At 47.6% G+C, this 57,671-nt stretch carries 55 protein-coding genes and 1 pseudogene (1 of these 56 running past the window's edge); 30 read left to right on the plus strand and 26 right to left on the minus strand.

Translation table 11 applies throughout. The annotated features are described in order from the left end of the window. The 4 genes and pseudogenes from AC8GE9_RS10640 to AC8GE9_RS10655 all read left to right on the plus strand — a co-directional run. A pseudogene (locus AC8GE9_RS10640) lies at nt 1-253 on the plus strand (IS4 family transposase); the annotation flags it as partial. Nucleotides 254-277: 24 nt separating this feature from the next. Next, nucleotides 278-1,345, plus strand: a complete 1,068-nt coding sequence (locus AC8GE9_RS10645; protein WP_506677150.1) for an Ldh family oxidoreductase — start codon at nt 278-280, stop codon at nt 1,343-1,345. A gap of 28 nt (nt 1,346-1,373) precedes the next feature. After that, nucleotides 1,374-2,354: a Bug family tripartite tricarboxylate transporter substrate binding protein gene (locus AC8GE9_RS10650; RefSeq protein ID WP_506677151.1), complete on the plus strand. Its 981-nt coding sequence runs from the start codon at nt 1,374-1,376 to the stop codon at nt 2,352-2,354. A 16-nt stretch (nt 2,355-2,370) separates the two neighbouring features. Further along, nucleotides 2,371-2,781, plus strand: coding sequence for a cupin domain-containing protein (locus AC8GE9_RS10655; RefSeq protein WP_506677152.1), 411 nt, complete (start codon nt 2,371-2,373; stop codon nt 2,779-2,781). On the opposite strand, the gene AC8GE9_RS10660 is transcribed toward AC8GE9_RS10655, so the two are convergent. Next, entirely contained in the window at nt 2,754-3,758 is a 1,005-nt protein-coding gene (locus AC8GE9_RS10660; protein ID WP_506677153.1) for an ATP-grasp domain-containing protein, read from the minus strand. The genes AC8GE9_RS10655 and AC8GE9_RS10660 overlap by 28 nt on opposite strands. 231 nt (nt 3,759-3,989) lie before the next feature. Between AC8GE9_RS10660 and AC8GE9_RS10665 the strand changes: the two genes are divergently transcribed. Next, nucleotides 3,990-5,288, plus strand: coding sequence for a lipase family protein (locus tag AC8GE9_RS10665; RefSeq protein ID WP_506677154.1), 1,299 nt, complete (start codon nt 3,990-3,992; stop codon nt 5,286-5,288). A gap of 109 nt (nt 5,289-5,397) precedes the next feature. On the opposite strand, the gene AC8GE9_RS10670 is transcribed toward AC8GE9_RS10665, so the two are convergent. Beyond that, entirely contained in the window at nt 5,398-6,405 is a 1,008-nt protein-coding gene (locus AC8GE9_RS10670) for a catalase family peroxidase (RefSeq protein WP_506677155.1), read from the minus strand. A 190-nt stretch (nt 6,406-6,595) separates the two neighbouring features. Here AC8GE9_RS10670 and AC8GE9_RS10675 point away from each other — a divergent pair, with 190 nt between their 5' ends. Continuing rightward, entirely contained in the window at nt 6,596-7,807 is a 1,212-nt protein-coding gene (locus AC8GE9_RS10675; protein WP_506677156.1) for a cytochrome P450, read from the plus strand. Between the two features lie 91 nt (nt 7,808-7,898). On the opposite strand, the gene AC8GE9_RS10680 is transcribed toward AC8GE9_RS10675, so the two are convergent. Both AC8GE9_RS10680 and AC8GE9_RS10685 read right to left on the minus strand, forming a co-directional pair. After that, nucleotides 7,899-8,918, minus strand: a complete 1,020-nt coding sequence (locus tag AC8GE9_RS10680) for a calcium:cation antiporter (protein WP_506677157.1) — start codon at nt 8,916-8,918, stop codon at nt 7,899-7,901. Between the two features lie 56 nt (nt 8,919-8,974). Further along, nucleotides 8,975-10,216, minus strand: a complete 1,242-nt coding sequence (locus AC8GE9_RS10685; protein WP_506677158.1) for a hypothetical protein — start codon at nt 10,214-10,216, stop codon at nt 8,975-8,977. A gap of 363 nt (nt 10,217-10,579) precedes the next feature. Between AC8GE9_RS10685 and AC8GE9_RS10690 the strand changes: the two genes are divergently transcribed. The 8 genes from AC8GE9_RS10690 (at nt 10,580) to AC8GE9_RS10725 (ending at nt 19,751) form a co-directional block, all read left to right on the plus strand. After that, complete coding sequence (locus tag AC8GE9_RS10690) at nt 10,580-11,530, plus strand: TRAP transporter substrate-binding protein (protein WP_506677791.1); 951 nt, start codon at nt 10,580-10,582, stop codon at nt 11,528-11,530. 62 nt (nt 11,531-11,592) lie between these two features. Next, nucleotides 11,593-12,087: a TRAP transporter small permease gene (locus tag AC8GE9_RS10695; RefSeq protein WP_506677159.1), complete on the plus strand. Its 495-nt coding sequence runs from the start codon at nt 11,593-11,595 to the stop codon at nt 12,085-12,087. Then, nucleotides 12,084-13,358, plus strand: coding sequence for a TRAP transporter large permease (locus tag AC8GE9_RS10700; RefSeq protein WP_506677160.1), 1,275 nt, complete (start codon nt 12,084-12,086; stop codon nt 13,356-13,358). The genes AC8GE9_RS10695 and AC8GE9_RS10700 overlap by 4 nt, the downstream gene beginning before the upstream one ends. 314 nt (nt 13,359-13,672) lie before the next feature. Then, on the plus strand, nt 13,673-15,367 hold the full coding sequence (locus AC8GE9_RS10705) for an amidohydrolase (RefSeq protein WP_506677161.1): 1,695 nt from the start codon (nt 13,673-13,675) through the stop codon (nt 15,365-15,367). Nucleotides 15,368-15,465: 98 nt separating this feature from the next. Then, nucleotides 15,466-16,524 (plus strand): linear amide C-N hydrolase, encoded by a 1,059-nt coding sequence (locus AC8GE9_RS10710; protein ID WP_506677162.1) that lies wholly within the window; start codon nt 15,466-15,468, stop codon nt 16,522-16,524. Between the two features lie 75 nt (nt 16,525-16,599). Next, entirely contained in the window at nt 16,600-18,798 is a 2,199-nt protein-coding gene (locus AC8GE9_RS10715; protein WP_506677163.1) for an OsmC domain/YcaO domain-containing protein, read from the plus strand. 91 nt (nt 18,799-18,889) lie between these two features. Next, nucleotides 18,890-19,471: a UbiX family flavin prenyltransferase gene (locus AC8GE9_RS10720; protein WP_506677164.1), complete on the plus strand. Its 582-nt coding sequence runs from the start codon at nt 18,890-18,892 to the stop codon at nt 19,469-19,471. Between the two features lies 1 nt (nt 19,472). Next, the gene (locus AC8GE9_RS10725) at nt 19,473-19,751 is read left to right on the plus strand and encodes a DUF4936 family protein (RefSeq protein WP_506677165.1); all 279 of its coding nucleotides are present in this window, start codon (nt 19,473-19,475) and stop codon (nt 19,749-19,751) included. Nucleotides 19,752-19,783: 32 nt separating this feature from the next. On the opposite strand, the gene AC8GE9_RS10730 is transcribed toward AC8GE9_RS10725, so the two are convergent. After that, on the minus strand, nt 19,784-20,275 hold the full coding sequence (locus tag AC8GE9_RS10730; protein WP_506677166.1) for a cupin domain-containing protein: 492 nt from the start codon (nt 20,273-20,275) through the stop codon (nt 19,784-19,786). 56 nt (nt 20,276-20,331) lie between these two features. Between AC8GE9_RS10730 and pap the strand changes: the two genes are divergently transcribed. Further along, complete coding sequence (pap, locus tag AC8GE9_RS10735) at nt 20,332-21,822, plus strand: polyphosphate:AMP phosphotransferase (protein WP_506677167.1); 1,491 nt, start codon at nt 20,332-20,334, stop codon at nt 21,820-21,822. On the opposite strand, the gene AC8GE9_RS10740 is transcribed toward pap, so the two are convergent. Beyond that, the gene (locus tag AC8GE9_RS10740) at nt 21,812-22,594 is read right to left on the minus strand and encodes a hypothetical protein (RefSeq protein ID WP_506677168.1); all 783 of its coding nucleotides are present in this window, start codon (nt 22,592-22,594) and stop codon (nt 21,812-21,814) included. The two genes, pap and AC8GE9_RS10740, sit on opposite strands and share 11 nt — an antisense overlap. Nucleotides 22,595-22,756: 162 nt before the next feature. Here AC8GE9_RS10740 and AC8GE9_RS10745 point away from each other — a divergent pair, with 162 nt between their 5' ends. The 4 genes from AC8GE9_RS10745 to AC8GE9_RS10760 are packed head-to-tail and all read left to right on the plus strand — an operon-like array spanning nt 22,757 to nt 25,906. Continuing rightward, complete coding sequence (locus AC8GE9_RS10745) at nt 22,757-23,725, plus strand: Bug family tripartite tricarboxylate transporter substrate binding protein (RefSeq protein ID WP_506677169.1); 969 nt, start codon at nt 22,757-22,759, stop codon at nt 23,723-23,725. Between the two features lie 8 nt (nt 23,726-23,733). Continuing rightward, complete coding sequence (locus tag AC8GE9_RS10750) at nt 23,734-24,603, plus strand: pirin family protein (protein ID WP_506677170.1); 870 nt, start codon at nt 23,734-23,736, stop codon at nt 24,601-24,603. After that, a complete protein-coding gene (locus tag AC8GE9_RS10755; protein WP_506677171.1) occupies nt 24,600-24,971 on the plus strand; it encodes a hypothetical protein in 372 nt (123 codons plus the stop codon). Before AC8GE9_RS10750 ends, AC8GE9_RS10755 begins: the two co-directional genes overlap by 4 nt. A 56-nt stretch (nt 24,972-25,027) precedes the next feature. After that, nucleotides 25,028-25,906, plus strand: a complete 879-nt coding sequence (locus AC8GE9_RS10760; protein WP_506677172.1) for a CapA family protein — start codon at nt 25,028-25,030, stop codon at nt 25,904-25,906. Here AC8GE9_RS10760 and AC8GE9_RS10765 read toward each other — a convergent pair. The 15 genes from AC8GE9_RS10765 to AC8GE9_RS10835 form a co-directional block, all read right to left on the minus strand. Further along, nucleotides 25,893-27,989 (minus strand): acetate--CoA ligase family protein, encoded by a 2,097-nt coding sequence (locus tag AC8GE9_RS10765; RefSeq protein ID WP_506677173.1) that lies wholly within the window; start codon nt 27,987-27,989, stop codon nt 25,893-25,895. The two genes, AC8GE9_RS10760 and AC8GE9_RS10765, sit on opposite strands and share 14 nt — an antisense overlap. An 8-nt stretch (nt 27,990-27,997) precedes the next feature. Next, nucleotides 27,998-28,792 carry an enoyl-CoA hydratase/isomerase family protein gene (locus AC8GE9_RS10770; protein ID WP_506677174.1) on the minus strand — a complete coding sequence of 265 codons (795 nt, stop codon included), beginning with the start codon at nt 28,790-28,792 and terminating at the stop codon, nt 27,998-28,000. 17 nt (nt 28,793-28,809) lie between these two features. After that, nucleotides 28,810-29,799, minus strand: a complete 990-nt coding sequence (locus tag AC8GE9_RS10775) for a tripartite tricarboxylate transporter substrate binding protein (protein WP_506677175.1) — start codon at nt 29,797-29,799, stop codon at nt 28,810-28,812. Nucleotides 29,800-29,855: 56 nt separating this feature from the next. Beyond that, entirely contained in the window at nt 29,856-31,244 is a 1,389-nt protein-coding gene (locus tag AC8GE9_RS10780; RefSeq protein ID WP_506677176.1) for a 3-oxoacid CoA-transferase, read from the minus strand. A gap of 47 nt (nt 31,245-31,291) precedes the next feature. Beyond that, on the minus strand, nt 31,292-32,374 hold the full coding sequence (locus tag AC8GE9_RS10785) for a Bug family tripartite tricarboxylate transporter substrate binding protein (RefSeq protein ID WP_506677177.1): 1,083 nt from the start codon (nt 32,372-32,374) through the stop codon (nt 31,292-31,294). After that, on the minus strand, nt 32,286-33,185 hold the full coding sequence (locus AC8GE9_RS10790; RefSeq protein WP_506677178.1) for an MBL fold metallo-hydrolase: 900 nt from the start codon (nt 33,183-33,185) through the stop codon (nt 32,286-32,288). The genes AC8GE9_RS10785 and AC8GE9_RS10790 overlap by 89 nt, the downstream gene beginning before the upstream one ends. 24 nt (nt 33,186-33,209) lie before the next feature. Next, entirely contained in the window at nt 33,210-33,935 is a 726-nt protein-coding gene (locus AC8GE9_RS10795; protein WP_506677179.1) for a hypothetical protein, read from the minus strand. A gap of 16 nt (nt 33,936-33,951) precedes the next feature. Further along, on the minus strand, nt 33,952-34,353 hold the full coding sequence (locus AC8GE9_RS10800) for a Zn-ribbon domain-containing OB-fold protein (RefSeq protein WP_506677180.1): 402 nt from the start codon (nt 34,351-34,353) through the stop codon (nt 33,952-33,954). 4 nt (nt 34,354-34,357) lie between these two features. Continuing rightward, on the minus strand, nt 34,358-35,515 hold the full coding sequence (locus AC8GE9_RS10805; RefSeq protein ID WP_506677181.1) for a thiolase family protein: 1,158 nt from the start codon (nt 35,513-35,515) through the stop codon (nt 34,358-34,360). A gap of 228 nt (nt 35,516-35,743) precedes the next feature. Next, nucleotides 35,744-36,118 carry a RidA family protein gene (locus AC8GE9_RS10810; protein ID WP_506677182.1) on the minus strand — a complete coding sequence of 125 codons (375 nt, stop codon included), beginning with the start codon at nt 36,116-36,118 and terminating at the stop codon, nt 35,744-35,746. A 37-nt stretch (nt 36,119-36,155) separates the two neighbouring features. Continuing rightward, nucleotides 36,156-36,722, minus strand: a complete 567-nt coding sequence (locus tag AC8GE9_RS10815) for an SRPBCC family protein (protein ID WP_506677183.1) — start codon at nt 36,720-36,722, stop codon at nt 36,156-36,158. Between the two features lie 3 nt (nt 36,723-36,725). Next, the gene (locus AC8GE9_RS10820) at nt 36,726-37,223 is read right to left on the minus strand and encodes a (2Fe-2S)-binding protein (RefSeq protein ID WP_506677184.1); all 498 of its coding nucleotides are present in this window, start codon (nt 37,221-37,223) and stop codon (nt 36,726-36,728) included. Nucleotides 37,224-37,228: 5 nt separating this feature from the next. Next, nucleotides 37,229-39,538: a xanthine dehydrogenase family protein molybdopterin-binding subunit gene (locus AC8GE9_RS10825; RefSeq protein ID WP_506677185.1), complete on the minus strand. Its 2,310-nt coding sequence runs from the start codon at nt 39,536-39,538 to the stop codon at nt 37,229-37,231. Beyond that, on the minus strand, nt 39,525-40,412 hold the full coding sequence (locus tag AC8GE9_RS10830; protein WP_506677186.1) for an FAD binding domain-containing protein: 888 nt from the start codon (nt 40,410-40,412) through the stop codon (nt 39,525-39,527). Before AC8GE9_RS10830 ends, AC8GE9_RS10825 begins: the two co-directional genes overlap by 14 nt. Before the next feature lie 13 nt (nt 40,413-40,425). Then, entirely contained in the window at nt 40,426-41,244 is an 819-nt protein-coding gene (locus tag AC8GE9_RS10835) for an alpha/beta fold hydrolase (protein ID WP_506677187.1), read from the minus strand. Between the two features lie 160 nt (nt 41,245-41,404). On the opposite strand from AC8GE9_RS10835, the gene gcvA reads away from it, so the two are divergent. After that, entirely contained in the window at nt 41,405-42,298 is an 894-nt protein-coding gene (gene gcvA / locus AC8GE9_RS10840; protein WP_506677188.1) for a transcriptional regulator GcvA, read from the plus strand. 32 nt (nt 42,299-42,330) lie between these two features. Here the strand turns inward: gcvA and AC8GE9_RS10845 are convergent, their stop codons facing one another. Together AC8GE9_RS10845 and AC8GE9_RS10850 are read right to left on the minus strand one after the other, a co-directional pair. Beyond that, nucleotides 42,331-43,350 carry a Bug family tripartite tricarboxylate transporter substrate binding protein gene (locus AC8GE9_RS10845; RefSeq protein ID WP_506677189.1) on the minus strand — a complete coding sequence of 340 codons (1,020 nt, stop codon included), beginning with the start codon at nt 43,348-43,350 and terminating at the stop codon, nt 42,331-42,333. 152 nt (nt 43,351-43,502) lie between these two features. Next, on the minus strand, nt 43,503-44,474 hold the full coding sequence (locus tag AC8GE9_RS10850) for a tripartite tricarboxylate transporter substrate binding protein (RefSeq protein ID WP_506677190.1): 972 nt from the start codon (nt 44,472-44,474) through the stop codon (nt 43,503-43,505). Between the two features lie 165 nt (nt 44,475-44,639). On the opposite strand from AC8GE9_RS10850, the gene AC8GE9_RS10855 reads away from it, so the two are divergent. After that, nucleotides 44,640-45,485 carry a PhzF family phenazine biosynthesis protein gene (locus AC8GE9_RS10855; protein WP_506677191.1) on the plus strand — a complete coding sequence of 282 codons (846 nt, stop codon included), beginning with the start codon at nt 44,640-44,642 and terminating at the stop codon, nt 45,483-45,485. A 15-nt stretch (nt 45,486-45,500) separates the two neighbouring features. Here the strand turns inward: AC8GE9_RS10855 and AC8GE9_RS10860 are convergent, their stop codons facing one another. Further along, nucleotides 45,501-46,763, minus strand: a complete 1,263-nt coding sequence (locus AC8GE9_RS10860) for an aspartate carbamoyltransferase (protein ID WP_506677192.1) — start codon at nt 46,761-46,763, stop codon at nt 45,501-45,503. An 82-nt stretch (nt 46,764-46,845) separates the two neighbouring features. Continuing rightward, nucleotides 46,846-47,130, minus strand: coding sequence for a GNAT family N-acetyltransferase (locus AC8GE9_RS10865; RefSeq protein ID WP_506677193.1), 285 nt, complete (start codon nt 47,128-47,130; stop codon nt 46,846-46,848). A 136-nt stretch (nt 47,131-47,266) separates the two neighbouring features. Between AC8GE9_RS10865 and AC8GE9_RS10870 the strand changes: the two genes are divergently transcribed. The 8 genes from AC8GE9_RS10870 (at nt 47,267) to leuD (ending at nt 55,540) form a co-directional block, all read left to right on the plus strand. After that, nucleotides 47,267-48,022 carry an alpha/beta fold hydrolase gene (locus AC8GE9_RS10870; RefSeq protein ID WP_506677194.1) on the plus strand — a complete coding sequence of 252 codons (756 nt, stop codon included), beginning with the start codon at nt 47,267-47,269 and terminating at the stop codon, nt 48,020-48,022. 2 nt (nt 48,023-48,024) lie between these two features. Beyond that, nucleotides 48,025-49,407, plus strand: a complete 1,383-nt coding sequence (locus AC8GE9_RS10875; RefSeq protein WP_506677195.1) for a sensor histidine kinase — start codon at nt 48,025-48,027, stop codon at nt 49,405-49,407. Nucleotides 49,408-49,644: 237 nt separating this feature from the next. Then, nucleotides 49,645-50,613, plus strand: a complete 969-nt coding sequence (locus tag AC8GE9_RS10880; protein ID WP_506677196.1) for a Bug family tripartite tricarboxylate transporter substrate binding protein — start codon at nt 49,645-49,647, stop codon at nt 50,611-50,613. A gap of 82 nt (nt 50,614-50,695) precedes the next feature. Beyond that, the gene (locus AC8GE9_RS10885; RefSeq protein ID WP_506677197.1) at nt 50,696-51,586 is read left to right on the plus strand and encodes a transporter; all 891 of its coding nucleotides are present in this window, start codon (nt 50,696-50,698) and stop codon (nt 51,584-51,586) included. 81 nt (nt 51,587-51,667) lie between these two features. Further along, nucleotides 51,668-52,639: a Bug family tripartite tricarboxylate transporter substrate binding protein gene (locus AC8GE9_RS10890; RefSeq protein ID WP_506677198.1), complete on the plus strand. Its 972-nt coding sequence runs from the start codon at nt 51,668-51,670 to the stop codon at nt 52,637-52,639. Then, nucleotides 52,639-53,508 (plus strand): isocitrate lyase/PEP mutase family protein, encoded by an 870-nt coding sequence (locus AC8GE9_RS10895; protein ID WP_506677199.1) that lies wholly within the window; start codon nt 52,639-52,641, stop codon nt 53,506-53,508. The genes AC8GE9_RS10890 and AC8GE9_RS10895 overlap by 1 nt, the downstream gene beginning before the upstream one ends. After that, nucleotides 53,505-54,920, plus strand: coding sequence for a 3-isopropylmalate dehydratase large subunit (locus tag AC8GE9_RS10900; RefSeq protein WP_506677200.1), 1,416 nt, complete (start codon nt 53,505-53,507; stop codon nt 54,918-54,920). The genes AC8GE9_RS10895 and AC8GE9_RS10900 overlap by 4 nt, the downstream gene beginning before the upstream one ends. Then, nucleotides 54,920-55,540, plus strand: coding sequence for a 3-isopropylmalate dehydratase small subunit (gene leuD / locus AC8GE9_RS10905; RefSeq protein ID WP_506677201.1), 621 nt, complete (start codon nt 54,920-54,922; stop codon nt 55,538-55,540). The genes AC8GE9_RS10900 and leuD overlap by 1 nt, the downstream gene beginning before the upstream one ends. On the opposite strand, the gene AC8GE9_RS10910 is transcribed toward leuD, so the two are convergent. Further along, complete coding sequence (locus AC8GE9_RS10910; protein WP_506677202.1) at nt 55,530-56,477, minus strand: LysR family transcriptional regulator; 948 nt, start codon at nt 56,475-56,477, stop codon at nt 55,530-55,532. The two genes, leuD and AC8GE9_RS10910, sit on opposite strands and share 11 nt — an antisense overlap. Before the next feature lie 215 nt (nt 56,478-56,692). Here AC8GE9_RS10910 and AC8GE9_RS10915 point away from each other — a divergent pair, with 215 nt between their 5' ends. Further along, nucleotides 56,693-57,671: the 5' portion of an MATE family efflux transporter gene (locus AC8GE9_RS10915; protein WP_506677203.1), read on the plus strand. The gene runs 398 nt beyond the window's last position; only the first 979 of its 1,377 coding nucleotides appear in the window; it begins with the start codon at nt 56,693-56,695; its stop codon lies off the right edge, out of view.

The raw sequence follows: 57,671 nt of genomic DNA on the forward strand, positions 1-57,671 counted from the left end.
CCTGAGAATCAAGAAGTTCCTGGGCAACAGCGAGAATGCCGTCAAGACGCAAATTTGGTGCGCCGTGTCGACTTACGTGCTGATTGCCATCGTCAAGAAGGAACTTCAAATTAATGCCTCGTTATACACATTGCTACAGATATTATCGGTGTCGGTATTTGAGAAAACTGAGCTTTCAAGCGCCTTTCAGGGCGATGCACTCACATCTGATTTACTCGACTCCGCTAACCAATTGAATTTATTCGGAAATTAACCGGACACTACTGATTTTGGATATATGACAATACATAACAATTCAGTATCAGTTCGTTTTGACGTACTGTGTGACTTTATCTCGCGTGCTTTTGTCTCAGTGGGCTTACCTGAGCAAGATTCCAAAAAAATCGCGCGTTTAATGGCAAGCGCCGATCTGCAGGGATCTGATGGTCACGGCGTGATTCGTTTGCCGCAGTACGTCAAGCGGATATTGGCAGGTGGCATTAATAAGCATCCTAAGATTGAAGCCCATTCCATGGCGCCGGCTGTTGCGGTGGTCGACGGAGACAATGGCATGGGGCACTTAGTTGTCTCGTATGCCGTTGAGTTGGCGATTGAAAAAGCACGTACCCAGGGCGTTGCTTGGGTTGGCACACGGCGCAGTAATCATGCGGGTCCAGCGTCTCTCTATGCCACCATGCCAGTTAAACACGACATGATTGGCCTGTATTTTGCGGTAGGCAATGCAAACCACCTACCCCCATGGGGTGGTATGGATATGCTGTTGTCAACGAATCCCATTTCAGCTGGCATCCCTGCTGGCAAAGAAAACCCCATTGTGCTGGATATGGCTACGACAGTGGCCGCCTATGGCAAAGTCAAAGCAAAAGCCAAAGCCGGACAAATGATGCCGGAGGGCTGGATGATAGACCGGCAAGGCAAGCCTTTGCTCGATCCAGCCCGCTCTGAAGAAGGTTTTTTATTACCAATTGGTGGTTACAAGGGCTACGGATTGGCCTTGATAGTCGGTATTCTGGCGGGCACCTTGCAAGGTGCCGCAATGGGTAAGGACGTAATTGACTTCAACAAAGACCATGTCACGCCAACGAATACCGGTCAGAGTATTTTGGTGTTGAATCTTGCCGCCTTTGGCGGTGTAGACCTATTTAAAGGGGCGATCGATACCCTGATTCGTGACATCAAGGGCTCACAGAGACTGCCAGATGTTGATCGAATCTGGTTGCCTGGTGAACAGAGCCACGCTCGACGGATGGATTACGCAGAGCATGGCATTCCGATTGCAGCTGGTGTGGTAAAGGAACTTGGCTTGCTATCGCGCGACCTGGGAATACCTGGTTTGATTGATTAATTGATTTCAACGTTATCTGGAGAAGGCAATGAGGGTATTAAAAAAGATTGCATTGTTTGCACAAGCCGCTTTGTTAACAGTGGCTTCCTGGGGCGTGATGGCGCAAGCAAATTATCCTGATAAGCCTATCCGCATGATTATCCCGTTGGCGACGGGCAGTGCCGTGGATAACGCTTTGCGTTTGGTTGCGCAAAATATGGCAACTAGCATGGGGCAGCCGATTGTGATTGAAAACGTTACGGGTTCCTCGGGTTTGATCGGTGCAGATCGCATGCTAAAAATGCCCGCTGACGGCTATACGATTGGCGGAGTCAATGACAGCGTACTGACTATGGTTCCTCATATCAATCCCAACACGACCTTCAACACATTAAAGGATTTTGCCCCGATTTCTTTGATCGGGACGATCGAATGGGGCGTGGTTGTTAAGGCGGACTCGCAATTCAAAACCCTTGAAGACTTAGTCAAGTTTGCTAAAGAAAATCCCGAGAAGTTAACGTTTGGGTCGGGCGGAGTCGGGAGTCCCCAGCACCTCGCAATGGCCCTGTTGATGCAGCGCGCGGGCGTCAAGCTTGTTCACATTCCCTATAAGGGTGCGACCCAGGCTGCAGTCGGCGCCGCAGCCGGAGAGGTCGATGTATCCTTTCAGGGTTTGGGTACAGTTGCCGCGTTGATTAATGGCGGCAAGTTACGGCTGTTAGCGTTATCGACCCCTAAGCCTCTGACTCAGTTTGCGGGTGTTCCAACAATGGATCAGTCAGCATTTCCAGGATTTTTCTTTAACTCTTGGGCTGCCATGGTCGCTCCCGCAAAAACGCCTAAGGCAATCATTGAAAAGCTCTCCGCCGAAGCCCGCAAGGCGATGGATAATGCCGACACGCGAGATCGTTTTGCGAAGCTCGGCATCACCATTCGTGGCACAACGCCAGCAGAGTTTGAAGAAGCTTTAAAGAAGCAGTATGAGCTATACGGTAAAGTCATTAAAGACAACAACATCAAAGCTGAGTAAATAAGGGTGTAAAGAAATGGCCGAAACTTTAAAACACGCAGTGCTTCGCCCCGATCAAATCAAAAGTCATGATCGGGGTGGTGGCGCCAAGACTATTCCTTTGGTGACCGCAGCTACCGGCGCAAAAGCTTTTATAAATGGAATTACAGAGTTCGGACCGGGTGCTGAAATTCCATTTCACAGCCATAACTGTGAAGAGAGTGTCATTTTGCTTGAAGGTGAGGCCTTTCTGGATATCGCGGGCGAGGTCCATGAGGTCAAAGCCCATGACACCACATGGATACCCCCGAATGTCTCTCACAGGTTTCGCAATAAGTCGACCACCCTGGGTATGAAAATACTCTGGACCTACGCTTCACCGATGGCAACGCGGACATTGACAGAAAGTGGCGAGACCCGCTATATCGCAGCTGAACACAATAAGTGAGTGACAACGTCAGGGCATCCGCCCTTGACCGTTCGGGCACTCAAATCAAGCAACTGCTGCCCAAGATATCGGGCAATCGCACGCATACCGTACAACCCAGCTGCAGCTTCAGCGTCGCTGTTGTAGTTGGTATTAGTATTGACATCGTAGGTGTAGACCTCACCTGCCTCATCAACAATAAACTCAATGCCGGCGATCCCTATCCCGTTTTCGGAGATGAAACGCTGATAACGCTGGATGATGGGGTGGTCAAAACCCTCGATGATCTGAAAGCGCGGTGCAGGCGCTTCGGGAGCTGTTTCGCCCACCGGACAAAAAGCATCACCGATCTGGCAGACATCCGCTGGACAGAGTTCAAACCCTAGCGAGGTATCTACTCTCACGGCATAAAGGAACTTGCCGCCTACGAACTCGACGCGCGTAATGAAAGGCTGCGGTGCGCGAATGTATTGCTGGATCAACGTGATGCCGTCGACGGAGGGCTCGAACTGCACGCTGTTTACATACTCTTGGAGGGCATCGATATGATGGAAAAGTTTTACGCCCAGCCCTTTGCCTGCGCGATTATGTTTGGTGATGAATGAGCCTGTCATCTGGCGGGCGGCTTCGATGATGTGCTGCTTGCCGACGGCAGCGATAGTGCGAGGGGTCTTGACCCCGTCATTCTGCAAAGCAACATACTGTGCGACCTTGCTAATTTCAAGCTGCAGGGCGCGACTGTTGTTCACAACGCGCCGACCGTGTGCCTCAAGCCAGGAGAGCACTGCTGCCGTGTATTCGGGCGCGAAGCGGTGATCGCGCGTGTGCGATGAAGCACTCATCCGGTTGTAGAAAACGCCCTCAGGTGGAGGCACAGACAAATCTAGTTTGCCTTCGTCCAGAAACCACTCCTCGAAAGGTAACTCCAGCTCCCGAAAAGCTGCTTGCAAAGGCTCCACCCAAGCGGAGTTCTCATGAATGACATAAATTTTCGACATATCTCATCTTTACGATGCCGGCTATACAAATGCTGTCCGGAACGGCATATCCGGACAATTCAACAGCTTAATAAAAACGCATTAAAACCAAAACTATATTTTTACAATTTCTTTATAACCAATCAGTCTAACAATGCACATACGACCGTTATCAATGCATACCGAGCACATTGTTTACATGCCAACAAAATTAGGTATAGTTAATGTTCCTATTTTCTTTTTGACTTATATATGAATAAGCTATTTAGATCTTTTTTATTGGGGACCCTCACTGCCTTATATTTTGGGGCTTCTTATGCAGAGCCTTCTATGCAGCCATTCTATGAGGCGGTTGGAAAAATCATTCCTAATGGCAAGCTAGGGCAAGTCATCAAGCAAGAAAAGATCAGCACACCAATTAAAGGTGCGCAAGCATGGCGTATTGCCTATATTTCGTCCGATATTGCAGAGCGCCCAACGATTTCAACAGGTTTGCTTGTAGCGCCGGTGGGTCCAGCCCCCATAGAGGGACGTCCTGTACTAGCATGGGCGCATGGCACAACAGGCACAGCGCAAAATTGTGGACCGTCCCAAGTGACCAATCCTGCTGTTCCATTGAATCAGTACTTCTTAGTAGGGGGTAATTCGTGGACGGATTATGGCATTCCAAACTTAGAGGAGTTTATTAAAGAGGGCTATGTTGTTGTAGCAACTGACTACCAAGGGTTGGGCGGCGGCGGTAAGCATCAATATGCAGTAGCTGGAACCAACGGTCGCGATTTAATTAACTCAGCGCGTGCGGCAATTTCCATAAAAGATACTGGGGCCAGTAAGCGCACTATTTTCTATGGTTGGTCGCAAGGTGGCGGAGCAACAATTGCCGCTGCCAGCTCAGGGGACTACTTAAATAAGAAGGGTACTGTGACCGATGATTTACAGGTGCTAGGATTTGTTGCCATGGCCCCTGAAGATGCCGCGGTGATGATCCAGAATGGCACCAAGGATCAGGCGTCTGCCGATAAAGCCATTAATGGACTTATTCAGTTATTTTCCGACAATGTATTTAATTTCTCCCATTTTGCAATGACTATGTGGGGGACTCAAGCGGCCTATCCCAATCTGAAGCTCAGTGATCTATTCACAGATCAAGGTTCCAATGTTATTGATCAAGTGTTCTCGAACAAATGTATGCATGTGGTTTCAGATACCCTCAATTACACCTACGGCAATCAGTTCAAAACACTTATAAGTGATAAGCCAACCAATACGATGGCTTGGGTAAAAGCCCTCATTGATGGCAGCGTCTTACCCGTTAAGCCGGTTGCGCCGGTAGTGATCTATTGGGGCACGAAAGATACCGCGGTGCCTCCAATCATGCACGAACTTTATCAAAAACAAATGTGTGGCATGGGTGGCAATATCGAGCGCATTCAATTGCCTGGGGAGCAAACGCATTTCTCAACTCCTGGGGTTTCTGCTCCGATGTACCTTAAATGGGTAAAGGATCGTATTGCTGGCAAGCCCGTACTAAACGGTTGCCCTAAAGGCTAGAAATAGAGTCAGACATCCTAGGCCCTGGACGTTTCCGCCTCGGGCCACCACTGAATATAAGCTTTTTAAAACCTCCTGCTGGAAAATTATATCTACGCATACTTCTAATCTACTGCTTTGAACCCTCAGTAAGTCGACGTCCTAGTGAAACAGCATAGGGGGCTGTTCTAGCAGGCAACATCGGGTCAGCCGCTCCCTCAATCCCTGGGGGCATTCTGTTTGGATCGAAGGTAACATTTAAACAGGGGCCACCAGCGTCGGCTGAAACCGAAACAATTTTAAGGACGCCTAATGTCAGTTTTTTGCGTCCCTCAGGAAGAGGGATGGTCGCGTTAGTGAGGATATCGCCAGGTTCAGCTAGCTCAAGATTGAAATTAAAAGCCGCATTACCACTCAGGACACGCTGACGTAAATCATCAAACAGAAAATTAGGGCCTTTTGTTTTTGCTTCTTCTTCGGTCAAAGTTCGTACTCCACCGACAGGCTCGAAAATCCATTTACCCCACACCTTTTCTTTTTTTTCATTAGAGAAGCCAAATCCATGCACGCCCCAATAATTTGTTGACACGTAGCTGGCAGGAACAGGTTGGGAAGCATAATATTTCCCTTGAAGCAGTACTTCAGGATTTGCCTCCACAAAAGCCTTAACTTTTGCTTGATCTACAACTTTCGTATGCGGATCGGGCTGCAAGGACTGCAACCGACCAAACAACTGTTCTGGAGTGGAGGACCCAAATACGGGCGCTGAAATATTACCCATTTGCCAAACCTCGTTGTTAGGCAAATTGAATTGCAGCGCTAAATTGCGTTGTGTTTTGGTGTTATCGCCAGCCTTTGGGTTTGCGCCACCCACAGAAAAACGCACGATGACGGGGATGGAGCTACCACTAAATGCTGATGAACTTGAAATTTGTCGACCCGCAGCGCTGCCGACAAACTCCCCCATCGCACAAACTCCCTTAGCCCCAGAGCGACGAAAACCCTCAAACTTTCCGCTGGTTGCCTCAAACTGATCAACCATTTTGCTGGGATCAGGATTAGCGTGGGCTATGGTTATAAAAGTAACGCTCGGCAGCAAACAAACTAAATACGTAAAAAAATATTTTGAAGTTTTCATATAAATAGGCTCATAATTATGGCTGACGATTTAATCGTACTATCAATCTAAGCCGGATGTATAGATTTCCATTTTTGAGCCACAAAACACATAAGAATTTCTTTGTCATTGTTTATTGCTCTGTAATTTTTATAATAAATACATTTCAAAATAAACTTAATTTTTCTACCTAACTTTGTAAGATCAAAATATGACTACCGATAAAGACAAAGTAGAAAACGTTGAGGGTAGCTCACGCAACACCGTTGTAGAAAACATTCGGGTTGAGTCGCCTGATGACTGGGTGCGAGAAACAAAACCTGTTTATTGGGATGCTTCAAAAAACGCCTGGATTTTGACCCGCCACACTGATATTGGCCTCGTACTGAGAGACTCTCGTTTTGCTGTAGAAGCCCCCTTTGGTAACAATGCGGGTCAGGATGCTGCCGGTGGGCTCATGGCAGAGATACTTCAGGGATGGCTTGTTTTTAAAAATCCTCCAGAGCACACAAGATTGCGTCAGGTTCTACAAGGCGCTTTTATGTCGCGACCGATTGAAATGATGCGACCTAGTATTCTGGCGATTGCAAATGAAGCTTTGGACAAGATTGGTACGCGCAGTGCCGTTGATCTGATTGAGGAGTTTGCAGTACCGGTTCCGGCGACGGTGATTAGCGACTTGTGCGGAGCTAAACGTGAGCATGCACACAAAATATTACGCTGGGCCGTTGAGCTACCCAAAGCAGTGCTCGAAGGGCAAAAAGAAAAGTCACAGAAAGAGCTCGCCGACTGTGTGGAGTTTTTTCGTCAGCTTGTACATGAACAGAGAGTAAACCCTGGTTCAAACATAACCTCCGTGATGATAAAGGGCGGCAAAAGTGCTGACCCTTTTACAGATGATGAAATTATTGCAACGTTGGTTTTGATATTAATTGCAGGTCACGAGACGACTGCCATCACGCTTGCCAATGGCATTTATGCACTGCTTCGAAATCCAGAGCAGCTTGCGTTGTTGGAACAAAACAAAAAACTTATACCTGTCGCAGTAGAGGAATTTATGAGGTTTGACGGACCCGTTTCAAACCTCATTCGCATTGCCCATGAAAATGTAGAAATCGGTGGGCAGCAGATTAAAAAATTTGATCGATTGCAACTCAGCATCTACGCGTCCGGTCATGACCCTGAAGTTTTTAAGCATACGGATTTTGACATTACAAGACAGAAAAATCATCACATGGCCTTCGGGAAAGGAATTCACTTGTGTCTAGGCGCTCCCTTGGCCAGGCTCATGTCATCCGTTGCACTGGAAGCTCTTCTTGACCGATATAAAAATTTGCAACTTCAACCAGACGCTTTCGCCTGGAATGAGGCTGATAATCCAAGACGTAAAAAATGCTTACCCGTCTTGATGACAAAAAGGTAAAGAATGTAAGCCACACGGCGCTAATTCCTTCATGCCTTTTATCAAAATGACTGCTGCATTTGTGCCTGATTTTAATAACGCAGAGCAACTTTTAGGGAATCAGGCTCAAAAAGAGATACGCTGCGAATACCACTAAATGCACTGCACCTTGAAGTATCGTTGCACGACCTACCGCGATCGTTAGGATGCTAAGTAAAAAAGTCAGTCCTAAAAAGGTCATACCTAATGCATCGATACCTAAGCTTATGGGCAAATCGAACACGACCGAAACGAAGGCAACGGCTGGAATCGTGAGCCCAATACTTGCTAGCGCCGAGCCGATAGAGAGGTTTAAGCTGGTTTGTAGGCGATTATTAAATCCAGCGCGTGTTGCGGCGACGCCCTCGGGAAGCAAGACCAGCAAAGCGATTGCAATTCCCACGACTGCGCGTGGCGCACCCATTTCCTCGATTGCGAACTCAATAGACGGGCTTAAGGCTTTGGCAAGGAGAACCACTAAGATGAGCGAAATCAGCAATAGAATGCCGCTGACGAGTGTTTTTGCATTCGAGGGTGTTGGGATATGACTGATGGGATTTGCAGATCCGGCTTCGCTTTGTTGTAGAAAATAATCGCGATGTCGAATCGTTTGTACGAAGACAAAGATACTATACAGTACTAAAGACATCGCACCGGCAAATATCAATTGACTGTCTGAAAAGGTAGGACCTAATGTCGTTGTTGTAAAGTTAGGCATCACTAGGGTCATAACTGCCAGTGCAATCAAGACAGTCAAGCTCGAATTGCTGCCTTCAATGCGAAACGATAAAACGCGGTGCCGTAAGCCACCTAAAAATATCGATATCCCAATAATCCCGTTCATGACAATCATGATCGTGGCAAAAACAGCATCGCGTGCGATTAATGCACCGTCTTCACCTGCCGACAACATAATTGAAACAATTAAAGCGACCTCAATAATTGTGACGCATAACGCTAAGACAAGCGTACCAAAAGGTTCGCCTGTTTTATGCGCAATCACTTCGGCCTGATGGACCGCATTGATGACAGCAGCGATCAATAGCACTGCAACTAAGAGGATTTGCCAAAGAGACTCAGGATATGGGAGCATGGTGAAAGGTTGCGTCTCGATTGAATTTAGTCCGGATGAAAATAATGCGGGAACTGTTAATTAATCAGCACTGAGGGCGAAGGCGGGATAGAACCCGGCACTTTGCTTAGCGTGAGAATCTCAGAAAGCAAGACGAGCACTTCGCGTGATCTACTTGTTCGCTCGGCCGGAATTGAGTATGTGTTGCCACGATAGAAAACCTTAGCGACTGGGAGTATCCAGGGATTGTTTTTAACCACATCAAATAATGGTAACGACGACTCATCGTCGTTTAAATCATTGACCATGCCTGGCTTGGTCACAAAAAAATCAGAATTTTTAACTTTGATTATTTTAGGGTTGGGTTGAAGCTGTAATGAAACAATGCTGCCTAAAAAAGCGTAAATATTTCTTGGTGAACGCAGCTTGATGACAAGGGTGTGTTTCTCGCTGTTCGTCGCCCCAGGCTTAGAGAGATCACCAATTAAATTGTGTGGAATATCTGAATTTTTGTAATGTGGATTACAAAACGCAGAGTCATTAAACTGATTTTCTAGCGCTACCTCTCTTTTATTTTTAATTAAACACATTCTTGTGACGGGCGTGATACGAACGAACTCATACAAACGTGTCTTATTGCGTTTGTCATTCACAGGCACCAGTCTGACATTCGGGATGGTATAAAAAGGTGTCACTTTATCTAGATTTTGCGAAACAAAATTAAGATTTATTGGCCCGGACAAGACCTCTCTCTGTGTCACCACTTCAGTTTTGAGACCGCTATCGATCAAACGATAAAGAATGCGCTGAAACTCAGCATATTTTGGACTCGCTGGATCATTCTCCCAATGATGGATCACATTATCGTCACCATCACGGATCTGCACGTTTTCGATTACCAAGGAATACAGAACAGACTTTGGACCTGCGCTGTTATTAGTCAGACTGTTGATGTCCTCTGGCTTTAGATCAGTCAAAAATGACTGCATGAAAGACTGATTATCGAGAGATGATTGCGTGAAATTAAAGCTGTTGTTGACTCCAAAACCAACACTCGGAGCGTAGTATGATCCGGCATTCGCGGCAGCAGACGAAAAAAATCCACCTATGCTCGCTGGATTAGCACTCATTATGTTGCTCGAAACCCCTACCGATGAAGCAATCGTACCCGAACCAACGACCGTAGGCATGTCTAAAAACGTCATTGGTAACTGTTCGGATGCCCTGATGACATTGATCAGAATATTATCGTTGGCATAGCCCTCTAACACTTCGCGATAAGACGACGACATCGCCTGAAAGGAAGTTGATCCCGTCATACCGCAACCAGTCAATAACGCAGACAAAAATGTTACAGAGCAAACTGCCTTAATCGAATGATAGTTTCGCTGGATCAAGTTCATCAGAGTGCCTAAAGTTTAAGAATGACGAGACGTCTTTTACAGACGATATTAAAACCCATAATCAATGGCTGATTTCGCCAAATTTTAATCGTCACCCAAGGGATTCTACCTAGCCCCGAGATTGATCTTTTCTTTTAGCATCAGCGGCAGAAGCAAAATAATCTTAACGTATTAAATATAACAATACTTAGCCCAATGATTGACGCTATTTCTGCTCAGACGCTCAGTCACCCAGATCTGGAGAAGTTTATGAAACTTATACAACGCGCAACGCTCGTCATGGCCGGTGTTCTGACCCTTGGTCTAGCCACTACTGCATATTCACAAACCGTGATGCGCAACAGTATCTCTGTCGCACAAAACTCGCATCAGGGTGTGGGGATTGATGTGCTCGCCCAAGAAGTAGAAAAAGGCACAAAAGGCCGCATCATTATTAAAAACTTTTATTCAGGTAGCCTAGGTGGTGAAAGGGAAAGCATTGAGTCTGTGCAGTTAGGCACGCAGGAACTCACGGGCACAAGCACTGGACCAGTGCCAAATTTTGTGCCTGCCGTTCGTATTTTAGATATCCCATTTTTATTCCGTGACAAAGCCCATGCACGCGCTGTCCTAGACGGCCCCATTGGTCAGGCAATGCTCAAAGAGTTTGATAGTAAAGGCTTCAAAGCACTGGCATGGTCTGAAAATGGTGTGCGACACATGACCAATAGCAAGAGACCCGTGAACGGACCCGATGACTTAAAAGGTCTAAAGATGCGTACCATGGAAAACCCCGTCCATGTGGCGGCATACAAGGGTTTTGGGATCATCACAACTCCAATGGCTTTCCCTGAGGTTTTTACCGCCTTGCAACAAGGTGTTGTGGATGGTCAAGAGAACCCACTTTCAGTCATTATGGCGGCAAAGTTTGACCAAGTACAAAAGCACATGACCTTGACAGGTCACGTCTACAGTCCCGCCATTTTTCTAATGAACAAAGCAGCCTTTGACAAGTTGTCACCCGCTGATCAAAAAGTATTCTTAGATGCGGCCAAGGTTGCGTCACAAGCTCAACGCGCCCGCGTTGATCAAGATGATGCCAATGGTGTAGCTGAGCTACGCAAGAAAGGCATGTTAGTCGTCGAAAATGTCGACAAAGCTCCCTTTGTCGCAAAACTTAAACCGGTGAATGCTCAGTTTGAAAAAGAATTTGGCAAAGATAAGATCGACGCCATCCGTAATTACAAGTAATTGAGAGTGATCTGACATGGGCGTAGCGCGCAAGTGCTACGCCCATTCTTTCTGGATTCAGAATGAAACAGTTTTTGTTTACGTTAGAAAATCTGACCACCCGTTTCTCAACCCTAGTGGCCTGTTTAATGATGGCGCTCGCCGCTACGCTTGGTATGTTTCAAGTCATCATGCGGTTTGTGCTGGAAATACCTGCTGAATGGACAGAGGTTCTCATTCGCTTCAGTCTGATCTGGATGGTCTTTATGGGGATTCCCTATGCCTTTAGAGCCGGGGCGATGGTCAGCGTTGATGTACTGGCACACTGGGTCGGCCCACTCGGTAAGCGCATTCTTTCATTTTGTACTTGCGTCGCGGCACTCATATTGGTGGTCACCATCATTTGGTGGGGCTGGGACTATGCGACACGTGGACGCATGCAAAGCGTGATTGGTCTCGAGGGGGTCACTATGTTTTGGGCTTATTTAGCCCTCCCCGTTGGTGGACTCTTCTGTATCCCCGCGATTGTGGCGCAGTTTTTTGATCCTCAAAATAGTGAACTGGAGGCTGCACAATGAGCATCACCATGCTGATTACGATGATGCTGTGCTTTACGCTCACTATTTCGGTCGCGGTATCGATCGGACTCGCTGCAATTTTAGGTATTCAAATCGCCAATATCAATATGTTGATTTCAGTCAAAGAGATGTTTAACTCTTTGAACAAGTTTCCTTTGGCAGCGATTCCATTTTTTATTTTGGCCGGTAATCTTATGGAGACCGGGGGCATCTCGAGACGGCTCGTAGAGTTCGCCAAAAGCATTGTCGGGGGCGTACAAGGCGGCTTGCCGATGACCTGCGTGCTGACCTGCATGATTTTTGCCGCTGTGTCGGGTTCGAGCGTAGCCACAACCTTTGCGATCGGAGCCATTTTGATTCCCGCTTTGATCAAACATGGTTATCCGACAAACTACGCGGCGGCTCTGCAAGCCACCAGCGCAGAGTTAGGTGTCATTATTCCTCCTTCTATCCCATTGATTTTGTACGGTGTGGCAGCAGAGGTATCGATCGGTGAGTTGTTTATCGCAGGGTTTGGGCCTGGCATCTTTATCGGTGCATCACTGATGCTCTTTGTCCACCTTTACTGTAGATGGAAGGGCTGGGGAAAGAACGACGGTGAAGGTCGACTCAGTGTGGGACGTGCGACTGTTCAAGCTGCCTGGGCCTTATTCATGCCGGTCATCATCTTGGGTGGCATATATGGTGGTGTATTTACACCCACTGAAGCAGCTGCGGTCGCTGTCTTTTATGCGTTATTCGTAGGCATGTTGGTGTATGGCGAAATCAAACCACGTCATTTATTCCCAATTCTTAAGAAGTCTGTCGTGTCGAGTGCAGTGATCATGTTCATCATCGCAAACGCAGGCTTATTCGCATTTTTATTAACACGCGCAGGTGTCCCGACTGAAATTGGCAACTGGCTCAATAAGGTACTTGAGTCGCCCGCCATGTTTTTACTAGGCGTCAATCTCGCCTTGTTTGTGATCGGCATGTTTATTGAAACAAGCGCGGCGATCCTTGTTTTGGCACCCATCTTGGTACCAGTCGCGATTCACTTTGGTATCGACCCTGTCCACTTTGGTCTGATCATGGTCATCAACCTAGCCATGGGCATGATCACTCCTCCTTTCGGAGTCAACTTATTCGCAGCATGTACCATCGCACGTATTTCTCTCGATCAAATCGTGAGCCGACTGCTTCCGTTTATTGTCGTGATATTTTGTTGTCTGATGGTGGTCACTTATGTGCCCTCCATATCACTTACCTTGAGGGATTTGGTTTACAAGTGAATCCGGTTGATTGCCAAGGTGGCCAAGCCGTCGCATCAATTCGGCGGTAGCGCCATCGGCCATCATGTCACGCTCGCTCGAGCGGCTGCATAAGACTCTCTTTCGACCACATTGAGATCGTTAAAAAAGGGAGTCTGTGTAATGCAGCAACCCTACCATCTCAGTGTTCCTATAAATTTTTAAACCCGCTGAGGCGAGTTTTTTATTTACACGTTTAAATGAGAGAATGTCATACAAGTATTCACATCCGTTAGCAGATGAGCACGCACTTGTTAATGCTTAAAACCTTCAACCTCTAATTCTTGAGATTCATCATGAGTATGATTCAAAAAATTTTTTCTATACTTATCGCTCTGTACTCAGCTGCAAGCTTTGCAAATAGCTCTATCGTTTATTTCAATGGCGATATCCTCACTATGCAAGGAGATCGCCCTGAATATGTCGAGGCTCTTGTCATTCAAGATGACAAGATCATGTATGCCGGAAATAAAAGCCAAGCACTGATAGAGGCGGGTCCTCAGCCGACGGTGCACGATCTACATGGGCAGACTTTAATGCCAGGCTTTATAGATAGCTGGGGACATTTTGCGCTCATTGCGCAAAATACCTTGGGAGTAAACCTAGGCTACTTTGCTGATAATCCTCCTCAAACTAAAGACCAAGCCATTCAGAAATTACTTTCCGAGGGAAAGCCCTTTAATGGGTGGATTTTAAGTTCTGGATATTCTGAGGCTATGCTTTCTGACGGAGGTCTCTCTTTAGCGGACTTAGATAAAGCCTTTCCAGAGAAACCTCTTCTCATTCAAAATATTTCTACCCTCACCGGCCAAGTCAATACTGCTGGGCTAAAGAAACTGGGGATCACCCCTTCAACAAAAGTCGTCTCAGGCTTTATACCTATAGACCCCAAAACGGGAAAGCTCACTGGCGAGCTGATTGGTATGCCCTTTATGGATGCAGTGGTTCGTGCTGTTGGCCAGTACTCTCAAAACATTACCTTTGAGACATACCGCAAAGCTGAGCGCATTTACCTTTCTAATGGTTTTACGACTGCACAGAGTTATGAGGCGACCGCTGACGACATCAATACGATGCGCAAAGCGGTACAGGAAAAGGTCATTTCTCTTGATCTGATCGCGCTACCAACTTATGACGTGGTTGATACCTTACTTAAAACGAACCCTAATTATGAGTTCGGAACTTATAGTGCTCAGGATAGAGGCTTTAAGGTCGCCGGAATCATGGTCCCGACTGATGGTGCTCCTCAATTACGTCTAGCGTACTTCACCCAACCCTATTTGGATGCAGGCAGCTTTGGCAAAGATTGGCGTGGGTTTCCATACAATACTCAAGATCTCGTGGATCGCTATGCAAAACTGGCTTATGAAAAAAATATCCAGTACTTTGGGTACAGCAATGGTGATGCAGGCATTGATATGACGCTGGCTGCCATCAGCAAAGCAATCAAGGAAACTGGCATCACTGAAAATAGAAGGACAGTCATTTCACACTCATTCTTTGCACGCGAGAATCAACTTACACAATATCGAGATCAAAATATTATTGCCATCACGTTGCCCAATCATATCTGGCTGTATGGCGATGTGTATCTAAAAATTCTTGGCGAAGAAAGAGCCAATAACCTGAGCCCTTTACGTTCTGCTGAAAAGCTTGGAGTCAAAACTGGGATTCACAATGACACGCCCTCTTCGGGTCCAAATGTTTTATTTTCTGTTTGGAGTGCTGTTAATCGCAAAACCTTTGCTGGCAAAACTCTCGGCGAAGAACAAAAAATCAGTGCATATCAAGCACTTCAGGGCTTCACCGTCAATGCCGCGTATCAATATAAAGAAGAACGCAATAAAGGCGCTCTCGCTAAAGGGATGCTGGCGGATTTAGTGATTTTGGATCGCAATCCTTTAAAAGTCATTCCAGACGATATTAAAAACATTCAAGTTCTACAAACTATTAAGCATGGAAAACGCGTGTACGACAGCAAAATCAAATAAATATCAAGGCAAGCTTTTTTATTGATGGATTTAAGTATCTAGCCTGATTACACTAAGCGCTGCACTGCAACAATGCCATTCAATTTAGGAGTTCACGCATGCGATTCAAAATCTGGTTTGTCATCCTGTCTTTTCTTGGCACTACTGTGGCGCAAGCCTGCACGTCAATCGTGTTGAACAGCACCGACAGTGGCCGTGTCTATGCGCGGACTATGGAGTTCGGCATTCCCTTAAAGTCGGCAGTGCTCATTACACCAAGGGGTTATGCTTTTAAAGGTGTCGGTATTGATGGTGCGCCAGGATCAGGGAAAAACTGGACCTCTAAATACGCTGTCATTGGTGCAAATGCTTTTGGTCTACCTCTTTATGTAGACGGTCTCAATGAGATGGGTCTCGCTGGCGGACTGCTTAACGCACCCAATACCGCTCAATATCAAAATCCTACTCAAGACCAATCCGCCAATAGCATCGCTTCGCAACAGTTACTGATTTATGCGTTGACGAATTTTGCGAATGTCGCCGAAGTCAAAGACGCCCTACCGAAAATGTTTGTGAATAGCTCGCCACTCAAAGAATGGGGGGGCGTTGCAAAGGCACGCATGACCTTGCATGACAGCACGGGGGGAAGTCTGGTGGTTGAATATCTGGATGGCAAACTCGTCATGACAGATAACGTGATTGGCACGATGACCAATGACCCCGCATTCTCCTGGCACTTACAAAACATCGGCAATTATGCAAACCTCAGCGGCACAGACAAAAAGCCGATGGCGTTCAATGGGAAAAATTTTATGGCGGCAAGCTCAGGAAACGGTCTGCATGGTTTGCCCGGAAGTTTTTTAAGTCCTGACCGTTTTATTCGCGCCTCCATGTTGGTGATGAATACTCCGCCTGCAATCACTGACATGCAAGAGCGCAGAGCTTGGCATATCATGAACAACTTTGATATCCCCTATGGCGCGATTCATCTGGATAGTTCGAGTGGCTATGGCGGTGGGGTGAATTCATACGAATACACCGAATGGACCGTCGTTGTGAATCTCAAGACAAAAATGTATAACATCCGCTCCTTTGAAAGTCCTGGTGTATTGACTGTTGGTTTTACAGATACCGACATGAACAGCAAAAGTCTGCGGTCAATACCTCTGCTCAAATAAATCATGACTCAGTAAAGCCTAGATGATTCAATCCTTTGGCATTTTTATTTTGATGTAGTTTTCGGAATGTTTTTTATGGAAATTAAGGTCAACTTTCTCGATAAGCTACGTATTGAAGCCAAGTTTGATGAATTTACGGTGATTGCCGACCAACCCATCCGCTACAAGGGGGATGGGTCGGCTCCGGGGCCCTTCGATTACTTTCTTGCCTCATCGGCCTTATGCGCCGCTTATTTTGTAAAACTGTATTGCGATACTCGCAAGATCTCTACAGAAAATATTCGTCTCTCACAAAATAATATTGTTGATCCAGAAAATCGTTATCAACAAATTTTCAAAATTCAAGTGGAGTTGCCTGAAGAAATCTCTGCCCATGACCGTCAAGGCATCATTCGTTCGATTGAACGCTGCACGGTTAAAAAAGTAGTACAGGCTGGGCCAGAGTTTGTGATCGAACTCGTCAACAATCTCGACGCTGATGCGCAGTCTTTGCTGACACTCAAGTCAGACGACACTTCAAGCACCTTGATCGCAGGCAAAGACCTTCCGCTGGAACAAACGATTGCCAACATGTCAGGCTTGCTTGCTAACCTGGGTATCAAAATTGAAATTGCTTCTTGGCGCAATCTCATTCCAAACGTCTGGTCCTTGCATATCCGCGATGCGCACTCCCCCATGTGTTTTACTAATGGAAAAGGTGCAACAAAAGAAAGCGCGCTGGCCTCAGCCCTGGGTGAGTATATTGAGCGTCTCAGTAACAACCACTTTTATGCTGGAGCCTTTTGGGGTGAAGACCTTGCCAACGCATCGTTTGTTCATTACCCGAATGAGCGCTGGTTTAAACCCGGAAAGACTGATGCGCTGCCCGCTGAAATTCTTGATGCATACTGCTTGGAAATTTATAATTCCGATGGAGAATTACGTGGCTCGCATTTAATTGACACTAATTCCGGCAACGTGCAGCGCGGTATCTGTTCGCTGCCCTATGTACGTCAATCGGATGGACAGACCGTTTTTTTTCCATCCAACTTGATTGAAAACCTCTTTGTCAGCAATGGCATGAGTGCAGGCAATACGTTGGCCGAAGCCCAAGTCCAATGCCTCTCGGAAATTTTCGAACGCGCAGTCAAGCGTGAAATACTAGAAAGCGAGATTGCCTTGCCAGACGTTCCTCTAGAGGTGCTTGCAAAATATCCGGGCATCATGGAGGGTATTCGGGCACTTGAAGAGCAAGGCTATCCGGTATTGATCAAGGACGCCTCACTAGGTGGGATCTATCCTGTGATGTGCGTGACCTTGATGAACCCCCGCACAGGTGGTGTGTTTGCATCCTTTGGCGCGCATCCAAGCTTGGAGATCGCTCTGGAGCGGAGCTTGACAGAGTTGCTACAAGGTCGCAGCCTAGAGGGCTTGAACGATTTACCTCCGCCCACTTTTGCCAGCGACGTCGTCACTGAACCCAATAATTTTGTTGAGCACTTTATCGACTCTAGTGGCATTGTGTCTTGGCGTTTTTTTAGTGCAAAGTCAACATACGAATTTGTCGAATGGGATTTCTCTGGACAGGGTGAGTACTCCAATACCGAGGAAGCATCCGCTCTTTTTAGCATCCTCGAGGCAATGGGCAAAGAAGTCTATACGGCATCCTACGATCAGCTGGGCGCTATTGCCTGCCGGATTTTGGTGCCGGGTTATTCAGAGGTGTATCCAATTGAGGATCTTGTTTGGGATAACACCAACAAGGCGTTGTTATTCCGTGCGGATATTTTGAATCTACACAAACTCAGTGAAAAGAGTCTCCGTTCACTACTTGTGCGTCTTGAGAATAACGACTTAGATGAATACAGCGATATCGCGACGCTGATTGGCATTGAGTTTGATGAAAATACACCTTGGGGTCAACTCACTGTGCTTGAGTTGAAGCTCTTAATTCAACTCGCCTTACAGAACTTTGAACAAGCGCAAGAATTAGTGGGTGCCTTTCTGCAATATAACGACAACACCGTCGAACGTAGATTGTTTTATCAAGCACTCGATGCCGTACTAGAGATCGAAATTTCTGACGAACTCGCAGTTGAAGACTACATCGTGAATTTACGTCGTATGTTTGGCGATGTGCGAATGAATGCCGTAATGGGTTCCATGGACGGTAGTGTGAGATTCTATGGACTCACGCCGACTAGCCTAAAACTAGAAGGGCTTGACAGGCATCATCGTTTGATGGATAGCTATAGGAAATTGCATGTGGCGCGTAACAAAGCGATAACGTCTTAACCAAGAAATCAAAAAAGGGGGGACGCTCACCCGCCACGCTCAGTGCAGGTAAATGCTATTGTATGAATCGATTCTTAAAATGTGATTTCAAATGACTGAGCCAACACCACAAAAAATGATCGTTGCCATTACAGGTGCATCTGGCACAATCTATGGCATTCGATTACTGGAAGCACTCTCTAATATTGGTGTAGAAACGCATCTCATCCTGAGTGACTCCGCAAAGATCACCATGGCTATGGAGACAAACTTTACGCCCAGTTATGTTGAGTCCTTGGCCACCGAAGTTCACTCAGCCAAAAATGTTGGAGCCTCTATTGCCTCAGGATCCTTTCGAACCTTGGGGATGGTTGTTGCGCCTTGCTCTGTTCATACAATGTCAGATATTGCCTGGGGATCCACATCCAATTTGATCACCAGAGCTGCGGATGTTGCTTTAAAAGAGCGTCGCAGACTGATACTCCTTTTTAGAGAAACACCGCTTCATGCCGGGCATATCAAAACGATGGCGCAAGTCACGGAGAATGGTGCGATTGTGATGCCTCCTGTGCCAGCGCTTTATACAAACCCAAAAAGTATTGACGATATTATCAACCATACTGTTGGGCGTGTTCTTGACCTGTTTGATTTAGATAATGATCTAGTCAAGCGATGGAACGGCATAGGGAAATAGCATGCAGTTATTTGTATACTACAAATTCGTACCTCAAAACTTTCCTCACCTACATGCTGCAATCACTCAACTTCAGTTGAATATTTCAACTCATTTTCCCGGATTGAAATATCGATTAACAAAGCGACCGACCTTGGATGATCAAGGTCGCGAGACTTGGATGGAGCAGTATGATTTATTTGATGAAATGCTCGATCCGCTGATGCTCCAACTCAATGAGGAAATAGCAAAGATTGGATCCGTTCCTCAAAGGGCAAATGAAGTTTTTATCGATCAGTAAATGTAAGCACATTCAATAAAATATTGTCATGATTAACTTCGTGTGAGTGCATGGATTGCCTGCATCCCACTTTCTGAGTGCCCATATTGCTTAATGAGCTTTTGCGCTTGAGCGATTTCAAATTCACTAAATAAAAAGCCAGGTGCCACAGCACAACTCACCAAACAAAACCCGTTTTCATTGAGAGGTTTTGCTGCAAACCAAGTGTTTGCTGGAATAGTCGCCTGAAGGTTCATGGACTCCATGCCAATCTGAATCGTTTGTAATGTGTTGTGCTCATCAAAATAATAAACAAGCAGATCGCAACCTAAATGATAAAACCAACTTTCATCTGACTGGATACGATGCCATGCTGAAAAATCATGGCCAGATAAAAGGTAGTAAATCGTGGTGTAGGCGCTTTTATCCTCGAGAGTGTCAAAGTCCTTAATCTTTTTATTTGATCGATGCATTTCTCTGTAAAAGCCCCCCTCTGGATGCGGCTGCAATTCAAGAGTCTCGATCAGTCTGTTTATTTCATTCATGATTTCTGTATAGATCGCATAAGATAGCTTATTGTGATGCAAAACAAGGAAGCCCGATGAGCAGCATGTTCGACGAAGCCGAGCAAGATCCGAAGCTCTCGGTTGAGGAGTTTGCGCATCTCGAAGAGCCTCTTCGAATTAGACTGCTGAATGAGCAGTATAGACATCTCAAACTCAAAGATCGCTCACTTGTGATTGTAGTCGCTGGCATCGATGGTGCAGGCAAAGGCGCTACGATCAATCTGCTCAATGAGTGGCTAGATCCAAGGCATGTTCGAACGCTCGCCTTTAGCAAGCCCTCTAGAGAAGAAAAAGCCTATCCCCCACAAAGAAGATTGTGGTTAGGTCTCCCACCCAAAGGCTCCGTGGGCATCGTGTTTGGGGCTGCTTACATGCCTCTTTTGAAGGAAATTAGTCGAAATAAAGCGAATCCAGACAAAATCGAGTCCATGACCAGGGAGATCCGAAAGTTTGAGGACACCCTCATTGCAAATGATGTGCAAATCATCAAATTATGGTTTCACCTTTCCAGAGATGCCCAACGCATTCGCACCGAACAACTCTTAGCGAATGCCTCTACCGCATGGCAAGTGGGGAAAAATGACCCTAAGGTTTTCAAGCATTTTGACCGGGTCAGACAAGCTGGTCAGCGCGTCATTGAGTCGACAGATTCTGCGCACTCACCCTGGATCATTATCCCAAGCGCTGACGACAATATGCGAATCGTCAGAACCGCACAAGCGGTCTTGAATGCATTTACTCAACGCAGTATTAAAGTGCCAGCCTCTCATGACCCGGCCGCTAGACCTCAACATACGCGAGTGCGTCATCGCATTGATCAGCTAGACTTTGAAGTCAGTGTCAACAAAGAGGACTATGAGCATGAATTGCTGCAATGGCAAAATCGTCTTGCGAATGCTGTGCGTGATAAAAGTTTTAATAAAAAATCGCTTGTTTTAGTGTTTGAAGGACAAGATGCCGCAGGTAAAGGTGGTGCGATTCGACGCGTCACCCATGCCCTAGATGCCCGGCAATACCGAAACGTATCCATTTCTGCGCCTCGCCCTTTTGAAATGGATCGGCCCTATCTTTGGCGCTTTTGGCGAAATGTACCCAGCCGCGGAAGAATCACGATTTTCGATCGCTCTTGGTATGGGCGCGTCCTAGTCGAACGCGTAGAAGGCTATGCAAAGCGCTCAGCTTGGCAGCGGGCCTTTCATGAAATCAATGAGTTCGAACAGAAACTTGTCCATCATGGCACTCTCGTATTGAAATTCTGGTTGGCGGTCACGCCAGAGGAACAATTGCTGCGTTTCAAGTCCCGTGAGCACTCACCATTTAAAAATTTCAAGATCACACCCGAGGATTGGCGCAATCGACGTCAATGGCCGGTTTACGCCAAAGCTGCCGAGGAAATGTTTGCGAAAACGGACACGCTCGAGGCGCCTTGGCATATATTGTCAGCAAATGACAAACGACATGCTAGGTTAGAGGTTATTAAACGCATCACACTTGCTGTTGAAAGCAAAGATCAGATCAAAATCTAAACGTAGCTGCGATAGCTGCACCAAACATATTCAAGTCAATATTGGTTTGATTTTGCTTGAACTGGTAATAAACATTTTTAGCAACAAGGGATACGTCACCCCAATCAAACGCACGACCAACACCTAAATAAGCTTGGCTTGTAACACTCGACGATTGGCCCGCACCTACATCAACATAAAAGGGCACAAAGTACTTCGAATTATCAAAATTGTATCGACCTTTTACTCCGACAATACCTGCTGCAAGTTGCAAGTTACTGCTCTCTGAGACGGACATGCCGAATTGAGGCAATGAAATATTCGTGCTTGCGCTTTGCCACATCACTCTGGCACCAACTAAACCATCTAATTGCAGAGCGGGCGTATTTACCATGTTGTAACTGGGGGCGAGCGTCAACATCGTCATCGTCAGGCTAGTGCTGGCAGTTAAATCTTCACGATCAACCACACGAGAAGCCGATTTACCCAAATCGCCGTACACGCCATCAAGATAAAGTCCAAAGCGACCATGCCGGGCTTCTGCCACTAACATCGCCGCCATTTTAAGATCGGACAAAACATCACCTGTCGTGAGTTTGACATGGCCTAAGCTTGTCCCATTATGAGAGACCGATCCTCTTATCCCCATACCCCAGGCATAGGGCGTCACACTGTAGCGCCACTGCTCTGACAGTGTCGGTGCTGCAGAAGTAGCAGACGATGGAGTAGGTTGCGCGCCCACCAAAGGAGCAAACAGTAAACCGCAAAGTAATGCAGCAAAGCGACTCTTCATGTGGAACCCCTCATAGATGTAGGACGCGCTAAAAATAGGCTTTCATCATACTAGATTAGACTATTATTACGCTTCCATTTTACAAATTTTCGCCTTAAATGAGCAATGTTGACAACTTTAGATTAAGATCTTCTGACAAGAATTTTCTTAAGGAGACCGTCTATGAAATCAGTCATCAAAGCCAGTATTGTCAGCTTATTTGCCTTGGCACTTTTGCCAGCGGCACATGCTGCCTGGCCAGACAAACCCATCAAACTCATCGTTCCAGCCGCCCCTGGTGGAACGACTGACATTACCGCTCGCTTATTGAGTGAAAAAATTGGCGCCGAACTTGGTACAACGGTCGTCGTAGAGAATCGTGCAGGCGCGGCTGGCATCATCGGGACACAAGCTCTTGTTCAAGCTCCGCCTGATGGATACACCATTGGCTTTGGCAATATTGGCCCCAATGGTATCAATTACAGCCTATACAAAAAACTACCCTATAAGCACACTGACTTCAGTCCCATCACCTTGGTGATTTCTGTCCCGAATGTATTGGTCGTTAATAGCAAATCGCCTTACAAGACAGTCAAAGAGCTCGTCGACGCCATTAAAAATGATCCGAAAGGCAATTACTCTTTCGCATCTTCTGGCACAGGTCAGTCACCTCACATGTCGGCGGAAATGTTCGCTCAACGCACTGGACTGAATTTAACGCACGTACCTTTCAAGGGTATGGGTCCAGCTGTCGCAGCACTTTTAGGTGGGCAGGTGACGTTTGCCATCGACAACTTGCCCAGCTCAATTGGATTTATTCGCTCTGGTCAGTTTCGTGCATTAGCCGTAACGGGTGCAGAACGATCACCACAATTGCCTGATGTTCCAACGATGGCAGAAGCAGGCATTAAAGACATGGTTGTGACCGCTTGGTTTGGTTTTGTAGCGCCTGCAGGTACACCCCCTGCGATCATTAACAAAATTCAGCAAGCCACGAAAAAAGTTTTAGCGATGCCTGACATTCAAAAGCGCTTTGCTGAAATGGGTGGTGTTCCTGGTGGTAACACACCAGCAGAGTTTGGCGCGTTTATGGATAAAGAGCGCGAAAGCTGGAGAAAAATCGTTGAGGCTGCTAAGCTACAACTAGAGTAAATTTCAAGATGAAACAACTTTCATTCATCAAGCGTAGTAATGGTAGCCACTGGGTTGGCGATGGCTTTCCAGTGCAAAGTATTTTTTCATATAACGATATCGCTGAGAAAATCTCACCCTTTTTAATGATGGACCATGCTGGTCCAACGGTCTTTCCTCCCACTCAAAAAAAACTGGGTGTCGGCCAACATCCTCATCGTGGCTTTGAGACAGTCACCATCGTGTATCAAGGGGGGGTGTCGCATCGAGACTCATCGGGTGGCGGTGGCACGATTGGTCCGGGTGATGTGCAATGGATGACGGCAGCATCTGGCCTCATACACGAGGAGTATCACAGCGAAGCTTTTGCTCGCCAAGGCGGGCCTTTTGAAATGATTCAGCTTTGGGTGAACTTGCCTGCAAAAGACAAGATGTCAAAGCCTGGCTATCAAGGAATTACGGCAGAAGAAATTCCCAACGTTACTCTTGCAAACAATGCAGGTATCGCACGCATCATTGCGGGCGCACTTGAACATGCGAAAGGTCCTGCCCATACATTTACGCTGATGAACGTTTGGGATCTGCGTTTAAACGCAGGGAAAACGCTCTCTCTAGATCTCCCCTCAGGACACACAGCAGCCCTTTATGTGTTGAGCGGTGCACTTAAAATGGGTGAGCAAAGCATTGTGAGAGCTGAAATGGCGGTGATGGAACGAGAAGGAACTGCGCTCTTAGCGGAAATCACTGAAGACGCTGTTGTATTGGTGCTCTCTGGAGAACCTCTCAATGAAGCGATTGTCGGCCACGGTCCATTTGTCATGAATACCCGCGCAGAGATCATGCAAGCGATGCAGGACTACAACAACGATAAGTTTGGCCAGATTGTGGCAGTATCATGAAAAAATTATGGTTGCTACTGCTGATCGTATTTGGAAATACGATCACGTACGCAGACCAAATAGAATGCGTCTTCGATGTCAATGACACCCGAAAGACGCTCATCACTTACCCTACTAAGGATATATACACCTCAACCAAAATCGATTTACCAGGTGGCTTTCGCTTCGCAGGTCAATATTTATCTGAACTAAAAACATTTAAGGCATACCTTTATCACACACCAAAAGAGCGCTACGTATTGCTGTCGCTTCAATCATTTGCCATCACACAAGCATCCTGCCCTCAAGATTTTGGTCAACACCGTGTCTATGATAGCGAAGATGAACGCGAACTTTATTTCCATTGCATAAAAACATGCTCCAAATGACGATGCTGAATAAATTTCTACATTACACGCTTCTGATACTAATCTTATGCGCAAATTTGGCGCATGCAGAAAATCAACCCATCAAGATTGTTTTTGTTGGTGACATCATGCTCGATGATCTGCCAGGTAAATATATAAAAGACGGTAATGACCCTTTTGCTGCTTTCTCTTCTCTTTTTAAAGCTGCAGACATAACGATTGGCAATCTTGAATGCGTGGTGGGAACAACCGGCATCGCAGAAAAAAAACCGTTTGTATTGCGCGCACATCCCCGAGTACTTCCAATACTTAAAAAATATTTCAGTGCGCTGTCACTTGCCAATAACCATAGCGGTGATTTCGGTCCAACGGCTTTTTCAGCCATGCTTGATTTACTGAACACATCTGGGATCAAATATTTTGGTGGTGGTAGAAATCTTCAGGAAGCCTATGCGCCTATCATTTTTGATCTGAAAGGCAAACGTATCGCATTGTTGGCCTACAACTTATTTTTCCCCCGCAGTTTTGAGGCCCTTGAGGATCGCGCCGGAAGCGCTTGGGGTGAGGATGATTATGTACGCGAAGGTATTAGGCAAGCTCGCAATATACATAATGCTGATATTGTCATCATCTACCCGCATTGGGGATGGGAAAATGAAAAGATCGCCTCAGCAAATCAAGTTGCACTGGCACACTTAATGATCGATAGTGGTGCGGATGCGGTTATTGGTGGGCATCCTCATGTCACGCAAAATATTGAAATTTATAAAGGTAAAACAATTTTTTATAGCCTAGGTAATTTTGTTTTTGATAGCTTTGATACCGAAGAGACAAATACCGGGTGGGCAGTAGAGATGACCATCCAACCTGATACAACGATTTCATGGAAAATCTTTGAAGTCAAGCTCGACGGTCATGGGATACCTCGAAACAACGGGCAAATCAAGTTGCCTTAGGTGCCAAAATCACAACAGCATCTGCAGCGATGGCAGACTGCCCTGCTTCCATCACCAACAATGGGTTCATCTCTGCCTCGAGCAATCGATCACCCAATGAGGCGACCATCTCCGAGAATCCAATGATCGCTTGAACAGCGGCACCTACATCAAGTTTTGGTTTGCCTCGATAACCATCAAGTAATGGCCAAGATTTCAATTGCTTAAGGAGACTCAATGCTTGTTCCTCAGAGATCACCTTGCCGGGAGGCATCAGACACAAGACACTATCGTTCATCAACTCTGCAGTAATGCCGCCCATACCAACCATCAGAGCAGTGCCAAGCGGATCCTTGTGCATGCCGACAATCAGTTCTGCCGGGGCACGCAACATCGGCTGGACGATAAAAGACGTTGCCTCAAGTCCTGTATGTGTTCGTACATCCCTGACCATTTGATCAAAGGCTTGTGGTAACGATTCAATCGTCAACCCTAACCGAACACCACCGACCTCTGACTTATGAAGAATCTCAGAGGATAGGACTTTTAAAACGACAGGACCTGTTAATTTTTGAGCGGCAGCGACAGCCTCTTGTGCAGTGTTGACGACTTGTGTCTGAGCACAATGAATACCATATTGACCAAAAAGCTGGCTTGCCTCAAATTCATTGAGCGCGCCTGCGCGACCCGTCAGTATTGGGGGGTCTTGCGCCTTTAGCAATGGCGTAAAAGTAGGTAACGATAGAGAAACAGTCTCCATTGACTTGAACGCGACGGCACAAGACTCAGGGTTTAAAAAGGCAGGTATTCCACGGCCCTCCAGAACCTTGACAACATGTGGTGCATGAGGACTGACATAAGTCAAAATAGGCTTGTTTGAGTCACCTAAACAATCTCGAATCGCATCTGCCACCAAGTCAGGCATCGCCAAACTAGATGAGCCCACTACGACCACCAAGGCATCATAAAGAGGACTCGCAAGCACTGCTCGGATAATCCCGCGCAACAACACAGGATCCAGTCCAGCAAGCGTGACATCGATTGGATTTCTATCTAAAGCCGCTTCATCGCCCTTTTGTAAATCGCGCAATGTCTTTGCCGTCATTGCATCAGGTGAAGGCGTCTCAAAACCAGTCACTCCTAAACTATCAGCAACCAAGGTACCGGCACCACCCGTCGACGTTAGCACCGCGATACACTTACCTTTTAATACACGGTTCGTCGTTAACGCAGAGCAGATATCTAACAGATCATTAAACTGTTCGGCACGAATCACCCCAATCTGTTTGAAAAAAGCATCGTACATCCTATCCGAACCAGCCATCGCACCGGTATGTGAGATGGCTGCACGTGCGCCTGCTTCCGAGCGTCCTACCTTGTAGGCCACGACTGACTTACCTGCGGCACGCGCTATTTCCACCGCCTGTCGAAAACGCTCTGGCTGGCGAATGGTCTCTACATACAAAGCAATCACCTGCGTTGTAGGATCGTTGGCTAAATACTCTACAAAATCTGATAACTCGAGATCGACTTCATTACTGGTTGAAATCAGTTTTGAAAAGTTAATGCCACGTGCCGCTCCGCGCGATAAAATCGAACCGAGGATACCGCCACTTTGAGAAACCAGAGCAACCGCACCTGCTTCAAAACCACTCATTTCAAGCGCAGCACTTGCCGACAAAATGATGCGATCAGTGAGATTGACAAGCCCAATCGTATTCGGACCTAGAATCCTCATTTGGCCTTTTGCCTGCATGAGCGCCAACTGACGCGAAACGCCTTCCTCACCGGTTTCTCCGAAACCACTCGCCAATACAATCGCAGCCGTCGTACCTCGCTCTGCAAGCTCACGCACTGCCTCATGCGCTCTGGCCGCACCAAGAAGCACAATTGCGACATCGGGCGCTTCAGGCAGATCAGCGATGCTTGCATAACAAGGCAAGTCACCAATCCGCTCAGCCTTCGGATTGACGGGATATACCTTGCCGGCATATCCATGCTTCATGAGATATGTGATTGGACGTCCCGTGGTTTTGCGTGAGTCCGCTGAGGCGCCAATGACCGCAACACTGCGAGGCTGCATCAACCGTGCAATCGACTTCATGTTTGACGTCATGCTTTTTTAGCGGCAGCAGTGCGTTCGAGGAATGCCATGACAGCCTCACGGTGCTCACCACTCGTGTAGCAGATACCTTGTGCCTGACTCCCCTGGGCAAACACTTGCGTTGCACTCAGTTCAAACGTTTGATTCAGGATCGTCTTACCCAAGGCAAGTGCTGTCGCAGAACCTTGGCTGAGCGACTTCGCCCAAGCTTGAGCATCCGCGACAAGTCCTTCGTCTGTACTCATTTGATCCGCGATACCAATTGTGAGCGCCTCTTGCGCGTCGACTTTTCTACCACTGAAGATTAACGCCTTGGCCTTAGGTAAACCCACTCGACGGGGCAAAAAATACATGCCTCCACCATCAGGGATCAGACCGCGATTGATATATGACCAAGTAAAACTAGCATTCGGACTCACCATCACAAAGTCACATGCCAAAGCTGTATCCGCACCTAAACCCGATGCTGAGCCGTTTACTGCAGCAATGGTAGGTTTGGGCATCGTAAAAAGAAGTGACTGCGTATGATGAACGCGTTGTTGACGCGCCCAACCATTAAACGCGACTTCACCGGGTGGCGCTTTCATGCGCTTTTCCATACCCGCGACATCACCTCCCGCGCAGAATCCCTTTCCGCGTCCCGTCAAAACCATGGCACGAATGCTTCGATCTGTTGCAATACCTTCTAACACCTCGATAAATTCGCTACGCATCGTATCGCTCATCGCATTACGTTTTTCTGGTCGATTCAGATAAACGGTTGCAATACCATCTGTCACATTCAATTCAATGAATTCACTCATGATGCTCTCTTTAGCAATTAATTGGGTTCGATTTTCGCGGCTTTAACAACGGCAGCCCAACGCTTTTGCTCTGCGTTGACATAATCAGCAAGCTCCTTGGGAGTCCCTGTCGTAATCACGAGACCCTCACCTTCGACACGCTTACGAAACGTCTCGGATTGCGCTGCCTTGGCTGTCGCAGCATTTAATTTATTGACGATATCAGCCGGCGTCCCAGCGGGGACGAAAAATCCATACCAACTTTCTGCCGCATAGCCTGGCACCCCCGCCTCTGCGATTGAAGGAACCTCCGGACGAACAGGTGAGCGCTCTGGCGTGGTGACACCCAAGGCGCGCACTTTACCACTCTCAATCAAGGGCGCTGCAGCTGTCGCTGTCGCAAACATCATATTAACTTGACCACCCAACAAGTCATTGAGTGCTGGACCCGCACCTTTGTATGGGACATGCGTCATATTGACACCCGCCAAGTTATTGAATAACTCGCCTGCTAAATGCGCAGAGGTCCCAACCCCTTGAGAGGCAAAAGTCAGTTTGCCCGGGTCGGCCTTGGCAGCAGCGACAAGCTCCTTGATATTTTTGTAAGGACTGCTGGCAGGAACGACCAAAATATTAGGTGAACGACCAATAAGAACGACAGGATCAAAAGCCTTTTCTGTATCAAACGGCATTTTGCTGCGCAAACTTGGATTCACAGCATGTGCAAAGGTTGCGATCAGTATCGTCGTTCCATCCGGCGCACTTTTAGCGACTGTATCCGTGCCGATGACCGTTCCAGCACCAGGTTTATTTTCAACAATCACAGTCTGGCCAAGATCTTGGGACATTGCAGCACCCAGAGTGCGGGCGATCGTATCCGTGCCACCACCAGGTGAAAATGGAACGATGATGCGAATGGGACGCTCCGCAGAATTGCTTTGTGCCAATACCAACGAGGGAGCACCAAAGAGTGGCACAAGCAAGACCAAGGCGACAAGCTTGTTCAAGCTTGCTGTCAGTTTATTCATTTCAATGATCTCCGTCGTATTCAATTTTCAATAGGCGTGTTTAAAAATACAATTTTCTATTGCATAACTTTTAAATGCTCAGCAACGACGAAATCAATCTCTCCAAATGCTTTGATCTCCTCTGGCGTAAATCCAGGTGCCACAGCCTCTAAAACAAAACGCCCATTAACCCAGTGCAAAACGGCAAGATCTGTGACTAGCCAGTCCACACAATGTTTTCCTGTCAGTGGATACTTACACCGACGCGGAAGCTTTGTTCGACCTTTACTGTCCGTATGTTCCATCACAATAATAAGCTCAACGTCGCCGGAGATGAGATCCATCGCTCCACCGATCCCTCCACGCTTGGCATCTGTGACACTCCAGTTGGATACGCTCGCTTCAGCATCAACCTCATACGCACCAAGAATAACGGTATCGATATGACCACCACGGGCCATTTCAAACGAGGTCACACTTTCAAAATAGGATGTTCCAGGAATGGCCTCGACAAACTGACCACCCGCATTGAAAACATCAGGATCGACGGCGTCCCCTGTTACGATTCCGCCATAACCCAACACCCCATTTTCTGCATGTAACCATACACCGCGTCCCTCTAGGAAATTAGAGACGAGTGTTGGAATACCAACACCCAAATTCACATAGGAATTGTTTCGAACGATGAGTGCGGCATTTTTGGCGATATCGCTCCGAGTCAAAGCGGGTTTGCCGTTATACATCCGTGCGCTATCTGCGGCTCTTTTACCCGATCGCGATAAGGAATTGATATCGATGGAGTCGGTAATTTTGATAATGCGATCAACAAAAATTCCAGGTAGGCCAATGAGTTCTGGAGCCAATTCGCCTACCTCAACAATTTCCTCAACCTCAACAATCGCTACTTTCGCAGCCTTCGCAAAGCTCGAATTAAAGTTAGCGCTTCCGCCACGAAATTGAATATTACCCGCGCGATCTGCTCGATAAGCACTCAAGAAAGCAAAGTCAACCTCAATAGCATGCTCAAGTAAATATGGTTTGCCGTTGAAATATCGAACATCTTTGCCTTCAACCAAATCTGTCCCTATTCCAGTCGGCGTATAAAAAGCAGGAATTCCAGAGCCACCGGCACGACAACGCTCAACGAGAGTTCCCTGAGGGACTAATTCAACCTCGAGAGTTCCCGCGGCGATTCTTTTTTCTGCCTCTGTTTCCATACCCGCACGTATCGAAAAAGAGGTAATGATTTTTTTAACTTGATCATTTTCGACGAGTAGTTGACCCTTTTCACCCGGTGCGCCAAGCGAATTACAGACCACAGTTAAATCACGGACACCTTTATCACGCAACGCAAAAATCAAGGTGTTGGGAAAGCGATGTGCCAAACCAAACCCGGAAATAGCAACACTAGCACCATCAGAAATATCTTTAATAGCCTCGCTGGTACTTTCGACAACTTTATTCATATTTTTCTTAGATAATTTTTAATCGTTTACAAAGCGATCGAATGTCATTACTCGATCTTTAGATTCAAGATCTTATTGAGGTCGCTCAGTTCAGTTTTTTCTTGAATCATCGCTGCACGAAATTGCTTAGAATCCAAAAGTTTCAGTTCAGAACCGCCAGCTTCAATTCTGGCGCGAACCTCCGGCTGGGAAAAGTATTTCACCGCAGCGTTTTGTAGTGTTTTAACAATATCTTCAGGTATGCCGGCAGGAGCAAGCAAGCCATACCACGAACCCGTGTTGTCTTTTACACCTTGCTCTAGCAAGGTAGGAACATTAGGAATGGCTTTCGATCGTGTGGGAGCTGTCACGCCAATTGCGCGTAACCGACCAGATTGGATGTGTGGCAGCATTGCAGACAGATTTAAAAAAGATACATCAACATGCCCCCCCAACATGTCTGTAATAACTGGTGCAGCACCCTTGTATGGCACATGCGTCATTTTTGTTTTGGTTTCAATTTGAAAAATCTCACCCGCAATGTGGGTAGAACTTCCCGTGCCAGTTGATGCAAACGTCATCGGTTTTGTTTTGGCAAGCTCGATAAATTCTTTAACGTTATTGACTTTGATATGCGGTGCAACAACCATCACATTGGGCACATCAATAATCAATAAAATCGGAGTGAATTCATTGACCCCATCATAAGGAGGCTTAGCACTAAAAACAGGCACTGCCGTATGGGGTGCGCCGGCACCCACCAAGAGTGTATAGCCATCAGGCGCAGCCTTTGCAACAAACGCCGTTCCAATCGAACCGCTCGCACCTGGCTTGGCCTCAACCACAAAAGATTGACCAAGATTTTGTGTGAGTCCCACAGCTAAATCGCGTGCAATTTGATCAGCAGGTCCGCCTACTGGATATGTAATGATAATTTTGACAGGCTTGTTTGGATAAGATTGAGAAAATGCGCTGGTCGAAAAGAATGTGACTAAAAGAAATAGAAAACCAAGGAATTTTTTCATTTTTATATATCCGTTAGAGTTAACTAAAAAGGTAACGTTACTCACCACGTGCATCAGGATCAGCAGGCTCAAAACGATAACCCGTAACACTATCCCCCCGTACATAACCACAATGTGGCCAACCAAAATGAACAGGCATGATCAGTGCATTACGTTCAGAAGCGCGTTTTAAAAATAATGCTCGTGATGCGCGCGCTTGTTCTGCGTGGGCATCGATCCAAGTATTGATGTGAGGCATGGCAATTTGTAAGGGGCTATGCATCACATCGCCTGCGAAGATTACCTCTTTACCCTCCGACTGGAATCGGAAATGTAGGGAACCTGGCGTGTGCCCTGGCATCGCCTCGGCTTCCAAACAGCCAGCCACGATATCCCCATCACCAATCAGATCAATCAAACCAGCCTCATACAAGGGCAGCACACTATCCTCGAATGATCCGCTAATGACACCTTTGTCACCGTTCAAATATGCCGCATGGGCGTTTTCGAAATCGACCTTTGGCATCAAGTGACGTGCGTTTGGAAACATCGGCACCCATTGTCCATTGTCCATCCGTGTTCCCCAGCCTACATGGTCTGGATGAAAGTGTGTCACGATCACATGAGTCACAGACTTTGGATCAGCTCCCGCTGCAGCCAACCATAACGGTGTCAAGGTATTGAGATTGTTCATGCGCTCAGAGGCGCGTTTTTTATGATTACCCACACCTAAGTCAATCACAATCACTTTGTCATCGATATGCATCACCCACAACTGCATTGCGACAATAAACCGCTCTAGACGGATGTTGTAATGATGTGGAGCAAGCCACGAAAGGTGTGGCTTGATTTCTTTGACGTCGAGCTCAGGAAATACAAAATCTGCTGCGTGGGTTGGACCACTGTACTCAAGAACGTTATAAATTTTTGCGCGACCGACGTTGCGTGAATAGATCATTTTTCTTTTCTCCGTGATACTTTTTTATTCTACTTGTCGATAGGTCAAGCGCCACTTGGTATCGCGATTTTCCCATGAGGGTGGGCCAGATGAAAATGAATTGCCCGCTGGGTCAGCTGCTAACCTCCCTTGCATGAACGCCTGTGCACGCGCCTCATCTGCAATCCCATACATCGCAACGTAATTTGGCACGCCTGGCGCAGGATGCATAAACTCGCGCATGCAGCTATAGCGTGCACCACTCACAAAGCCATACCCATTCAATACTTCAGGCACATGCGTACGGTTATAAAACTCGTTGAATTGGGTAATCTCTGCTGCACTTGAACCCACCGCCTCACTCATCCCGACGAGGTACATATAAGGTGAGTCAGTCACTTGTGCTGTCGCGGGATTATTCAATAAATGACGCCACATGAGACGCCATTTTGTCTGACGCATTTGCCAGGCGCTTGGTCCATCACTATATACAGGTCGTCCACTGGCAGGACCATCATTGCAGGAAATATAGAGTAATGCAGCCTCTTCGCTTTCAATGTCATATGCAGCCAGAAATCTTGGGCCACGCGGTCCACGAGGGTCGTCTTGCGCAAGCTCATATCGACGTCCGCGGAGAAATCCCGGATTACTACCCAAAACCTCTGGTCGATGCGTATTGCTATAAAAACGATTGAAGTCTGCAACATCTGCAGCACTTGTATCAGCGGGAATATCCATTCCCACCCAATAGGTAAAGAGTGCATCACTCATTGCATAATCCTTTTGTTTAGGTTGGCTTAAACATGGGTATACCGGTGCCATTCTCGCTGCTCTTGAACGACACTTGTACTTTTTGACCGCAACGGATCGTATCCAAATCACAATCAACAATGTTCGTCAGCATCGTAGGGCCCTCCGCCAAGGTGACATAGGCAATCACATAAGGGGTAGGCCCTGACACACGCGTAACGCTGTAACTGTAAATCGTGCCCGCGCCGGTTGCTTCTTTCCATTCCGTCTTGTCACTAAAACAAAAGGGGCAGAGCGCGCGCGGATAGTGATGATACTGGCCGCAGTCATTGCAAAACTTCACCAACAACTTTCCCTTTGTCGCCGCTTCAAAAAATGGCTCATCGCCATAGTTGAATTTAGGATCGGATATTTTTCTATCTTGATATGGGGTAGCCATCGAATTATTCTCTTTCCATGATGAGTGTGGCACTGCCGTGGCGCGTACTGAGCGCACCACCGGTACCGTGAGCAAGCGCGATATCGCAATTTTTGACTTGAACGAGCGGATGCGCTTCGCCACGCAATTGACGCACCGCCTCGATAATTTTAGTGATACCACCACGATTGACGGGATGGTTGTTACACAAGCCTCCACCGTCTGTATTGAACGGTAATTTACCCACACCAGAGATGAGATTGCCATCCATCACAAACTTGCCGCCTTCGCCCTTTTTGCAAAAGCCAAGATCCTCTAGCGTCATGATGACCGTGATCGTAAAGCTATCGTAAATCGAGGCGTACTTGATATCCTGAGGGGTGACACCCGCTTCAGCAAAAGCGATTGGGCCTGAGCGTACCGCGCCCGTGTAGGTGATATCGACCTTGCCACCCATCTGGCCTTTCGGTGATTCGCCTGCACCAATGAGCTTGACCATCGGACGTTTGAGGCGCTTGGCGACATCTGGGCTCACCACAATGACCGCACCGCCACCATCTGTCACCACGCAGCAATCCAGGCGGTGCAGAGGATCGGAGATCATGGGTGACTTCAGGACATCCTCAACGGTCACTACCTTTTTAAGATATGCATTTGGGTTGTGCTGCGCGTGGTGGGAAGCGGAGACTTTTACCCAGGCGAGCTGCTCACTCGTTGTCCCGAACTCATGCATATGGCGCATCGCTGAAAGCGCATATAAATTAACGGTTACAGGCCCATAGGGCATTTCAAAGGGCGTATCTGGGATGTTGGAATCTAACTCGCGCACGATCGTCCCTGGGCGACCAAAGCCCGCACAGGTGATCAGCGCCACGCTGCATTTACCCGCAGCAATGGCCTCGGCTGCATGCGCTACAAGGTACAAGTAAGAAGACCCACCCGTATTCGTCGAGTCAGAATGCCTGACGGTTAAGCCCATGTAGTCGATCATATTGATCCCACCGAGCCCGCCTGGGGCGTCGGTTGAACAAAAGTAACCATCGACGTCATGGATGGTCAATCCCGCATCTTCTAGTGCTCCTTTTGCACATTCTGCGTGCAACTGAGCAAGTGATTTATTTTCAATTTTTCGTGCAGGGTGCTCATAAATGCCCCCAATGTAGGCTTTGCCGCGAATGCTCATGCGATATTGTCTCTGTGAATATTGAATAACACCCGATTGAACGGTTCAATCGGGTGCATTAAATTTTTGTAAATTTTTATAACACGGACGTATAGACAAGTAAATCAAATATTTAGATTTGATGTGATCTTATCAATATATAAAATTGCATGCTGTGTTGACGATGAATAGTTGTTGTATTGGTCAAATACAGCATGCAAATTATTTTCTAACGAAGTACAGCTATCTTTAATTACTTTTCTCAACAACCAGTTGTATTTCAACCATAAAACCATAATGGAGTTCGGGAACAGGTACCACGGCTCGAGCGGGTTTATGATCACCAAAGATATCCGCGTAGATCGCGTTAAATTCTGGCCAGTTCGATACACCGACAATATATGCAGTGCATTGCACCACATCGTTGAGCGTACAGTCTGATGCTTTGAGAATGTTTGCACAGTGTTTAAAAGATACGCGCACCTGACGCTCAAAATTATCGACCTCCCCTTCGGCGGGTTTGCCGGGCAATACACCTGACACAAAGATCAAATTTCCAGACTGAACAGCATGACTGTAATGGCCTGCGGGAGCAGGAGTATGAGGAGATTGAATGAGCTTCATTTGATTATTCCGTTTTAAATTTGACTAAATCTTTAAACTAGCGTGTTGTGTAAAAGATAACAAATGCTGCCGCAATGACTGCTACTAATAAAAGCCATCTACCTTGATTGTGCTTGGGTAAAGCAACAGATGAAGGATTCGAAATTGAGTTGTCATTACTTTCACTCATGGTAATTTTCTCTTTAAATTTTTCAAAGAATAAATCTGCCATTCGCTTTGCCACGCCATCAATTAATCTTGCACCTACTTGAGCAAGTCTTCCACCAACTTGTGCATGCACAGAGTAAGTAAGTTTCGTGTGTTCACCCACCTCTTCAAGCTTAACGACAGCATGCCCTTTACCGGAGCCTGCCACGCCACCAGAACCGTCAAAACTAATTTTGTAAGAGTGAGGTGCGATGATATCCGAGAGTAAAAGCTTGCCAGTAAATCTTGAACGGATCGGACCGACCGCAACCTGCATGACTACCTTGTACTGACTCTCACCCGTCAGGTCAAATGATTCGCACCCGGGCACACACTGACTGAGTACGCTCGGGTCATTGAGCGCTTTCCAAACGATATCCCGGGGTAGAACGATTATTTGTTCACCTATTAACTCCACGTTTCAACTCCCTTGATTCTGCTGTTGAGGATCTCTGATCCGTTGAGCGGCTACGCGCACAGCCTGAATGATTTCCGGATAGGCTGCACAGCGGCACAAATTCCCCGACAGATAGTTACGTATTTCAGCGTCTGAGGGATTGGGATTATGCGCAAGCAACTCCTTGCTCATCAAAATAAAACCTGGCGTACAGAAGCCGCATTGAAAGGCTCCACACTCTATAAAAGCCTGTTGCACCGGATCAAGCTGCCCATGCGCATCCAAGCCCTCAATGGTCATCACATCGCAACCATCAAGAGAAACTGCGAGCGTTAAACAACCACTCACGGTCTTACCATCTACAACGATGGTGCAACAACCGCAAAGTCCTTGTGCACAACTTTCTCGGGCACCGTATAAAAAGAAATTGGAGCGAAGTAACTCTAGTGCGCTTAGATGATTCTGCGTGGACGCTTGAACTTTTTGTCCGTTAAGGGTAAAGCTGATAGTCATTGTCTGCATGATCTTTACTTTTCAACTTTAAAGAAGTTAGTCTCAGCATTGCGGTGCATTTCACGGCATATCTGCTCGTACTTCATCGGTAGCGTTGTCAGTCTGACACCTACTGCATCTTCGATTGCCTCTGCGATCGCAGAAGCGACGCCGAAGGCACTACTCTCCCCGACACCTTTTGCACCGTATGGTCCGTTATGCTGGATGGAGTCAACCGCATGTGACGTCATCACATCAGGTACATCATGTATGCCTGGAATTTTGTATTCAGAAAATGATGCGTTGCGAAGTTGACCAATCTCATCAAACACCATCTCCTCATATAAAACCGCACCCAACTGCATAATGGCAGCACCGGTCAGTTGAGAAGTCACAATTGTTGGGTTGAGAGGCGTGCCACAGTCAACAACGTTTTCCATATGCAGAATTTTGAACTTTCCAGTTTCAACGTCAACTTCTACTTCAACGCCTGTCGCACCAATCATCCAATTAGGGGTGATATTGGTGGACTGTCCCGTCGCTTTATCAGGAGAGATGTAATCAGGGACATAGGAACCAACGCCCACTATGTTGCCAGCCTGCATGCCGTATTTTTTTAACAATAGCTGTCTAGTATTAAGTGTTTCAGTCGATGGAACACCCAGAGAATCAGCAAGCCCTCGCAATTTAGCCAACGCATCTTGTGCAGCAAGCTTGACAGCATGCCCCATATGAAACGTTGAACGAGATCCTAACGTGGCCATATCGTATGGTGTGACATCCGTATCAGGATGAATGACTCGTACTTTTTGAGGTTCAAGCCCCAACTCCTCTGCCGCAATCATCGCCAAAAGTGTGTCTGAGCCCTGGCCCATATCAACAGTACTTGAGTAAACAAAACAACTACCATCTGCTGCCAAGGTCACCATCGCCATTGAAGTTGTCGGAGCCACCAGCGCCTTAAACCCAATGCTAATTCCTCTCCCTCTCTTGAATTTTTCACAACCTCTATTAAAAGGCTGGTCCCATTTCATCCTCGTCGCAGTCTCATCAAGCACCTGGAGCAACGCCGCATCCTTCATGATCGTACCCGTCGGGTGCGCGTCGCCCTCACGTAGTATGTTCATTCTTCGAAACTCCACCGGATCGATCTTCAATGAACGCGCGATGATGTCGGCTTGACTTTCATATGCCCAAACTAACTGAGGAATACCGAACCCTCTAAATGCTCCGGCAGGAGGTAAGTTTGTATAGACCTGATAAGAATCAATTGACACATTTTTGATGTCATAGGGTCCCGAAGACGTGAACCCTGATTTTTGTGACACACGTGGACCAATGTCTGCGAAAGCGCCGCCATTCCACCACACCTCACATTTCCGTCCGAGAATACGCCCTTCTTTTGATACGGCCGATTTAATAATGAATGATGTCGCATGCTTTGTAATCGTATAGAACTGCTCTTCCATACTGATCGCGACACGCACAGGCCGCTTAACGATCAAGGTCAGTGCCGCCGCCAATGCCTCAAGCTTGATATAGAGTTTTGCACCGAAACCGCCACCTAGGAATGCAGTTTTAACCCTAACACGATTTTCTTCCCAGCCAAGCAAACGTGCGATTTCAATACGAACAAAGGAAGGACTCTGTGTAGCAGAATGAATGGTCAAGCCTGCATCAGTCAACTCACCCACAGAAACCATTGGCTCAAGTGGGGTGTGCATGAGTTGTTGTGTTTTGAACGTGTGCTCAAATACATGGTCAGCCTTTGCAAACGCCGCTTCAACATCTCCGCAGCGCAGTTGAAAATCGAGTGCAATATTTGTATTACGCTTTCCCGCAATGTGCTTAAGATCTGGAAATGTTCCTGCAGGTTTGAGTTCTTCATGAACGACGATTTCTGATCGTGCGGCTTCAATCTCATCAAAAACTGCAGGCAACTCCTCATACTCCACTTCAATCAGATGTAATGCCTCTTCTGCGATATGTAGATCCTCGGCAAGTACTGCAGCAACAGGCTCTCCGACGAAGTGAACCTTACCAATCGCGAGAATGGGTTGGTCATGAAAAGCAGGCCCATAAAAAGGACTGGGAATAATCTCACAAATCTCTTTTGCAGTGATGACAGAATGCACTCCCGGCAATCGCTTTGCGGCTGACGTATCAATCGATATGATCTTGGCGTGCGCGACGCTGCTACGAAGTAGCTTGACTTGCAGCATATTAGGTAATGTCAGATTATGGATATATTCTGTACGTCCCGTGACTTTGGATATACCTTCAAGCCGATGTTCGCCTTTTGTGATGAATTTGAGATCTTTTTTAATCAATTCAGTGTTCTGCATGATCGACTCCTGCTCCATTTTTTTTCATTGCAGCATTGATCACTCGTCCTACATAAATACTGATTAAATGTTTTTTATACGCAGCGGATCCATGTGTGTCATCAGCAATTTCTAAAGCTTGTGCGGACTCAATCCCTGCTGTTTGCAATATTTTTTCAGTGACTGTTTGACCTGTCAGCAACTGCTCAGCGATTGTCAGCCGTGTGGGTCGGTCTGTTGCGGCACCAACGATCAAACGAATATTTTCAATCGTATCGCCACTAGATTGAAGACTCACACCTATACCTAGTGCGGGCCAGTCATGTGACACGCGTGTCGTCACTTTCATATAAGCCGCAAGCTGCTGTCCCATCGGCGGCACGATGATCTCAGAGATCAACTCATCTGCAAGCAGAACTGTTTCGTAATAACCTGTACACAAAACGTCGACCGAGATTTCCCGTGACCCTCTGGGGCTCGTTGCGATCAGCCGAGCATTCAACACACTTAATACTGGCGGAAGATCCATATGCGGATCGCCATGCGCTAAATTTCCACCAATTGTCGCCACATTGCGAACACGTGGATTAGAGAGCGCCCTAAAGGCACGCGTCAGCACTGGCCAACCCTTTGCAACTATTTCGGAATGCTCGAGATCTGTTAATCGAGCCAGCGCGCCTATGACTAACTCGCCATGACGATTTGTGCTGATCTCACGATGTTTCCCTCCGATTCTATGCAAACTGATGAGCCTCGTAGGTCTCATCACACCGGCTTTCATCATTAACATGATTGCAGTTCCACCGCCTACAGGACGTACATTCGGATCATCAGGATCAAGGAACTCAATCGCCTGCTCGAACGTCTGCGGTACTACGTATTCAAAAGGAGCCATCTCAACCTTTCCTCTAACGTGTGAGTTCAAGCAGTTTTTCTATTTTTGAAAAAATGACTTGCGGATTTTCCAAAGGCGTCAGGTGACGCGATGCAGGGATAATGGTTAAAAATGATTCTTTTATTCCTTCATGCAAAGCTTGTGCCATGGCAACAGGCGCCGCATAATCCTCTTCACCCACAATAATCTCAGTAGGGACGCGAATACCCCCCATAGCCTCACGACCGTCAAATGCGCCCATCGCCTGACATGTTGCTGCGTAACCTTCGATATCATTTTCCAAAAATATACGTATGCATTCGTCTACGATATCTCCATGCTCCTGTCTGAACATTTCGCTAAACCATCTTGTTTTTTGAAAATCAACCAGACTCGGCAAACCTTGCGTACGTGCTTTTTCCGCGCGCTCGGCCCAGTCCTTTGGTGCATTCGACCCATACCATGCCGTCGTGTCGATTAAACCAAGGCCTGCTGTGATGTCTGGATTATCCGCGGCGAATTGCAATGCAATACAGCCACCCATCGATGCCCCAGCGACAATCACTTTTGTATATCCAAGACTATCCATCAATTTTCTCAAGTCTTGGGCAAACAAATTGATTGAGTAGGGACCTTTCGTCACTGAAGAAGATCCATGCCCTCGAACATCAACTACGACAACGTTTGTTTGCTCAGCAAGTAAAGGTGCTACTCGATTCCAAAACCGATGGTCCATTGCGAGAGAGTGTATGAGCAGGATGCAAGTATGCGACTGTTGGTCCTGTATAAAACTCTGATAACTTATAAAATTATCTTGAGCGATTTGGAAGGTATTGATCGTAGGCTTGACCATTTTTTATCAACATTTTTTATGTAAATGGATTAAATTCAACTTTGTTTGACTATATTCCTACAAGCGCCTGTGCCTCGCAAACGACAATCTTTGAGTCTGTCATGAGTAAATTTCATTCCAGTTTATTTTGACTGCTTCCTTTCTTGAGACACAACCATCAATGCCCAAGCACTTTCCAACATTGAACGCACTTCGCGCTTTTGAATCAACAGCAAGGCATCTGAGCTTTACGCGCGCAGCCCATGAGTTGCATCTGACTCAAACTGCCATTAGCCATCAGATTAAGGAGCTTGAACGTCTACTCGGCGTCCAGCTTTTCGAACGCCGCCAAAACACCATTTCTATGACGTCTGTCGGTTCGGACTACCTCGAAACCATTCGACCTGCCTTAGGTTTAATCGCGAGAGCATCTGACCGTGTTTCGAATATAGGCACGAATACCTTGCACATCAATTGCCTAACTGCGTTTGCGGTTCAGTGCCTTCTACCCGCCTTACCGGAGTTTTGCGCGACCTATCCAGAAATAGATATCCGGATCACACCCGTAAACGCCGCAGAAAAAGCCATTCATTACGATTTTGATATAGGCATCTGGTATGGTATCAACACCACTCCGGAACTTGATGTATTTGAGTTTGCCAGCGATGTTGTATTCCCTGTTTGCAGTCCACATTACTGGAACAGTCAATCCCTGAATGATCCCAGGAATCTAAGCGAACAAACCATCTTGCGTTCTCTTTCCCCACTGATTGAGGATGACTGGCCTAGTTGGCTTCAACATGCCAGCATCCATCCAATACCTTTCAAAAAAGAGATTTTTTTCGATGGGTTATTGCTTTCGCTTGAGGCAGCCATTAATGGGCTAGGTGTTTGCTTGGGTCGTGCCCAACTTGTACAAAAAGAACTCGATGCCGGAAGGTTGATCGAACCTTTTGATATCCGTTTACCTCTCGATACTGGATACCACATCTCTTGTAGAAAAGAGAAAACTGAAATTACTAAAGTTAAAATCTTTAGAGAATGGGTATTGTCAAAATTTGGCCCACCATGCTGATTGAATCTGCCTGATAAGCCAAATTACCCTGCTTACTGAACAGTGACCTTAGCTTTTTCTACGACTTCTTTATATTTTTTTGCATCTGCCTGAATACGTCGAGTGAAATCAGCAGAAGACATCCCGCCAATGGTTGCACCATTATCAGCAAAGCGTTTTTGCACGTCGGGAGATTGCAAGGTTTCAACCACAGCTTTTTGCAATGTTGCCAGGACATCTGCAGGCAGGCCCTTGGGCGCGAACAATCCTACCCAATTCGATGCATTAACACCTGGCAATCCAGACTGCTTTGTCGTAGGCCAGGTCTTATCATATTCAGAGGGGCTGGACGTCGTTAAACCCAAAACTTTAACGCGCCCCGACTTAACATGTGGCATAACAGCGGGGATCGCTACAACACCCAGAGGTACTTCACCACTCGCCACAGCTGCTACCGCTGGAGATCCCCCCTTGTAGGGAATATGAACGACATTGACGCCTCCGTCCACCCAAAGCCACTCACCTGCCAAGTGATTCACACTGCCATTCCCTGGAGATGAAAAAGATAATTTGCCAGGATTTTGCTTGGCGTAAGCTATCACTTCTTTGATTGAATTGTAGGGAGTACTGCTGTTTGCAACGAGCAGCATAGGCGTATCACTGACCATCGTAATGGGCGTGAAGTCGCGCTCGAGCTCGTAAGGTATATTTGCAAAGAGTGCAGGATTGCCGGCAAACTCACCAGTATGTGCCATCAGCAGCGTATAACCATCGGGTGCGCTTTTAGCCGCGGCCCCCACAGCAATAAAGCCATTACCACCTGGGCGATTTTCCACAACAAAATTCCAGCCCAGACGTTCTGTCATTTTCTGCGTTAATAGCCGTGCAGTGATATCCACTACGCCACCAGGTGCGAAGGGTACGAGAACCCGAATTGGTTTATTAGGATAGGCTTGTGCCTGAGCTACGCCTGAAACCCCAAAGGTAGAAATCGCACTGATTGCCGCTATCGCAAACATCTTGTTGAGCGTAGATCGTTTCAAAAGCTTAGTGGTCTTCAATAATATGCTCATGTTGGCTCCCTATTATTTTCAGTATCCACTAATAGTGCTCTACTGCATCTAACAAACGCAAGCGATGATTACTCATGACAGCCTAAAGAAAGCTCATGTCGGTCTGAGGTGCAATTGAGGCTATTTCAAGTTTAGCTACTCCATGCAAAGTCTTACTGAGGTGTGATGCCAATATCTTTGACGACCTTGCCCCAGATTTGGATTTCATTTGCAATCGACTCTCGAAACTCAGCCGCTGTTCCACCTGCAGGCTCGGCGCCATCAGCCTGAATCTTTTCTCTCGCAGAGGGTTTTAATAGAATTTGATTGATGACAGTGTTTAACTTGTCTACGACTGCGACAGGCATTCCTTTAGGACCAATGAGGCCGTACCAAAGGGTCGCTTCATAATTTGGAAAACCGCTTTCAGCGATTGTTGGTACATCCGGTAAGGCTGGAATACGATTCGGTGTTGTGACCGCTACAGCATTAATTTTTCCAGAACGCACGTGCGGCAAGGCACTCGCCGTCGCAGCAAAATAAAGATCAACCTGATTGGCAAGCAAATCAATCAATGCGTTGCCGCCTCCTTTATAAGGAATATGAGTCATCTTGATATCCGCGCGCTGATTAAAGAGCTCATTCGCGAGATGGATCACACTCTCTTGTCCTGAGGAGGCAAAATTAATAGCGCCAGGAGATTTTTTTCCAGTAGCCACTAACTCCGCAACTGTTTTAATCCCGCTCTTATTGGATGTCACAGCGAGCATCGGGCCTGCGCTCATTTTAATAATGGGCGAGATATCTTTAACAGGATCGAATTTGAGTTTATAGAGACTAGGATTGACGGTATAACTTGAGGAAATCAAGGTCAACGTATAGCCATCTGGTGCGGCAGCGAGACCTGCTTCGACACCAATCAAGCCTCCTGCACCTGTTCGATTTTCCACCACAACGGGTTGCCCTAAAACATCCGCCATCTCTTTGGCCATATACCGTGCCAATACATCAGCACCGCCACCAGGGACGAAAGTCACAATCATGCGGATTGGCTTGTCTGGATAGCTAGCGTATACGCCAGGACTAAACATCAAGGCAAGGCCAGTTAAACCGCTCGCGATTAAGGTTGAAATTTTTTTATTCATCGTTTGTCTCCGTATGTTGCGACGCCGTCTTTATGTCTTTGAATGTATCATTAAGAACGGCCAGTGCAAAGATCGCATTGAGTCAATAACGCTTATTCATAATAGTCGCCCAATTATCTTTAGGGATGTGCCCTCTCCCTATACAAAGTCATATGGATTCATACGATGCCAAAACTGCGCCGCTTCATTCAATGTGACGTCTTTAGTCCCACGCCTTATCAAGGTAATGGCTTAGCAGTCGTCATCGATGCAGACGGTCTAACAGATGAACAAATGCAACGCTTCGCCGCATGGACAAACCTCGCTGAGACGACATTTTTATTGACGCCTACTGATCCAACCGCCGACTATCGCGTGCGAATATTTACCCCAAGTCGTGAAATGCCTTTCGCAGGTCATCCCACACTCGGCACCTGTGCGTCCTGGCTCCATTGCGGAGGCATTCCCAAAACTGCAGGGATAGTTCGCCAAGAATGTGGTGTCGGGATTGTTGAGGTAGATGTATCAAATCGCCCAACCTTGTCTTTTGGTGCACCCGCGACCACCATCAAAGAAATGGATCCTGCGCATCGCGCAGAAATCATGCGAGTGCTGGACATCCCTGCAGATGCTGTTGTCCACACTGCAGAACTATGTAACGGTCCGATATGGCAACTGTTTGAACTCAAGCATGCCGCCCAAGTTCTAGCGCTTGACTCCTCGCGTGTGCGCTGGCCGACCTATAAGTCGATCGGACTCATCGCTCCGCACCCACCTGGCAACGAGTGTGACTACGAGGTTCGCATGTTGGCGCCCTCAAGTGGCATGAGTGAAGATCCCATTACAGGATCACTGAATGCAGCGATCGCAAAATGGCTACTCTCATCCGGTCGTCTGCAAAAGCCTTATCTTGTTGCACAAGGCACCCAGATCGGACGTACCGGCCGTGTCACGGTGACACCTGGAGACCACAAGACAGTGTGGATCGGCGGTGAAGTACATATTTTGATCGAAGGAAACGTGCAGATCTAAAAACAGCTGTGCACGCTACTCAAAATCTGGCAACGCATCGTCAGGTCCGATATGTGCGGGTGTCGTCCAAGTGACATCCCGCATAGATCGCTGTACCAATCGATCCACGCCTAGCAACTTTGCAAAAATCGCCATGCGAATTGGAATGCCATTGTCCGTTTGACGGAAAATCGCCAACCGCGGATCTGCGTTTAAATCGACACTCAAATCATAAGAACCGGGTCGACCATCGCGCGGCAACGGGTGCATGATCACCACATCACTCTTGCACGCTTGATTCACCAGTTTTTGATTAATTTCAAACTCCGCGCCATAACCGTCAATGGCCTCTTCGCCAAAACGTTCTTTTTGAATACGCGTCGCATACAAAATATCAGCTTTAGCCAAGCCACTTGCCGGCGAGTCACTGAACTCAATCACATGTCCACGTCGACTCACTACATCAACAATCTCAGCTGGCATCTCTAAAGACTGCGGTGAGATTAAGGTAAATGTTAAGCCGCGATACAGTGACAACAACTTAATCAGCGAGTGCACAGTGCGACCATATTTCAGATCACCCACCATTGCGATATGCGCGCCATCGATGAGCTTTCCAAGACGTGAAAACTCTCGCTGGATCGTATAAAGATCCAGCAACGCCTGACTTGGATGTTCCCCCGGACCATCACCTCCATTGACCACCGGAATATTGGTAGCACGCGCGAATTCGGCGACAGCACCTTTTTCAGGGTGACGAATGACCATGGCGTCGACGTAGCCACTCACCACACGACTGGTGTCATAAATCGACTCACCCTTGGCCATCGAAGAAAAGGTAAAACCGGTCGTGTCGCAAACAGAACCTCCGAGCCGACAAAATGCAGCCCCAAAGCTGATGCGCGTGCGAGTACTGGCTTCGAAAAATAAATTCGCGAGGACAGCACCCTCGAGTACTCGCGTCACTTTGTGACGGCGTGCAACTGGTTGCATCACATCGGCGAGCCAAAACAACTCCTCAACCGACTCTCGGCTCAATTGATCGACAGAGAGTAAATGATTGGCAGATAACCCAGAGGCGGTCGAGCCACTCGGTGTGTTGTCAGGTAAGTTAGCCAAAATTTCAGTCACATAGCGGCGCGCCACCTCAGGCATCGCTCGATATTCGCTGGACTCATCGGGCAACAACCAACTATCAAGCGTCCGGCGTCGACAGCCAATTCGCTCTGCAAACGCATCACGGGTCATATTTAAACGACGCATTGCGTCGCGGAGAAGTGCCTGTGTCGCGATTGCCATGTCTCACCTATACACAAAAGTTTGCCAGAATGACTAATTATATGCACTTTGCGTATGATTTCGATGTTTTTTTGTATGCGTCCTAATTTTTGTCGCTGAGCGCCTCACCCAAACCAATACCTTTAAAAAACTGCGTGCCCAAGGGTGAAATCGGCTCATGCACTTTGTCGATGGGCCCCTTCAACCTTCTGATCTCATTAATTAACAGCGTACCAAAACCCCTTCTTCTGTAGAGAGGATTCACGTAGATGTACTCCACCTCTCCAGTCTCATTAAAACGGCTGTACCCGATCGTTGTGTTTTGATTTTTAATCAGCACAACGCCCTCGGAGATGTCGATCTCATACTCGTCTGCACCGTTAAGCATCTCATGTCTCTAAACAAAGAGTGAATTGATTAACTGAGATTTAAACATCAAATCGATTCACGCCCATATTTACAAAGCTGTAAACTTATTTTCTAAGATTTTCATCACCAATAAAAATAATTGAAAGAGAGACGTCATGCCAATGTACGAAAAGGGATCTGTCCGTATTCACTATCAAGATACCGGCACTGGCTTGCCCCTACTGATTTTGCCGGGTGGCGGTCTCAACGCAACGATGTCTTTTTTCAAATCGCGCTCACCTTTTGATGCCGTAGAAGAGTTTAAAAATGAATATCGCTGCATCACCATGGACGCGCGCAATGCGAATGGTGGCGAATCCTCTGGACCGCTTGAAGTCAATCGCCCCTGGGACGCATACACAGACGATCAACTAGGCTTGATGGATCATTTGGGTATCGACAAGTTTCTAGTCATGGGCTTTTGTATTGGTGGTCCTTTTATCTGGAATATGCTTAAAAGAGCACCTAAGCGCGTCATAGCAGCCGTCATGGTGCAACCCAGCGGCTTTAGACCTGAATTACCTGATCAGTTTTATGCAAATAATATTAATGACTGGGGACCGGCGCTTTGTGCACACCGTCCAGATTTAAATATGGATATTGTCCATGCATTTTTAGAAAAAATGTATCGCGCAAATCCTGACTTTGTCTTTACAGTTTCTAGAGATTTTGTTCGACAATGTCAGACACCCATTTTTGTCATGCCTGACGACACGGCGCCTCACCCCTATGCCGTCGCCAAAGAAGTCGTCGACCTTGCACCCAATGCAGAGGTCAGCATCTATCCCTGGAAAGAGCCGAAAGAGCGTATACCTGAGGCCATTGCGCAAGCCCGAAGTTTCTTGGAACGAATGCGACCGAAAAGTAATTAACAATGAAACTCAGTCTCATCCCCGCGATTTTCATGTTCTACGGAATACTGTCAATCGCGTATTCCGCTACGTTGTTATTCTACTTTTCTAAACAGAAAAATCGCGCGATCGAAAATTGCGCAATTGGTGCGTTCCTTCTTGGTTCGGCAGCGATACTGACCATCTTTCGCGTCGAAATTCACACTCTCATTTCCTATGTCGGCGCCAATGCCCTCGCCTTTCTCGCCTATCGATACTTTAATTACTCACTGATCAACCTTATCGGCGATGAGCCCGATCTTAAGCCGTCTTTTCTTCGTAACCTGACCGTCTTCGCGGTTTACAGTGCAGCGCTTTATTCAATCGGTCTTTTACTCAATCCGGGATACCAAACCATCTTTGTGTGCCTCGCCGTTGTGTATATCACGGCCGAGGGAGGACTACTATCACTCAAGGTTTATCAAAAAAATAGAATAGATCTGATCAAGGTGTACGGCATCCTCTTTTTCTTTACTGCCGCGTTGTGGGGTGGGCGCATTGTTCTCGTCTTGCTTGATATCGCGACCGTCGCGTTTGATGCAAATCTCTTTAACACCATCATCTTTATCTCGATTTTTCTCTTAGCAATTTTTCGCTATATGATTTTCCCGATTTTTCTTCTTAAGATCGCTGAAAATGAAAAGGAGAAACTCCTGATCGATAGTCTCGTTTGGGCTAATAAAACAGCCGCAACGGGTGCACTTTCTGCCTCCATCGCGCACGAACTCAATCAACCCCTGGGTGCAGTTCAAATCAATAGCGAGTTTATGAAGTTACAGCTCTCCAACGGTCGTTTGGATGAAGTCCTTCTTAAAGATCTCGCTGAAAAAATCGTTTCTGATAATCTGCGCGCTGGCAGCATTATTCAGTCTCTTCGCTCAATCTTTAACGAAGAAAATCCAACTGCAAATCTTATAGATCTTAAAGATGTCGTTCAGTCCGTTCTTCAAATCACTACGCCCGAACTATCCAGACGCCGCATCAACGTCAAACTTGACTTAGCCTCGGAATCGATCGCACATGTGAATGCACCTGAAATTCAGCAGGTCATTCTAAATGTATTAAATAATTCGATTCAAGCGTTGTCGACATCAGAACAAACTCATAAAGAAATCACGATCGAAACCTCATGCCAGCCAGCAAAGGTCATGCTTGTCATTGCCGATAATGGGCCGGGTATTTCTCAAGAGCGCCAATCGCAAATCTTTGAACTCACCGCGAGCGGAAAACGCAGCGGCATGGGACTCGGTCTTTGGCTCTGCAAGCAAATCGTGACTAGAAATGGAGGCACGATATCGCATCAAGATGTCCCTATAGGCGGCACAAGATTCTTGATACAACTCCCCGGGAAAGAGCCTTCGCTTTGATCTACTCAAAGATCGCCGACTCGATTGGGGGGACACTTCGGCTGACGATCGGCGTTTCAGACGTAGTGCCGAAAACCGTTTCCTAGCTGTTTGAATGAAAAGCCTATGATCTTGCCCAACAAAATCGGTCTATCCAAGGGACTTCCCTAATTCAATTTCGTCTACAACAACTTACTCTAAGATCTGCGGTCGATTAAAAAAGACTCTCCCAGTTTCCACTATTTTTTGCGAGTATGTATGTTTATCAAAAAACTGCTGACTATCGCGATCGCCATGATCGCGGCCTCGACGAGCTTTCAAAGTGTTGCGCAAGGCGCTTACCCCAACAAACCCGTCAAGCTCATTGTTCCTTTCCCTCCTGGCCAAGCCACGGACATTGTGGGTCGTTTGCTCGCTGATGGACTCACCAAGGAGTGGGGTCAACCCGTTATCGTTGAAAACAAGGGCAACACAATTGTTGGCATGCTAGATGGTAAAAAAGCGCCGTCGGATGGTTACACCATTACCTTTGGTACGAGCGGCACCTTGGGCGTCAATCCAAGCTTGTACTCAAAACTCCAATATGGACCCAAAGACTTTGAAATGGTCAACGGTGTGTTCATCGTGCCACTCATGATCGTGGCACATCCATCGTTTCCGTACAACAATGTCTCAGAGCTGATCGCTGCAGCTAAAAAAGAACCTAATAAATTCAATATTGGCTATGCTGGGACGGGCACCTCCCAACACTTGACGGGCGAACTTTTTAAATCCAGTGCTAAAGTAGAAATGACTGGCGTAAATTACAAAGGTAGCGGTCCAGCGATGACGGACTTATTGGGCGGTCAGATTCCCTTGCTGGTCGACAGTCTTGCCTCGGCGCTACCTCAAGTCAAAGCAGGCAAAATTAAAGCGCTTGCAATGACGAGCGCCCAACGCGTACCCCAACTACCCGATGTCCCGACCGTCGCAGAAGCCGGATTCCCTGGCTTTGACGGAAGCGGCTGGGGCGGGCTGGTCGTGCCAGCCGGAACACCTCCTGCGGTCGTCGCCAAGATCAGCACCGATGTTCAAAAGTTACTCCGTGATCCTGAGTTTCAACAAAGAATTATCGATCGCGGCGCCATTCCCGATCCTCGTGGCGCAAAAGAATGGAGCGCCTTTGTTGACTCAGAGGTCATCAAGTGGGGCGATGTGATCAAGAAAGCAAATCTTAAAGCGGACTAAGTACGCTAAAATGTATACCCACTCACCAGCAAAAGCGCACAACGCATAAGGTCGGTGGTCATTAAAGACACGTGGAATTTTGTTGCATACACAACCAAACACGATCCCTCGGATCATCTACTGCCTACTTCTTTCGGGGCTGCTATCTGCTTCCTTTGTCAGTCATGCGCTCGATCTGAACCCGTTCGATGCCGTGGCACCTCAACCCGACAAAAATCTTTTCTCCGCGACCCTGCTTAGTACAGAAGCAACAGGTACCTACACGAACGGCATCAAGTCTGCAGCGACACTGACTCATTCAGTCAATCAAATCCAATTCAGACTTGGTCGGTCATATCGAGTGGCTGGTTTAACCGGCCTTTCCTTCGTTCAGCTTCCCGTTGGCATGTTAAGTCCCGGTGGTGCGGCTTCTAGTTACCCAACCGATTATGGAATAGGTGACCTGACGCTCGTGACCGCGCTTTGGCCTTATGAAAATCGGCAGACACGCACCTATTTCGCTATCGCGGGCTATTTGACTCTACCTACTGGGAGTTACTCCAATCAGCAACTCTTCAATCTTGGTGGCAAACGGGTTGCGGGCGATATTCAACTCGCCTATCAAACAGCGCTGACTAAACAGTTAGACGGTATGATCGGCTTCGATACGATGTGGTATGGACCGAACAACCATCTAGGCGTAAGCAATGCGCAACTCACGCAAAAGCCTCTCTATACGGCTCAGATTGGTCCTATTTATAACATCAACCAAATCTTCTCCGTCGCAGCGACATATCTCTACGTGTGGGGTGCCGAAACGAGCATCAATGGGTTGGCCAACAACAACGCTCTACAAACTCATCGCTATTTGCTCAGCGCGGTTGCAACCACAAGCAAAGGGCGTTTTATGCTGCAGTACGGCACCAATCTAGATACTCAATTCGGCTTTAACGAAACACGACGCATGATTTTGCGTTATGCCCTCGCATTTTAAATGAGTGCGTACCGGTGACATTGTCCGGAAAAAACGTCCGGTGTATATTCACAGCACAAGAAGATACAAACCGGAGACAATATGAAACGCCGTCACTTTATGGGTTCGGCCATCGCTGCAGGCTTTGCCTTTAGTTCCCAATCGTTATTTGCCCAAAAAGCATACCCAAATAAACAAATTCGTTTCGTCGTGCCCTTTGCAGCCGGTGGTGGTGGCGATGCGATTGCCCGCATGCTGGCCCAGAGGTTAAGCGAACAAATCAATGATGTAGTTGCCGTCGAAAACAAAGCAGGTGCTGGCGGCATCATTGGTTCATCCTTTGTTCTAAAGTCTCCTCCGGATGGCTATACCGTCCTCAATATGTCCAGCACCTATGCTATCCAGGCTGCGATCGGAAAAAATCTAAATTTTGATCCGGTCAATGACATGCAACCGATCATTATGGTTTCGCGAGACCCTGCGATCTTAGTGGTGCGAGCAAACTCGCCGTTGAATAATGTCGAGGACCTGAAAGCTGCGGCGCTTAAAAATCCAGGCAAACTCACTCACGGCTCTGCAGGGATTGGATCACTGGCCCATTTAGGTACGGAAGAACTCGCTCACCTCATGGGCGTGAGCTTAGTTCACATCCCATACAAAGGCTCGTCTCAAGCATATAACGACTTATTAGGTGGAAACGTCGATATGATGTTGACGAGTTCGACGTTTGCGGCACCGCAGATTAAAGGTGGTCGTCTTAAAGCGATCGGTATCGCTGGTACCAGACGTCTCGATAGTCTTGCAGATGTCAAAACCTTTGAAGAACAAGGCGTCAAAGGCTACAACGTCGTTGATTGGAAGGCTGTCGCCGGCCCGAAGGGTATGCCCGCCGAAGCCGTGACTTTCCTCAACAGAGAACTCAACAATGTGCTTAAGCATAAGTCCGTGACTGAACGCTTTGACGCTGAAGGAACGACCGCTGTTGGCGGGACACCAGACGATTTGATGCGAACCATCCTTTCGGATATCGAGCGCTGGAAACGCGTGATCGAAGTCGCTCAGGTGAAGTTTTAATGAGCACTCAAAGTCTGAATAAAGTACTGCGCCAAGCGCTTGTCGCCGGAGCTGGGCACATGATGCCCGGAGCCGGCAACGCGTTAGCAGCCAGATTTATCGAAGCCGCAGGACACAAAATGATGCTGGTGAGCGGTGCTGCTGTGGCCAACAACTATCTCGGCGTTCCGGATTTAGGACTTGTATCCGTCACGGAGCTAGCGGATCACGTAGCAGCGATTCGCGATGTCGTGAATATTCCCATTCTCGCGGACGGGGACACTGGTTTTGGCAACGCAATCAATGCACGCCGCACGGTTCAACTACTTGAGCGAGCGGGAGCCAATGCCATCATGCTCGAAGACCAAACCTATCCAAAACGTTGTGGTCATTTTGAAGGAAAAGACATCATCTCGACGCAAGAGATGGTGTCGAAACTCAAGGCGGCTGTCGATGCGCGAAAAGATCCAGATCTCATGATTCTCGCCCGAACAGACGCAAGAGCCGTCGAAGGCTTTGAAGCGGCACTTGATCGCGCGCGCGCCTATCAGGAAGCAGGTGCTGATTTTCTGTTTATTGAAGCGCCCCTCACCAAGGAGGAATTGCTCGCGATTCCCGCTGCGGTGCCCGGCATTCATCTATGCAATATGGTTATTGGTGGTAAAACACCTTTGCTGCCGCGCGAAGAACTCGCTCAAGCAGGTTATGCGGTTGTTTGCTACGCCAACGCAGCCCTGCAAGCTTCCATGCTTGCGATGCAACAGGCGATGCAACATCTCGCCGAACACGGCTCAATCAAAGGTTTCGAGGCTAAGCTCATGATGTTTGCTGAAAGACAAGAAGCGCTCGACGCCAATCATTTCAAAGAACTCGAGAAACGTTATACATGACCGCTCAAAAGCCACGCACTTTTTTCGAGAAAGTTTGGCAAGATCACGTCATCAAAAGTCTTGACCAAGAGTCCGACCTTCTGCAAGTAGATCGGCTGGTACTTCATGAACTCTCGGGAAGCCAAGCGCTTCGGGCCCTCGAAGAAGCCGGCCGGCAGCCTGTTAGCCGACAGCAAGTATTCACCGTGATCGAGCACTTGATTTCAACGCAACCCGGACGAGGCCCCTGCGACTCCGTCTCGACAAGCGGGCCTTCCATGATTCAAACCACGCGTGAAGCATCAAAAAAATGGGGTGTGCACTTTATTGATTACGATGACCCTCGACAGGGCATCGCACACGTTGTAGCGCCTGAGCTCGGCATCGCGTTTCCAGGTGCTACGCTAGTCTGTTGTGATAGCCACACCAGCACCATCGGTGGTGTGGGCGCACTGGCCTGGGGCATTGGTGCGTCTGAAGCTGAGCATGTACTCGCGACGCAAACCTTGGCGCAAGCCAAACCCAAGACCATGCGCGTGACGTTCAACGGTCAGCTTAAACCTGGTGTGTTCGCCAAAGACATGATTCTGTCTTTAATTGGAACAATTGGTGCCCAAGGTGGCATTGGCTTTGCAACGGAATACGCCGGACAAGCGGTTCAAGATCTTTCCGTCGAAGGCCGTCTGACTCTGTGCAACATGTCGATCGAGTTTTCTTGCAAATATGGTTTCGTGCCACCCGATGAAAAGACCTTTCAATATCTCAAGGATGCGGAATTTTCTCCTAAAGGTGCGGCATGGGATCAGGCAGTTGCCTACTGGTCAACGCTAGCCAGCGACCCTGGTGCTCAGTTCGACAAAGAGGTGACGATCGATTGCAATACGCTTGAGCCTCAAGTGACTTGGGGCATCAGTCCACAACAAGTGGGGGCTATAGGAATAAACATTCCCGCACCGACGACCGCATCAGATCACGAAGCACAAGCTTTGGGTGAGCGTGCCTTGAACTACATGCGACTCGAAGCTCAAACCCCTCTCTTGGGCGTGCCTATTGATGTCGCCTATATCGGCTCCTGCACCAACGCGCGACTGTCCGATTTACGTTCCGCCGCCGCAGTACTAAAAGGCAGGAAAATTAAACCAGGCATTCAGGCCATTTGCGTGCCAGGTTCGACTGCTGTCAAACGGGCGGCCGAAGCGGAAGGTCTTGATCAAATTTTTATTCAAGCCGGTTTTGAGTGGCACGAATCAGCCTGCGGTTTCTGTGGTCATATCGGAGACAACCGCTTTGCCAATCTGCGTGTCATCAGCACAACCAATCGAAACTTTGAATCTCGGCAAGGTCCGCAAACAAGGACGCACCTGGCAAGCCCCGCTACTGTCGCAGCCTCCGCCATCAAAGGCTGCATTGCCGACGCTCGGGAACTCATCTAATGGAAGCACTCAAGAAAGTATCAGGTATCGCAGCACCCTTTATGCGCATCAATATTGATACCGATCAGATCATACCTGCGCTTTTTTTAGGTGGAACCGACGCAAAAGGCTATGGTGCCCACTTGTTTCATGGTTGGCGTTTTCTTTCTGACGGGAGCCCGAATCCCGACTTCATTTTGAATCAAGCTCCCTACGATCGGTCACAGGTGCTTTTAGCTGATCGAAATTTTGGCTGTGGCTCTTCGAGAGAACGCGCCCCCAAGGCCTTGCGCGAATTTGGCTTCAGGGCGGTGATCGCACCCTCCTTTGGTGGCATTTTTTTTAATAATTGCTATCGTAATGGCGTGGTCCCAGTCGAGCTTCCGATTGAGGATATTCGCGTGTTGGTTGACGAAGTGGCCCATACAAAGGGTCAAGGCCTCATCACGGTCGATTTAGAGTCACTAACGGTCACTTCACCCAGTGGCAAACACTTTTCCTTTCGCGCACCACCCGCTCTTAGAGAGATGCTGTTACACGGTATGGATGAAATTGCGCTGACACTTTCGCAGTCTTCTCACATCGATGGCTTTAGACAAACAGATCGCACTAAAAGACCCTGGGCGTATTTCACCCAATAAACGTCGCATCCATCCATACCTTGCTGAGACAAAGCTCCCGCATGACACGCTTGGTCACCTCACTCACGGCCTGTGCGGCCGTCGACAAGGGAATATGCTGAGCACGACACAGAGCGACTGTCCGCGTGATCGTTGGCGCCCGAATCGGCAAGCTTCTTAATAACCCATTTTCAAGCTCGGCCTTTAGCGGCATCACGGGCAAGATCGTTTGACCCATCCCGGCCAGCAGCGAGTTACGCAAAATGCTGATCGAGCTTATGTCCGCTGCGACATTAGGGGGAGGAAGACCTGCTTTTAAGGCTGCCGCCTCGATAAGAGGACGCACGCCATGAGGCTGAGCCGGCAAAATCAACGGTCGACTCAGCGCCTCACGGAAAGTCACGGAAGTTTTGTTATGCGCCTTTGGACTCTCGGGTTGAAAGATCAATGACATACGCTCCGATACAAGCGACTCATACAAAAAATCACCGAGCTGACCATCATCAAACAGAATTGATAAATGTAACGATCCCGCCTGGAGCTGTTGCGCAAGATTGCCTGTCAACTCTTCCGTTAATTCTAAATTAACCAGAGGCAACTCCTGCCTCACGGCAGCGATCAGCGGCAACGCCAAGGCATGCGAAATGCTGTGTGGCAGACCAAAAATCACGCGTCCCGATGGCGCCTTGAGTAAGCTTGACACACTCGTTTGGGCGTCGGCGACTTGCCGCAGAATAGAAAGTGCATGCGTACGGAAAAGCTCACCTGCCTCGGTCAGCGTGACCCCCCGTCGTGAGCGCAAAAAGAGCATAGCTCCCAATTCCTCCTCTAATAAGGCAAGCTGATGACTGAGCGCCGATTGGGCGATGTGCACCTTGCTGGCGGCTTTTGAAAAGCTTCCATGCTCTGCGATGGCGACAAAATAACGCAGCTGCCTGAGCTCCATGAACAAATCCATCTGTTTTCAAGATACATCTAGATTAAATCAATATTATGCAGATAGTAATAAATAGACTGTAATAGCCCTACAGGTTGTTCACGCGCAGCTGTTGATTACCGTCAACAGGCACTCCCTTCATGGAAATGCGCGCGTCAAAGCCGATTCTTCTTACCGGAAGATGGATGAAAGGTGATCAATCGATCGGTTGATCACCTTATTTTTTGATACTCTTAATGATGCTCAAAACATCTCCTCCCCTCAAGCCTGCCAATGCCAGGCTTGAGGCCATGCTAAAAGGTCCAATCTTCCTGACGCTCCTTAGCCTAGCGTGGCCTAATCTCGTCATGATGCTGGCCCAGTCGAGCACGGGCTTTATCGAGGCATGGTTCTTATCAAAGCTTGGGCTCGATGCCCTCGCAGGTGCGGCACTCGTGTTGCCTATCCTGATGCTGATGCAAAGCATGTCACAAGGCGCAATGGGTGGGGGCATCTCCTCTGCCGTCGCACGCGCGCTCGGGGCTGGCAACGCCTCACTAGCCAATAGCCTCGCGTTACATGCCGTTGTGCTCAATACCTTATTAGGTATCATTTGTTCGACGCTGCTGATCATATTTAGCGCGCCACTCTTCCAACTGATGGGAGCCCAAGATGGCACACTTGAGGCCGCTCTCGCCTACTCGCAGATTGCCTTTCCCGGCTTGATTCTGATGTGGATCATGAATGCGCTAGCCAGTGTGATCCGTGGTTCAGGGAACATGTTCACACCCGGCATTGTTATGTCTGGCGGAGCCGTTTTGCTTGTTCCCCTTTCCCCCTTATTGATTTTCGGTTGGGGACCTTTTCCCGCACTTGGTATCGCAGGCGCAGGCTGGGCACTGGTTGCGTACTACGGGTCTGGCACAGTGGTTTTGCTTTGGTATGTCATGTCCGGTCGCAATCTCGCCCGTCTAAAAGCAGGCGTTCTTACCTGGCCTCCTATGCGCAACATTCTCGCCGTCGGCGGTTTTGCAACCCTCAACCCACTTCTCACGAACGGACTCATTGCATCCACCACCGCGCTTGTGGGCGCCTATCTTGGCACCGCTGCCTTAGCAGGCTATGGCACAGCGGCCAGACTCGAGTACCTCATTTTTCCCGTCGCCTTCGGCATTGGAGCGCCACTCGTTGCAATGGTGGCCTCCAACCTGGGCGCCAATCAACCAGAGCGCGCTT

The sequence above is a fragment of the Zwartia lucis genome (genome assembly GCF_965234455.1).
Taxonomy (GTDB): domain Bacteria; phylum Pseudomonadota; class Gammaproteobacteria; order Burkholderiales; family Burkholderiaceae_B; genus Zwartia; species Zwartia lucis.

Coding starts and splice junctions, on each gene's coding strand:
- AC8GE9_RS10645 (WP_506677150.1), top strand. CDS start 278: ATGACAATACATAACAATTCAGTATCAGTTCGTTTTGACGTACTGTGT.
- AC8GE9_RS10650 (WP_506677151.1), top strand. CDS start 1,374: ATGAGGGTATTAAAAAAGATTGCATTGTTTGCACAAGCCGCTTTGTTA.
- AC8GE9_RS10655 (WP_506677152.1), top strand. CDS start 2,371: ATGGCCGAAACTTTAAAACACGCAGTGCTTCGCCCCGATCAAATCAAA.
- AC8GE9_RS10660 (WP_506677153.1), bottom strand. CDS start 3,758: ATGTCGAAAATTTATGTCATTCATGAGAACTCCGCTTGGGTGGAGCCT.
- AC8GE9_RS10665 (WP_506677154.1), top strand. CDS start 3,990: ATGAATAAGCTATTTAGATCTTTTTTATTGGGGACCCTCACTGCCTTA.
- AC8GE9_RS10670 (WP_506677155.1), bottom strand. CDS start 6,405: ATGAAAACTTCAAAATATTTTTTTACGTATTTAGTTTGTTTGCTGCCG.
- AC8GE9_RS10675 (WP_506677156.1), top strand. CDS start 6,596: ATGACTACCGATAAAGACAAAGTAGAAAACGTTGAGGGTAGCTCACGC.
- AC8GE9_RS10680 (WP_506677157.1), bottom strand. CDS start 8,918: ATGCTCCCATATCCTGAGTCTCTTTGGCAAATCCTCTTAGTTGCAGTG.
- AC8GE9_RS10685 (WP_506677158.1), bottom strand. CDS start 10,216: ATGACGGGATCAACTTCCTTTCAGGCGATGTCGTCGTCTTATCGCGAA.
- AC8GE9_RS10690 (WP_506677791.1), top strand. CDS start 10,580: ATGGCCGGTGTTCTGACCCTTGGTCTAGCCACTACTGCATATTCACAA.
- AC8GE9_RS10695 (WP_506677159.1), top strand. CDS start 11,593: ATGAAACAGTTTTTGTTTACGTTAGAAAATCTGACCACCCGTTTCTCA.
- AC8GE9_RS10700 (WP_506677160.1), top strand. CDS start 12,084: ATGAGCATCACCATGCTGATTACGATGATGCTGTGCTTTACGCTCACT.
- AC8GE9_RS10705 (WP_506677161.1), top strand. CDS start 13,673: ATGAGTATGATTCAAAAAATTTTTTCTATACTTATCGCTCTGTACTCA.
- AC8GE9_RS10710 (WP_506677162.1), top strand. CDS start 15,466: ATGCGATTCAAAATCTGGTTTGTCATCCTGTCTTTTCTTGGCACTACT.
- AC8GE9_RS10715 (WP_506677163.1), top strand. CDS start 16,600: ATGGAAATTAAGGTCAACTTTCTCGATAAGCTACGTATTGAAGCCAAG.
- AC8GE9_RS10720 (WP_506677164.1), top strand. CDS start 18,890: ATGACTGAGCCAACACCACAAAAAATGATCGTTGCCATTACAGGTGCA.
- AC8GE9_RS10725 (WP_506677165.1), top strand. CDS start 19,473: ATGCAGTTATTTGTATACTACAAATTCGTACCTCAAAACTTTCCTCAC.
- AC8GE9_RS10730 (WP_506677166.1), bottom strand. CDS start 20,275: ATGAATGAAATAAACAGACTGATCGAGACTCTTGAATTGCAGCCGCAT.
- pap (WP_506677167.1), top strand. CDS start 20,332: ATGAGCAGCATGTTCGACGAAGCCGAGCAAGATCCGAAGCTCTCGGTT.
- AC8GE9_RS10740 (WP_506677168.1), bottom strand. CDS start 22,594: ATGAAGAGTCGCTTTGCTGCATTACTTTGCGGTTTACTGTTTGCTCCT.
- AC8GE9_RS10745 (WP_506677169.1), top strand. CDS start 22,757: ATGAAATCAGTCATCAAAGCCAGTATTGTCAGCTTATTTGCCTTGGCA.
- AC8GE9_RS10750 (WP_506677170.1), top strand. CDS start 23,734: ATGAAACAACTTTCATTCATCAAGCGTAGTAATGGTAGCCACTGGGTT.
- AC8GE9_RS10755 (WP_506677171.1), top strand. CDS start 24,600: ATGAAAAAATTATGGTTGCTACTGCTGATCGTATTTGGAAATACGATC.
- AC8GE9_RS10765 (WP_506677173.1), bottom strand. CDS start 27,989: ATGAAGTCGATTGCACGGTTGATGCAGCCTCGCAGTGTTGCGGTCATT.
- AC8GE9_RS10770 (WP_506677174.1), bottom strand. CDS start 28,792: ATGAGTGAATTCATTGAATTGAATGTGACAGATGGTATTGCAACCGTT.
- AC8GE9_RS10775 (WP_506677175.1), bottom strand. CDS start 29,799: ATGAATAAACTGACAGCAAGCTTGAACAAGCTTGTCGCCTTGGTCTTG.
- AC8GE9_RS10780 (WP_506677176.1), bottom strand. CDS start 31,244: ATGAATAAAGTTGTCGAAAGTACCAGCGAGGCTATTAAAGATATTTCT.
- AC8GE9_RS10790 (WP_506677178.1), bottom strand. CDS start 33,185: ATGATCTATTCACGCAACGTCGGTCGCGCAAAAATTTATAACGTTCTT.
- AC8GE9_RS10795 (WP_506677179.1), bottom strand. CDS start 33,935: ATGAGTGATGCACTCTTTACCTATTGGGTGGGAATGGATATTCCCGCT.
- AC8GE9_RS10800 (WP_506677180.1), bottom strand. CDS start 34,353: ATGGCTACCCCATATCAAGATAGAAAAATATCCGATCCTAAATTCAAC.
- AC8GE9_RS10805 (WP_506677181.1), bottom strand. CDS start 35,515: ATGAGCATTCGCGGCAAAGCCTACATTGGGGGCATTTATGAGCACCCT.
- AC8GE9_RS10810 (WP_506677182.1), bottom strand. CDS start 36,118: ATGAAGCTCATTCAATCTCCTCATACTCCTGCTCCCGCAGGCCATTAC.
- AC8GE9_RS10820 (WP_506677184.1), bottom strand. CDS start 37,223: ATGCAGACAATGACTATCAGCTTTACCCTTAACGGACAAAAAGTTCAA.
- AC8GE9_RS10825 (WP_506677185.1), bottom strand. CDS start 39,538: ATGCAGAACACTGAATTGATTAAAAAAGATCTCAAATTCATCACAAAA.
- AC8GE9_RS10830 (WP_506677186.1), bottom strand. CDS start 40,412: ATGGCTCCTTTTGAATACGTAGTACCGCAGACGTTCGAGCAGGCGATT.
- AC8GE9_RS10835 (WP_506677187.1), bottom strand. CDS start 41,244: ATGGTCAAGCCTACGATCAATACCTTCCAAATCGCTCAAGATAATTTT.
- gcvA (WP_506677188.1), top strand. CDS start 41,405: ATGCCCAAGCACTTTCCAACATTGAACGCACTTCGCGCTTTTGAATCA.
- AC8GE9_RS10845 (WP_506677189.1), bottom strand. CDS start 43,350: ATGAGCATATTATTGAAGACCACTAAGCTTTTGAAACGATCTACGCTC.
- AC8GE9_RS10850 (WP_506677190.1), bottom strand. CDS start 44,474: ATGAATAAAAAAATTTCAACCTTAATCGCGAGCGGTTTAACTGGCCTT.
- AC8GE9_RS10855 (WP_506677191.1), top strand. CDS start 44,640: ATGCCAAAACTGCGCCGCTTCATTCAATGTGACGTCTTTAGTCCCACG.
- AC8GE9_RS10860 (WP_506677192.1), bottom strand. CDS start 46,763: ATGGCAATCGCGACACAGGCACTTCTCCGCGACGCAATGCGTCGTTTA.
- AC8GE9_RS10865 (WP_506677193.1), bottom strand. CDS start 47,130: ATGCTTAACGGTGCAGACGAGTATGAGATCGACATCTCCGAGGGCGTT.
- AC8GE9_RS10870 (WP_506677194.1), top strand. CDS start 47,267: ATGCCAATGTACGAAAAGGGATCTGTCCGTATTCACTATCAAGATACC.
- AC8GE9_RS10875 (WP_506677195.1), top strand. CDS start 48,025: ATGAAACTCAGTCTCATCCCCGCGATTTTCATGTTCTACGGAATACTG.
- AC8GE9_RS10880 (WP_506677196.1), top strand. CDS start 49,645: ATGTTTATCAAAAAACTGCTGACTATCGCGATCGCCATGATCGCGGCC.
- AC8GE9_RS10890 (WP_506677198.1), top strand. CDS start 51,668: ATGAAACGCCGTCACTTTATGGGTTCGGCCATCGCTGCAGGCTTTGCC.
- AC8GE9_RS10895 (WP_506677199.1), top strand. CDS start 52,639: ATGAGCACTCAAAGTCTGAATAAAGTACTGCGCCAAGCGCTTGTCGCC.
- AC8GE9_RS10900 (WP_506677200.1), top strand. CDS start 53,505: ATGACCGCTCAAAAGCCACGCACTTTTTTCGAGAAAGTTTGGCAAGAT.
- leuD (WP_506677201.1), top strand. CDS start 54,920: ATGGAAGCACTCAAGAAAGTATCAGGTATCGCAGCACCCTTTATGCGC.
- AC8GE9_RS10910 (WP_506677202.1), bottom strand. CDS start 56,477: ATGGATTTGTTCATGGAGCTCAGGCAGCTGCGTTATTTTGTCGCCATC.